At 69.0% G+C, this 56,288-nt stretch carries 55 protein-coding genes and 1 riboswitch (1 of these 56 cut by a window edge); of the genes, 31 read left to right on the top strand and 24 right to left on the bottom strand.

The window, feature by feature from the left end; genetic code table 11:
- Positions 1 to 306 precede the first annotated feature (306 nt).
- Together AC1DWC_RS01905 and AC1DWC_RS01910 are read right to left on the bottom strand one after the other, a co-directional pair.
- The gene (locus tag AC1DWC_RS01905) at positions 307 to 675 is read right to left on the bottom strand and encodes a hypothetical protein (RefSeq protein WP_477905656.1); all 369 of its coding nucleotides are present in this window, start codon (positions 673 to 675) and stop codon (positions 307 to 309) included.
- Positions 676 to 1,701: 1,026 nt separating this feature from the next.
- Positions 1,702 to 2,538, bottom strand: coding sequence for a helix-turn-helix transcriptional regulator (locus tag AC1DWC_RS01910; RefSeq protein ID WP_477905658.1), 837 nt, complete (start codon positions 2,536 to 2,538; stop codon positions 1,702 to 1,704).
- A gap of 425 nt (positions 2,539 to 2,963) precedes the next feature.
- Here AC1DWC_RS01910 and AC1DWC_RS01915 point away from each other — a divergent pair, with 425 nt between their 5' ends.
- From AC1DWC_RS01915 to AC1DWC_RS01955, 9 genes are all read left to right on the top strand, one after another.
- Positions 2,964 to 3,326 carry a MoaF-related domain-containing protein gene (locus AC1DWC_RS01915; protein ID WP_477905660.1) on the top strand — a complete coding sequence of 121 codons (363 nt, stop codon included), beginning with the start codon at positions 2,964 to 2,966 and terminating at the stop codon, positions 3,324 to 3,326.
- A complete protein-coding gene (locus AC1DWC_RS01920) occupies positions 3,323 to 4,300 on the top strand; it encodes an aldo/keto reductase (protein WP_477905662.1) in 978 nt (325 codons plus the stop codon). The genes AC1DWC_RS01915 and AC1DWC_RS01920 overlap by 4 nt, the downstream gene beginning before the upstream one ends.
- Before the next feature lie 988 nt (positions 4,301 to 5,288).
- A complete protein-coding gene (locus AC1DWC_RS01925; protein ID WP_477905664.1) occupies positions 5,289 to 5,444 on the top strand; it encodes a hypothetical protein in 156 nt (51 codons plus the stop codon).
- A 2-nt stretch (positions 5,445 to 5,446) separates the two neighbouring features.
- Entirely contained in the window at positions 5,447 to 5,608 is a 162-nt protein-coding gene (locus tag AC1DWC_RS01930; protein ID WP_477905666.1) for a hypothetical protein, read from the top strand.
- 99 nt (positions 5,609 to 5,707) lie between these two features.
- Positions 5,708 to 6,664 (top strand): R2-like ligand-binding oxidase, encoded by a 957-nt coding sequence (locus AC1DWC_RS01935; RefSeq protein ID WP_477905668.1) that lies wholly within the window; start codon positions 5,708 to 5,710, stop codon positions 6,662 to 6,664.
- Between the two features lie 94 nt (positions 6,665 to 6,758).
- A complete protein-coding gene (locus AC1DWC_RS01940; protein ID WP_477905670.1) occupies positions 6,759 to 7,721 on the top strand; it encodes an ATP-binding cassette domain-containing protein in 963 nt (320 codons plus the stop codon).
- Positions 7,718 to 8,509, top strand: coding sequence for an ABC transporter permease (locus tag AC1DWC_RS01945; RefSeq protein WP_477905671.1), 792 nt, complete (start codon positions 7,718 to 7,720; stop codon positions 8,507 to 8,509). The genes AC1DWC_RS01940 and AC1DWC_RS01945 overlap by 4 nt, the downstream gene beginning before the upstream one ends.
- A 217-nt stretch (positions 8,510 to 8,726) precedes the next feature.
- Entirely contained in the window at positions 8,727 to 9,614 is an 888-nt protein-coding gene (locus AC1DWC_RS01950; protein WP_477905676.1) for a universal stress protein, read from the top strand.
- Between the two features lie 149 nt (positions 9,615 to 9,763).
- Complete coding sequence (locus AC1DWC_RS01955) at positions 9,764 to 12,916, top strand: beta-phosphoglucomutase family hydrolase (RefSeq protein WP_477905678.1); 3,153 nt, start codon at positions 9,764 to 9,766, stop codon at positions 12,914 to 12,916.
- Positions 12,917 to 12,942: 26 nt separating this feature from the next.
- Here the strand turns inward: AC1DWC_RS01955 and AC1DWC_RS01960 are convergent, their stop codons facing one another.
- From AC1DWC_RS01960 to AC1DWC_RS01970, 3 genes are all read right to left on the bottom strand, one after another.
- Positions 12,943 to 14,412 (bottom strand): bifunctional aminoglycoside phosphotransferase/ATP-binding protein, encoded by a 1,470-nt coding sequence (locus AC1DWC_RS01960; RefSeq protein ID WP_477905680.1) that lies wholly within the window; start codon positions 14,410 to 14,412, stop codon positions 12,943 to 12,945.
- Positions 14,413 to 14,562: 150 nt separating this feature from the next.
- Positions 14,563 to 15,438, bottom strand: coding sequence for a universal stress protein (locus AC1DWC_RS01965; RefSeq protein ID WP_477905682.1), 876 nt, complete (start codon positions 15,436 to 15,438; stop codon positions 14,563 to 14,565).
- A 31-nt stretch (positions 15,439 to 15,469) separates the two neighbouring features.
- A complete protein-coding gene (locus AC1DWC_RS01970; protein ID WP_477905684.1) occupies positions 15,470 to 15,730 on the bottom strand; it encodes an SHOCT domain-containing protein in 261 nt (86 codons plus the stop codon).
- Between the two features lie 479 nt (positions 15,731 to 16,209).
- On the opposite strand from AC1DWC_RS01970, the gene AC1DWC_RS01975 reads away from it, so the two are divergent.
- Together AC1DWC_RS01975 and ppsA are read left to right on the top strand one after the other, a co-directional pair.
- A complete protein-coding gene (locus AC1DWC_RS01975) occupies positions 16,210 to 17,574 on the top strand; it encodes a wax ester/triacylglycerol synthase domain-containing protein (protein ID WP_477905806.1) in 1,365 nt (454 codons plus the stop codon).
- Positions 17,575 to 17,960: 386 nt separating this feature from the next.
- The gene (ppsA, locus tag AC1DWC_RS01980) at positions 17,961 to 20,261 is read left to right on the top strand and encodes a phosphoenolpyruvate synthase (protein WP_477905686.1); all 2,301 of its coding nucleotides are present in this window, start codon (positions 17,961 to 17,963) and stop codon (positions 20,259 to 20,261) included.
- On the opposite strand, the gene AC1DWC_RS01985 is transcribed toward ppsA, so the two are convergent.
- Complete coding sequence (locus AC1DWC_RS01985) at positions 20,173 to 20,541, bottom strand: MBL fold metallo-hydrolase (RefSeq protein ID WP_477905688.1); 369 nt, start codon at positions 20,539 to 20,541, stop codon at positions 20,173 to 20,175. The two genes, ppsA and AC1DWC_RS01985, sit on opposite strands and share 89 nt — an antisense overlap.
- Positions 20,542 to 20,691: 150 nt before the next feature.
- Positions 20,692 to 21,207, bottom strand: a complete 516-nt coding sequence (locus tag AC1DWC_RS01990) for a flavodoxin family protein (RefSeq protein ID WP_477905690.1) — start codon at positions 21,205 to 21,207, stop codon at positions 20,692 to 20,694.
- Here AC1DWC_RS01990 and AC1DWC_RS01995 point away from each other — a divergent pair.
- Positions 21,187 to 21,771, top strand: coding sequence for a DUF1918 domain-containing protein (locus tag AC1DWC_RS01995; RefSeq protein WP_477905692.1), 585 nt, complete (start codon positions 21,187 to 21,189; stop codon positions 21,769 to 21,771). The genes AC1DWC_RS01990 and AC1DWC_RS01995 overlap by 21 nt on opposite strands.
- A gap of 211 nt (positions 21,772 to 21,982) precedes the next feature.
- Here the strand turns inward: AC1DWC_RS01995 and AC1DWC_RS02000 are convergent, their stop codons facing one another.
- Entirely contained in the window at positions 21,983 to 23,134 is a 1,152-nt protein-coding gene (locus AC1DWC_RS02000) for a serine hydrolase domain-containing protein (RefSeq protein WP_477905808.1), read from the bottom strand.
- Between the two features lie 248 nt (positions 23,135 to 23,382).
- Here AC1DWC_RS02000 and AC1DWC_RS02005 point away from each other — a divergent pair, with 248 nt between their 5' ends.
- The 4 genes from AC1DWC_RS02005 to AC1DWC_RS02020 are packed head-to-tail and all read left to right on the top strand — an operon-like array spanning position 23,383 to position 27,844.
- Positions 23,383 to 24,486, top strand: coding sequence for a 3-oxoacyl-ACP synthase III family protein (locus tag AC1DWC_RS02005; protein ID WP_477905694.1), 1,104 nt, complete (start codon positions 23,383 to 23,385; stop codon positions 24,484 to 24,486).
- Positions 24,470 to 25,372, top strand: coding sequence for a 3-oxoacyl-ACP synthase (locus tag AC1DWC_RS02010; protein WP_477905696.1), 903 nt, complete (start codon positions 24,470 to 24,472; stop codon positions 25,370 to 25,372). The genes AC1DWC_RS02005 and AC1DWC_RS02010 overlap by 17 nt, the downstream gene beginning before the upstream one ends.
- A 58-nt stretch (positions 25,373 to 25,430) precedes the next feature.
- Positions 25,431 to 26,444 carry an Acg family FMN-binding oxidoreductase gene (locus AC1DWC_RS02015; protein ID WP_477905698.1) on the top strand — a complete coding sequence of 338 codons (1,014 nt, stop codon included), beginning with the start codon at positions 25,431 to 25,433 and terminating at the stop codon, positions 26,442 to 26,444.
- 5 nt (positions 26,445 to 26,449) lie between these two features.
- A complete protein-coding gene (locus AC1DWC_RS02020; RefSeq protein ID WP_477905700.1) occupies positions 26,450 to 27,844 on the top strand; it encodes a WS/DGAT/MGAT family O-acyltransferase in 1,395 nt (464 codons plus the stop codon).
- Between the two features lie 19 nt (positions 27,845 to 27,863).
- On the opposite strand, the gene AC1DWC_RS02025 is transcribed toward AC1DWC_RS02020, so the two are convergent.
- Entirely contained in the window at positions 27,864 to 28,481 is a 618-nt protein-coding gene (locus AC1DWC_RS02025; RefSeq protein ID WP_477905701.1) for an Hsp20/alpha crystallin family protein, read from the bottom strand.
- Between the two features lie 242 nt (positions 28,482 to 28,723).
- Between AC1DWC_RS02025 and AC1DWC_RS02030 the strand changes: the two genes are divergently transcribed.
- From AC1DWC_RS02030 to AC1DWC_RS02055, 6 genes are all read left to right on the top strand, one after another.
- Entirely contained in the window at positions 28,724 to 28,987 is a 264-nt protein-coding gene (locus AC1DWC_RS02030; protein ID WP_477838825.1) for a DUF1876 domain-containing protein, read from the top strand.
- Positions 28,988 to 29,114: 127 nt separating this feature from the next.
- Complete coding sequence (locus tag AC1DWC_RS02035; RefSeq protein ID WP_477905702.1) at positions 29,115 to 31,163, top strand: erythromycin esterase family protein; 2,049 nt, start codon at positions 29,115 to 29,117, stop codon at positions 31,161 to 31,163.
- 18 nt (positions 31,164 to 31,181) lie between these two features.
- On the top strand, positions 31,182 to 32,333 hold the full coding sequence (locus AC1DWC_RS02040; RefSeq protein ID WP_477905705.1) for a site-2 protease family protein: 1,152 nt from the start codon (positions 31,182 to 31,184) through the stop codon (positions 32,331 to 32,333).
- An 11-nt stretch (positions 32,334 to 32,344) separates the two neighbouring features.
- Positions 32,345 to 32,887 (top strand): hypothetical protein, encoded by a 543-nt coding sequence (locus AC1DWC_RS02045; protein WP_477905707.1) that lies wholly within the window; start codon positions 32,345 to 32,347, stop codon positions 32,885 to 32,887.
- Positions 32,888 to 33,028: 141 nt separating this feature from the next.
- Positions 33,029 to 33,652: a DedA family protein gene (locus tag AC1DWC_RS02050; protein WP_477905708.1), complete on the top strand. Its 624-nt coding sequence runs from the start codon at positions 33,029 to 33,031 to the stop codon at positions 33,650 to 33,652.
- Positions 33,653 to 33,945: 293 nt separating this feature from the next.
- Positions 33,946 to 34,155, top strand: a complete 210-nt coding sequence (locus AC1DWC_RS02055) for a hypothetical protein (protein ID WP_477905710.1) — start codon at positions 33,946 to 33,948, stop codon at positions 34,153 to 34,155.
- 203 nt (positions 34,156 to 34,358) lie between these two features.
- Here the strand turns inward: AC1DWC_RS02055 and AC1DWC_RS02060 are convergent, their stop codons facing one another.
- Positions 34,359 to 34,814 (bottom strand): hypothetical protein, encoded by a 456-nt coding sequence (locus AC1DWC_RS02060; RefSeq protein ID WP_477905712.1) that lies wholly within the window; start codon positions 34,812 to 34,814, stop codon positions 34,359 to 34,361.
- Between the two features lie 121 nt (positions 34,815 to 34,935).
- Entirely contained in the window at positions 34,936 to 35,349 is a 414-nt protein-coding gene (locus AC1DWC_RS02065; protein ID WP_477905713.1) for a pyridoxamine 5'-phosphate oxidase family protein, read from the bottom strand.
- A gap of 31 nt (positions 35,350 to 35,380) precedes the next feature.
- Here AC1DWC_RS02065 and AC1DWC_RS02070 point away from each other — a divergent pair, with 31 nt between their 5' ends.
- From AC1DWC_RS02070 to AC1DWC_RS02090, 5 genes are read left to right on the top strand one after another with little or no spacing between them, the layout of a single operon-like run.
- Positions 35,381 to 36,118 (top strand): SDR family NAD(P)-dependent oxidoreductase, encoded by a 738-nt coding sequence (locus tag AC1DWC_RS02070; RefSeq protein ID WP_477905715.1) that lies wholly within the window; start codon positions 35,381 to 35,383, stop codon positions 36,116 to 36,118.
- The gene (cbiE, locus tag AC1DWC_RS02075; protein ID WP_477905716.1) at positions 36,115 to 37,359 is read left to right on the top strand and encodes a precorrin-6y C5,15-methyltransferase (decarboxylating) subunit CbiE; all 1,245 of its coding nucleotides are present in this window, start codon (positions 36,115 to 36,117) and stop codon (positions 37,357 to 37,359) included. The genes AC1DWC_RS02070 and cbiE overlap by 4 nt, the downstream gene beginning before the upstream one ends.
- Complete coding sequence (cobM, locus tag AC1DWC_RS02080; protein ID WP_477905718.1) at positions 37,356 to 38,105, top strand: precorrin-4 C(11)-methyltransferase; 750 nt, start codon at positions 37,356 to 37,358, stop codon at positions 38,103 to 38,105. The genes cbiE and cobM overlap by 4 nt, the downstream gene beginning before the upstream one ends.
- On the top strand, positions 38,105 to 38,842 hold the full coding sequence (locus AC1DWC_RS02085) for a cobalt-precorrin-6A reductase (RefSeq protein WP_477905720.1): 738 nt from the start codon (positions 38,105 to 38,107) through the stop codon (positions 38,840 to 38,842). The genes cobM and AC1DWC_RS02085 overlap by 1 nt, the downstream gene beginning before the upstream one ends.
- A 35-nt stretch (positions 38,843 to 38,877) precedes the next feature.
- A complete protein-coding gene (locus AC1DWC_RS02090) occupies positions 38,878 to 39,177 on the top strand; it encodes a hypothetical protein (protein ID WP_072844686.1) in 300 nt (99 codons plus the stop codon).
- Between the two features lie 109 nt (positions 39,178 to 39,286).
- On the opposite strand, the gene cobJ is transcribed toward AC1DWC_RS02090, so the two are convergent.
- Genes cobJ through cobG form a run of 3 tightly spaced genes read right to left on the bottom strand, consistent with a single transcriptional unit; the run spans position 39,287 to position 42,613 of the window.
- A complete protein-coding gene (gene cobJ, locus AC1DWC_RS02095; RefSeq protein ID WP_477905722.1) occupies positions 39,287 to 40,798 on the bottom strand; it encodes a precorrin-3B C(17)-methyltransferase in 1,512 nt (503 codons plus the stop codon).
- Positions 40,798 to 41,424, bottom strand: a complete 627-nt coding sequence (locus AC1DWC_RS02100; RefSeq protein ID WP_477838851.1) for a precorrin-8X methylmutase — start codon at positions 41,422 to 41,424, stop codon at positions 40,798 to 40,800. Before AC1DWC_RS02100 ends, cobJ begins: the two co-directional genes overlap by 1 nt.
- Before the next feature lie 19 nt (positions 41,425 to 41,443).
- On the bottom strand, positions 41,444 to 42,613 hold the full coding sequence (gene cobG / locus AC1DWC_RS02105; protein WP_477905724.1) for a precorrin-3B synthase: 1,170 nt from the start codon (positions 42,611 to 42,613) through the stop codon (positions 41,444 to 41,446).
- Positions 42,614 to 42,659: 46 nt separating this feature from the next.
- Positions 42,660 to 42,750, top strand: a riboswitch (adenosylcobalamin (AdoCbl) riboswitch).
- 42 nt (positions 42,751 to 42,792) lie between these two features.
- On the opposite strand from cobG, the gene cobN reads away from it, so the two are divergent.
- From cobN to mihF, 3 genes are all read left to right on the top strand, one after another.
- Positions 42,793 to 46,392 carry a cobaltochelatase subunit CobN gene (gene cobN, locus AC1DWC_RS02110; protein WP_477905726.1) on the top strand — a complete coding sequence of 1,200 codons (3,600 nt, stop codon included), beginning with the start codon at positions 42,793 to 42,795 and terminating at the stop codon, positions 46,390 to 46,392.
- A 43-nt stretch (positions 46,393 to 46,435) separates the two neighbouring features.
- Complete coding sequence (locus AC1DWC_RS02115) at positions 46,436 to 46,816, top strand: PPOX class F420-dependent oxidoreductase (protein ID WP_072844681.1); 381 nt, start codon at positions 46,436 to 46,438, stop codon at positions 46,814 to 46,816.
- A gap of 109 nt (positions 46,817 to 46,925) precedes the next feature.
- Positions 46,926 to 47,237, top strand: coding sequence for an integration host factor, actinobacterial type (gene mihF / locus AC1DWC_RS02120; protein ID WP_477838859.1), 312 nt, complete (start codon positions 46,926 to 46,928; stop codon positions 47,235 to 47,237).
- 51 nt (positions 47,238 to 47,288) lie between these two features.
- Here the strand turns inward: mihF and AC1DWC_RS02125 are convergent, their stop codons facing one another.
- Complete coding sequence (locus AC1DWC_RS02125; RefSeq protein WP_477905728.1) at positions 47,289 to 47,795, bottom strand: anthrone oxygenase family protein; 507 nt, start codon at positions 47,793 to 47,795, stop codon at positions 47,289 to 47,291.
- An 80-nt stretch (positions 47,796 to 47,875) separates the two neighbouring features.
- On the opposite strand from AC1DWC_RS02125, the gene AC1DWC_RS02130 reads away from it, so the two are divergent.
- Positions 47,876 to 48,826 carry an AraC family transcriptional regulator gene (locus AC1DWC_RS02130; protein ID WP_477905730.1) on the top strand — a complete coding sequence of 317 codons (951 nt, stop codon included), beginning with the start codon at positions 47,876 to 47,878 and terminating at the stop codon, positions 48,824 to 48,826.
- Here AC1DWC_RS02130 and AC1DWC_RS02135 read toward each other — a convergent pair.
- The 9 genes from AC1DWC_RS02135 to AC1DWC_RS02175 form a co-directional block, all read right to left on the bottom strand.
- Complete coding sequence (locus tag AC1DWC_RS02135) at positions 48,823 to 49,704, bottom strand: hypothetical protein (protein WP_477838864.1); 882 nt, start codon at positions 49,702 to 49,704, stop codon at positions 48,823 to 48,825. The two genes, AC1DWC_RS02130 and AC1DWC_RS02135, sit on opposite strands and share 4 nt — an antisense overlap.
- 196 nt (positions 49,705 to 49,900) lie before the next feature.
- Positions 49,901 to 50,779 carry a glycine-rich protein gene (locus tag AC1DWC_RS02140; RefSeq protein ID WP_477905732.1) on the bottom strand — a complete coding sequence of 293 codons (879 nt, stop codon included), beginning with the start codon at positions 50,777 to 50,779 and terminating at the stop codon, positions 49,901 to 49,903.
- 117 nt (positions 50,780 to 50,896) lie between these two features.
- On the bottom strand, positions 50,897 to 51,283 hold the full coding sequence (locus AC1DWC_RS02145; protein ID WP_371851152.1) for an RNA-binding S4 domain-containing protein: 387 nt from the start codon (positions 51,281 to 51,283) through the stop codon (positions 50,897 to 50,899).
- Positions 51,284 to 51,321: 38 nt separating this feature from the next.
- A complete protein-coding gene (locus tag AC1DWC_RS02150; RefSeq protein WP_477905734.1) occupies positions 51,322 to 52,755 on the bottom strand; it encodes a lipase maturation factor family protein in 1,434 nt (477 codons plus the stop codon).
- A 50-nt stretch (positions 52,756 to 52,805) separates the two neighbouring features.
- The gene (locus AC1DWC_RS02155; protein WP_477905735.1) at positions 52,806 to 54,176 is read right to left on the bottom strand and encodes a sensor histidine kinase; all 1,371 of its coding nucleotides are present in this window, start codon (positions 54,174 to 54,176) and stop codon (positions 52,806 to 52,808) included.
- A complete protein-coding gene (locus AC1DWC_RS02160) occupies positions 54,173 to 54,907 on the bottom strand; it encodes a response regulator transcription factor (RefSeq protein WP_477905809.1) in 735 nt (244 codons plus the stop codon). The genes AC1DWC_RS02155 and AC1DWC_RS02160 overlap by 4 nt, the downstream gene beginning before the upstream one ends.
- Complete coding sequence (locus tag AC1DWC_RS02165; protein WP_477905737.1) at positions 54,904 to 55,197, bottom strand: hypothetical protein; 294 nt, start codon at positions 55,195 to 55,197, stop codon at positions 54,904 to 54,906. The genes AC1DWC_RS02160 and AC1DWC_RS02165 overlap by 4 nt, the downstream gene beginning before the upstream one ends.
- Positions 55,198 to 55,328: 131 nt before the next feature.
- Positions 55,329 to 55,733, bottom strand: coding sequence for a YchJ family protein (locus tag AC1DWC_RS02170; protein WP_477905739.1), 405 nt, complete (start codon positions 55,731 to 55,733; stop codon positions 55,329 to 55,331).
- On the bottom strand, positions 55,733 to 56,288 hold the final stretch of the coding sequence (locus tag AC1DWC_RS02175; RefSeq protein ID WP_477905811.1) for a metallopeptidase TldD-related protein. Its footprint extends 806 nt past the window's final position; only the last 556 of its 1,362 coding nucleotides appear in the window; its start codon lies beyond the right edge, outside the window; it ends in the stop codon at positions 55,733 to 55,735. Before AC1DWC_RS02175 ends, AC1DWC_RS02170 begins: the two co-directional genes overlap by 1 nt.

Consider the following 56,288-nt stretch of genomic DNA (forward strand, 5'->3'; position numbering starts at 1 on the left):
ATCGTCAGGGCCACTTGACGGGACGACGGCACGAAGTCCGTCTGACGCCAACGCATCCCCGAATGAAGACAACCGAAGCTCACACATCCTGAGCTGCCCGGTCTGATTCATGTCCGGGAAACGACCGATGAGGAGACACACGCACTCAATAGGGGGGGAGCTATCAATCCGGGCACCAGGCCGGCACTGATATCCACCCCGAACCAGAACGAACGTGGCAATAGCCTCAGGCGGTCGAGTGCCAGTTCCGGACGGCCCGGTCGGCGCGCACACCGCGCGGCCTCCTTCCTGGGACCTCACCGATCGCTACGTTCCGTTGTCAATGATTCGCCAACCGTCGTCATCACTGTTGCGACCAAGGACATAGCCCCACGTGGTCGGGCCGTCGTGCATAGATTCATCGGCGTTGGTGAGCGTGAATGTGACCCCCACTGACACGCCCTGTCGGTATCCCTCGGCGGCCGTCCCCGCGGCCGGCATCGAGGACGTAAACGCGGTGACGTCACGGATCACCAGGTCACTGATCTGAGGATGCCGGCCGGTCAGCGATGAGCGGAACCACGGCTGCAATCTGCTCCATCGGTCATCAGCTACCAACATCCGGCCAACCTCCTCGTCGCCTGCGTCGATCGCCTCGATAAACGAGTGGACAACTTCTTCCGGACTAGCCGACACGGGAGGCTCGCTGGCATGCGTCTGACTCGCATCGGAACACCCCCCGAGTGCGGGTATCGCAACTGTGACCGCGATACACCCAGCAGCAGCCCTCAGCGGTCCGAGTCTGTCCCCGGCAATCAGTCTCATGCCCACAGTTTGACCGAGTTGGTCCACGAGATTGTGCACTCAATCGCCAGTAGCTACCGCATATAGGGATTCGCGCAAATTCGTGGGCCCTAGGAGACCGTCGGATGCCCTTGCCTCAGATCGGTGCCACAGATGCCGCAGCTCACCACACTCGATCGACGACCTTCGCGGCGGTGTTTCGACCGCGCAGCCCGCGGTCGCCGAAGCTTGCGTCTCTAAGCTTCAATAGGCGCAGGTGCACGTGCACGTACATTTCGGGGGTTTCAATGCGCAGCCGGTTACTGAAGCTCGGCCTGGCAGGAGCTCTCGCCTCCGTCTTGGTCCTTGCAGTCTCAGTTCACGTGTATTCGGGGGATCCGGCGGGCTACTGCGCCGCCAACGTGACGCCCCCGGCCATGTGGCAGATTGATGTCAGTTCGCCTCTGACAGAGGCGAACTGGACCTGGTTCCCTGTCGCCGGCGCATCTTGTACGTGGCAGGTCGGCAGCGACCTCCAGTACGGCACAACGGCCATCCGCGGGTGGCCCACCGTCGCCATGTTGCTTGGATTCTCCGTCTTGATCGCCACCGTGGTATCTACTGCTCTCTCGCTGATCAAACGTCACCGACAAGGGCGATCACTGAAAGCCGCAGCGCATCCATAGTCGCCCAATCCGTTTCATGTCCTGGAAATGACCGATTGATGGACGCCTCGGATCGGATGCTGGACGTATCGGTTATGACCCGAGCTGATTCTTGGGTTGGCGCCAAGAGGGTTCTGCGCCTGATCGGCAGGGTGCCGTAGTTGTTGAATAGCGGGCCTGCCACCAGGCGTCTTCGGATTCAAGTCACTGCTGTTGCCACAGGACCTGGTCTCTGGTCAGGGAACTAATCGCTGCATGTGTACTAACGCTGTTGTCATCCGTGTCCCTGCGGCGACCTCGAGTCGCTCGTCGGTGAAGCTACCGGTGGTGCGGCCGTGTAGACGGAGATGCGCAGCTCGTCGTCGGGTAGGTGCAGCGTTTCGAAGTTGAAGGTGGAGACCCCGAGATCGGTGTGATTGAAGGATTTCGTGGTGTGCCGTCGAGGCCCGACCGCATGGCCGTTCCAGAGACGACGGAACGTCGCGTCGGCGGCGTGCAGCTCTGTCGCCAAGTCGAGCAGGTAGGGGTCGGCAGGGCAGTGAGAATTCATGCTCCGCAGCTGTGCGACGCTCGATCGTGCGGTGGCCTCCCAGTCGACGAAGAGAGTGCGAGCGACGGGGTGGGTGAAGATGTATCGCACAGTGTTGCGTCGGTCCGCTGGCCACTTGCTGATTCCGGTAAACAGGGCCAGACCTTCAGCATTCGCGGCAATCATGTCGCTCACCCTGTTGAGGACGTAGGCCGGTGAGGGACGCAGAGCAGCGAGGACGGCGTCGATGCCTGCACGCACTGTCCTGGCAGGTGCCGATGTGGTGGTCGGCGGTGGGGCAGCAGCTACCAGCGCCAGTTGGGTCAGGTGGCGCGCATCGTCGCTGGTGAGTCGCAAAGCTCGCGCGAGGCTGTCGAGAACAGCTCGTCCTGGCCGGCGTTCGCGCCCCTGCTCGAGGCGCGTGTAGTAGTCGAAGCTGACGCCGGCCAGAGTTGCCAGCTCCTCGCGGCGTAGGCCCGGGGTGCGGCGCAGTCCCGGCCCTGCGGGGAGACCGACGTCAGTGGGTTGAACAGCGAATCGCCGCGACCGAAGGAAGTCGCCGAGTGGTCCGGGTGTAGTCACAGGCCGAATTCTGCCAAGACCGGCGTCGGCCTGCGGCAAGTGTTCCTGGTCGTGTCACTGCTAGGAACGACACGGCCTTCCCCGTATCCGTCAACCGCTCCAGACTTGGCGTCATAGAAACCCCTGCTGGAGCTCTTGGAGGACTCGTTGACGACGACCACAACTCGTGCGCCGCGACCGTGGAAGGTGTGGTTACTCACCGTGTGTGGGATCTACCCGGTGCTGACGGTATTGGTGACCGTCCTGACCCCGTTCATGGGTGGCGTTCCCGCGCCGGCTCGGCTGGCAGTAATCGTCCCCCTCGTGGTCGCGTCCATGGTGTGGGTCATCACTCCGTTCCTCACCCGACGACTTGGTGGGTGGCTGATCCGTTGACGCCAACTACGAAGTCATCTCCAACCTGGCAAGCCCGCGAGGAGCGAGTCATGATGCCCAGCAATGTGATCGGTACGACCTACCTGTTCAACTTCGGCGATCAAGCGAAATATCGCCTCACCACCGCAAGTCCAAAGGTGTTGCGGTCCGAGGTGGTGGCCGATTCCCGCCTGCCGGCTGGCACGGTCAACGACTTCCAGATCGACCGCGTCGAGCTGCGGCCTGGCCTGTACCTGCTGTCGTGGACTGAGCCGGAATCGGGAAACACGGTGACGCAGGTGCAGGACTTCGCTGAGCACACGGCGTACGTCTACATCACGGACCGGGCGTCCTCATCACTCTGGTGCCTGAAGGGCACGATCACAGAGCGAGGTGCCGGAGCCACGGAATCACGCACGAGGGAGGGATCGTGAAGTATCGACGGCTCGGAGCGAGCGGGCTCCAGGTGTCGGAGCTGATTCTGGGGTGCATGAGTTACGGCGATCCTCGTCGTGGCAATCACCCGTGGACCCTGCCGTTTGACGCCGCGAAACCTCTCTATCGCGCGGCGATCGAGGCTGGAATCACTACATTCGACACCGCGAACATGTACTCCGACGGCACGAGCGAGGAGATCACCGGCCAGCTGCTGGGCGAACTGGCCCGGCGCGAAGAGGTCGTGATCGCGACGAAGATGTTCTTCCCAATGCGGCCCGGCCCATACGGAGCAGGTCTGTCTCGGAAGCACATCCTGTGGCAGATCGACGAGAGCCTGCGCCGCCTCGACACCGACTACGTCGACCTGTACCAAATCCATCGGTGGGACCCGCACACTCCGATCGAGGAGACGATGGAGACCCTGCACGATGTGGTCCGGGCGGGCAAGGCCAGGTATATCGGTGCCTCCTCGATGCATGCCTGGCAGATGGCCAAGGCGCAGCACACCGCAGACCGGGGAGGGTGGACCCGATTCATCTCGATGCAGGACCAATACAACCTGCTCCAGCGTGAAGAAGAACGCGAGATGCACCCGATGTGCCAGGACAGCGGGATCGGCGTAATCCCATGGAGCCCCCTCGCGCGCGGAGAGCTGATACGACCGGTCGGCGAGTCGAGTGCCCGGTCCGAGACCGACGCGGTGCTCAGGACCTACTACCGGCAGACCGACGAGTCCAACCGAGCAATCACCGATGCCGTAGGCAAGGTCGCTGAACGACGCGGAGCTTCCAGGGCACAGGTTGCCCTCACCTGGGTGCGGCAACAGGGCGCTGTCACGGCACCGATCATCGGCGCAACGAAACCCCAGCACCTCGACGACGCCCTTGCCTCACTTGCCCTCACGCTCGAATCCGACGACATCGACCTCCTGGAAGCCTCTTACACCCCACGCCAACCCGAGGGCTACTAACTCGAGCGGACGAGTGTAGATGGCACTTCAAGGTCCGGCCGTTGACCGGCGGGCCCTTACCGGTCACGGCAAGTGGCCCCAGCCGCCTTCTTGAGGATGCTGGCCACACCCAGGATCGACCTTCATCAATCCGTTGAATTTGCGACGTATTCTGCACCGCTCTGACCTTCCATGCTGGACCGGACCCGCCCATGGATTCATCGCTCACGCATCCTCGGCGGGCCGAGGAGTACCCGTGTCCACCGGGACAGAGTCCCCGATCGACGCCTGCCTTGAGCGACTGAGCCAGTGGACCGACATCGACATCGTCGAAGTCGCGAGCCCTGGCAGTGCTCGACCAGATTCCAGCGGCCACTTCTGCGCTCGCGAGTCGCGGCTCACCGAACTCAACACCGTCCCACCAGCTCATCCGAGGACGATAGAGGGCTCGTGTCGTGGGTCCAGGACGCCTGGAATGCTCGCTATGCCGAGCGATCCAAGCTGATCGAGTCGGGTGAGGCCTCCTCTGACCGCGCACGCGATCCTCAGCTGTGGTCGTGTCCTCGTTGGAGGGTCTGTATGCCGTGTGGTCGTATCAGACAGATGACTGTGTTCCAGAAACGACCGCGGCGGCTGTGGGCCGGCGTTGCCCTTGCCGTAGTCATCGTCGGAGCGCTGGCTCTCTGGTTTGGTGGCCCTCGGCTTTATCGTTGGGTGAGCGCACGATCGGCCGAGAGGGCGGCGGAGTCGCTGGCAACGAACTTCGGGCTACATCTGACCGATGCCGACACGATCGCTTACGCCAAGCATTTCAGTTCTTTCCCCGACTCGTCCGCGTACTTGGTCATCGAGTCGATCGCGGGTGCCCGCGCGAGCGACCTTCGCAGCAAGTCAGGTCTGACGGCGCGTCACGCCGTCACCAGATACACGCCCGCCGGATGGCTACGGAGCGACTCACACGTAGCTCGACACCGCCAGAGAACGCTGGGGGAGGGTCGAGATCGCAACCATGTTGACCCCGGCGCCGGCGGGAACGTCGATGCGGGTCTGGCCGCGGTCGGCCGGCACCCGCAGGGTGTGCGTGATCGGTGCGTTGCCGTCGATCCAGTCGGCCGGGACCGTGATCCCGCAGGCGGGGCTCGCGCCGAAACTGCCGCGGGAGTGAGGGTGACCGCGAGGTTGCCCGGCCGGGCGGGATCGGTCTCGAAGTCGACGTGGATCGGTCCGTTGCACGGGCCGAGGTTGTCGATCGGCATCGTCGTGGTGACGGCCGACGGCTGCGAGTCGATGAACCTGCGGCCGCAAGGGTTGACGGTCCTCGGCGCGTGAGGCCGTCGGGTCCTTGACAAGGCCTGGACGCATGTCAAGCTTGGGTGTGACCCAGGACACTTGACCGGGTGTCCGTCACACCTTCCGGGAAGTGCGGCCATGACTGCTTCGCCAGAGCTCAGGCAGGGATTCGGATCGATCCGCGCGGGCGGCCTGAACTGGGAGTCGTTCCCGCTGCGGCTCTTCGACAAGGGCAACGCACACTTCTGGGATCCGCGGTCCGTCGACTTCAGCCGGGACGCGCAGGACTGGGCGGGGCTGACCAGCGAGCAGCAGCGCAGCGCCACCTACCTGTGCACCCAGTTCATCGCCGGCGAGGAGGCCGTCACCGAGGACATCCAGCCGTTCATGCGGGCGATGTCCATGGAGGGCCGGCTCGGCGACGAGATGTACCTGACCCAGTTCTGCTTCGAAGAAGCCAAGCACCTCGCCATCTTCCGGCACTGGATGGACGCGGTGGGGCTGGACCGGGACCTGCACCCGTTCGTCGCGGAGAACCCCTTCTACCGCGAGCTGTTCTACGAGGAGCTGCCCGGCTCGTTGCGACTGCTCGAGACGGACCCGAGCCCGGCGAACCAGGTGCGCGCCAGCGTCACCTACAACCACGTGATCGAGGGCAGCCTCGCGCTGACCGGCTACTACGCCTGGCAGAAGGTCTGCACCGAGTGGGACATCCTGCCCGGCATGCAGGAGCTGATCCGGCTGATCGGCAACGACGAGCGTCGGCACATGGCGTGGGGGACCTTCACCTGCCGTCGGCACGTGGCGGCCGACGACGCCAACTGGGGCGTCGTGCAGCAGCGGATGGGCGAGCTGATGCCGCTGGCGCTGGGGATGATCAACTGGGTCAACGAGCAGTTCGAGGTACAGCCGTTCGGCCTCGACCCCGAGGAGTTCGTCACCTATGCCGCGGACCGGGCCCAGCGCCGGCTCGGGGCCATCGAGTCGGCCCGCGGCCGGCCGATCGAGGAGATCGACGTCGACTACTCGCCCGAGGTGCTCGAGGACCAGTTCGGCAAGGAGGACGACGCCGCGTTCGCCGACGTGGCGAAGTAGCCCGGCTCGCCCGGAACTCGCTCCCGGTGGCGACACCTCGACGACAGGGCCACACTGGCGTTCACGTTCCGGTGTCCGGGAGGGGTGACGCTTCATGGCGGATGCTGTCGAGGTCCAGGACCTCGTGCTGCGATACGGGAAGACGCTCGCGCTCGACGGGATCAGTTTCACCGTCCCCGAGGGAACGGTCCTAGGGGTTCTCGGTCCGAACGGCGCCGGAAAGACCACCGCCGTCCGGATCCTGGCAACCCTCCTGCGGGCCGACTCGGGGAGCGCGTCGGTGTTCGGCCTGGACGTGGCGAGCCAGGCAGACGAGGTGCGGGCGTCGATCGGGCTCACTGGGCAGTTCGCCGCAGTCGACGAGTACCTGACGGGGTTCGAGAACCTCGAGATGGTGGGACGGCTGTTCGGGGTGGACAAGTTCGAGTCGAGGCGGCGCGCGGACGAACTCCTCGCCCGGTTCGATCTCACGGACGCCCGCGATCGCACCGTCAAGCAGTACTCGGGCGGTATGCGCCGACGTCTCGACATCGCCGCCAGTCTCATCGGGCGTCCCCGTGTGCTGTTCCTCGACGAACCGACGACGGGCCTGGACCCGCGCAGCCGGATCGGGATGTGGGACTTCATCTCCGACCTCGTCCGGGACGGGACGACGATCCTGCTGACGACGCAGTACCTCGAGGAGGCCGACCGGTTGGCCGACTCGATCATCGTGCTGGACAAGGGGTCGATCATCGCCGCCGGCACCTCGGACCAACTCAAGGGCCGGGTCGGCGGGGAGCGCCTGGAATTCGTGCTGGAGGACTTCACGCAGGCGCCGCGCGCCTGCGAGTTGCTGGCATCGCTGGGGATCGAGCCGCCGACCACCGACGCGCAGGCCCGCCGGATCAGCATCCCGGTCTCGGGCGGCATCGACGATCTCGCGCAGGCCCTGAGCCGGCTGAAGGAAGCGGACCTGGCGGTGTTCGACGTCGGCCTCCGTAGGCCCAACCTCGACGACGTGTTCCTCAGCCTCACCGGGCACGTGGTGGACGAGCAGGCAGGCGAGGCGTCGTGAGGATCCTCCGCGACTCCGTCATCGTCGCCAAGCGCAACCTGATCAAGGTCAAGCGGGTCCCCGACCTGCTGGTGTTCTCGACCCTGTCGCCGATCATGTTCGTGCTGCTCTTCGCCTACGTCTTCGGCAGCGCGATCGCGGTGCCCGGCGTCAGCTACAAAGAGTTCCTGATGGCCGGAATCTTCGTCCAGACCGTCATCTTCGGCGCGACGATCACCGGCGTGAGCCTTGCCGAGGACCTGCAGAAGGGGGTGATGGACCGGTTCCGGTCGCTGCCGATGGCGCGCTCGGCGGTGGTGATCGGCCGGACCGCCGCCGACGTGGGCACGAACGTGCTCACGGTGGTCATCATGTCGATCACCGGCCTGATCGTGGGCTGGCGGATCCACTCGTCGTTCCTCGAGGCGGTCGCCGGGTACGCACTGTTGCTGCTGTTCGCCTACGCGATGTCGTGGGTGATGGCGCTGGTGGGGCTCTCGGTCAAGACGCCGGAGGTGGTCAACAACGCGTCGTTCATCGTCATCTTCCCGCTCACGTTCATCGCGAACACCTTCGTCCCCACCGACAATTTCCCCACCGTGCTCCGCACCCTGGCCGAGTGGAACCCCGTCTCCTCGGTGACGCAGGCGGCCCGTGAGTTGTTCGGCAACACCAGTCCCGCCGTGCCGGCGCCCGACGCCTGGCCGTTGCAGCACGCGGCGCTGTACTCGTTGGCGTGGATCGTCCTGCTGCTGTTGATCTTCGTGCCGCTCTCGGTGCGGAAGTACGAGCGGACGCTGACCTCGTGACGGGCCGGCGCTCCACATCGTGACCGGGCTGGGCGGCCTGCCGAACGGCGACAGCCGACACCGACGCGCGGGTCCGACGAATTCGGCGACGAGTGCCGACTTCTTGGGGACGTTTGCCCCTGTTCGGCGACCATCTGCCCGGGAAAGGATCGAACTGCGAAGGATCGAGCGGCGCCCGAGGCCGTAGCACCCGCCTGACGAATCCGAGGAGAGCGACATGTTGGTAAACCCGCCGATCGTGGTCGGAGTCGATGGTTCCCAGTCCTCGAACGACGCCGTGTGGTGGGCGGCAGAGAACGCGGTACGCAGGGATGCGCCGTTGCTGCTGGTCGCCACGGTGTTCGTCGCGGGCACGTACGGGGTTCCGATCGGGATGCCACCGACCTACTTCGACGACCAGGAGGTGGAAGGAAAGCTCCGGCTCGCACGCGCTGCCGACCTCGCACGCGAAGCGGCGTCGGGACGACCGCTGACGATCGAGTCCGAGCTGTTGTCGGGCCAGCCGAGCCTGGTGCTGATCGACCGCTCGAAGGACGCGGGGATGCTGGTGGTCGGGTCGCGTGGCCTCGGGGAGTTCACCGGAGGGCTACTGGGATCGGTCAGCACCGCGGTTGCCGCCCACGCGCATTGCCCGGTCGCCGTGATCCGCACCCTGTCGGACCCGGAGGCCGCGGTGGGTGGGCCCGTCGTGGTCGGTGTGGACGGCACGAAGAACAGCGAGCCGGCGGTCGTGGCAGCCTTCACCGAGGCGTCGTTGCGCGGCGCCGAACTGATCGCGGTACACGCGTGGTCGGACGTCAACGTCACGAACTTCCTCGGCAGCGACCGGACCTTCGACTGGACCTCCGTCCGCACTCGGGAAGAGGCCGCGCTGTCGGAAAGCCTGGCGGGTTTCGGCGAGCGCTTTCCGGAAGTTGCCGTCCGCAGGGTCGTGGTTCAGGACCGCGGGGTGCAGGCACTGGTCGAGTTCTCGGCGTCCGCGCAGTTGGTGGTCGTGGGGAGCCGTGGCCGTGGCGGGTTCACCAGCCTGCTGCTCGGCTCCACCAGCAGGGCATTGTTGCATTCGGTCACCTGCCCGTTGCTGATCGTTCACTCACGGCCCTGAATCGAGGAACCCTGCGGTGCTCGACGACCGGGTGGCAGGATGGGTAGTGGCCAGGTCCGGTGTGGGGTCGCGGATGCGGAGAGGGGCACATGGCCCTCGTAGGCAGTCAGCGTGCAACGGCGAACATCTGTGGCCGAGAGTTCTCAGCCGTGGTGTTCGACCTTGACGGGGTCGTCACGGACACAGCGACCCTGCACGCGGCGGCGTGGAAACAGATGTTCGACGACTACCTCAGCGGTCTCGGCGCCGATCAGTCGCCGTTCACCCTCGACGACTACCTCCGCTACGTCGACGGCCGGGAGCGCACGGACGGCGTCGGCACGTTTCTGAGGTCACGGGGAGTCGACCTTCCCAGGGGAGGTGCCTCGGACCCGCCGTCCGAGGCGAGCCTCAACGGTCTCGGGACTCGCAAGGACCTGCTGTTCCAGCGCCTTCTGGCCACCGAGGAGGTGCCGATCCTCGCCGGAACTGTCAACGTACTGCGACTGCTCCGCGCGGGTGGTGTCCCCACCGCCGTGGTCAGCGCAAGCCGCAACGCCCGGCAGGTGCTCGACGCGGCCGGACTGACCGCAGAGTTCGACATCCGCGTCGACGGCGTGGACGCGAACCGGTTGCGGTTGCCGGGCAAGCCCGCCCCGGCGATGTTCCTGGAGGCGGCCAGACGGCTCGGCGTGGAACCGCGTCGCGCTGTCGTGGTCGAGGATTCGTCGGCGGGGGTGCGCGCGGCACGTTCCGGCGGGTTCGGATTCGTGATCGGGATCGACCGTGACCACCGCAATGCCGCGCTGCAGGAGAGCGGTGCGGACGTCGTCGTGGACGATCTGGAGGTCCTGGACCTCGGGGTCTCGGATGCTGTCCGGCAGGCCGGCGACCCCGACCCGGCCTGCGGGGTCTGCGCGGTCGAGACGACCTCGCCGTGGCTGTTGACCTACGAGGGGGCGGATCCCGAGACGGAGGGGACGAGGGAGGCGTTGCTCACCCTCGGGAACGGGTATCTCGGCACCCGTGGCGCGTTGCCGGAGGCGCGCGCAGACGGAACGCACTACCCCGGGGTGTATCTCGCGGGCTGCTACAACCGGGTGTCGTCGGTCGTCGACGGGGTGACGCGAGAAGACGAGAGCATGGTGAACCTGCCGAACTGGCTGGACTTCACGTTCCAGGCGGAGGGCGGCGCCTGGTTGCGCCCGGGCAGTCACGAACTGCTGCACCACCACGTGACGTTGGATCTTCGCCGTGGGGTGCTGATCAGGGAGAGCGTGGTCCGGGACGGAGACGGTCGCCGCACCCGGATCAGGCAACGCCGGGTCGTGTCGATGAACTCGCCGCATCTCGCTGGGCTCGAAACGGTACTCGTCGCCGAGAACTGGTCCGGGCGGATGACCGTCCGGAGCGGACTCGACGGCGGGGTCCGCAACTCGAATGTCGCGGAGTTCGACGGTCTGGAGGGCCGACATCTCACCGCTCCGGAGACCGGGACGACCGCGGGCGGGGAGATCTGGCTCGAGGTCGAGACGAATCAGTCGCGGGTGCGGGTGGCGCAGGCGGCCAGGACTTCGATCCGACTTGCCGACGGTGGCGAGATGGAGGCTGAGCGAACGACGGTCACGGAACCGGCCGCTGTGCGTGACGAACTCACCTTCGCGGTCGCCGTGTCGGCCCAGATCCTGATCGAGAAGATCGTGGCGACCTACACCTCGCGTGACCACGCGATCTCGGAACCGGTGCTCGCGGCCCGACAAGCTGCAGCGGATGCCCCGGAGTTCGCCCAGTTGCTGGCCGCGAGCGAAGCGACATGGCACATCCTCTGGCGCCGTTGCGAAGTCGTCTTCGACGCCGACGCCGAACTTCGACTCGCCGCGAACGTCCAGATATTTCACGTGCTGCAGACGCTGTCACCGCACACTGCGGACCTTGATGTCGGGGTGCCCGCGCGAGGTCTGCACGGCGAGGCCTACCGAGGGCACGTCTTCTGGGACGACATCTTCGTCCTGCCCTTCCTCACGCTTCGTCTACCCGAGTTGGCCAGAGCCTTGCTGGAGTACCGCTTTCGGCGGCTGGGCCAGGCAAGGCGCAGGGCGCGAACCTATGGACGAGGAGGGGCCGCCTTCCCGTGGCAGAGCGGTAGCGACGGCCGAGACGAGACTCCTCCCGCATTCTTCAATCGACGTTCCGGTCGTTGGGTGCCGGACAACTCCGCCCGGCAGTTCCACGTCAATCTCGCTGTCGCATACAATGTCTGGCACTACTGGGAGGTCACTGCGGACTTCGGTTTTCTCGCTACCTTCGGCGCCGAACTGCTGGTCGAGAACGCCCGATTCTGGTCGAGTCTGGCCACCTACGACGCGGAAACGGACCGGTACGACCTGTGCGGCGTGATGGGGCCCGACGAGTTCCACGACGGCTATCCCGACCTCCCCGGGCGTGGAATCGACAACAACACCTACGTCAATGTCATGACCGCGTGGTCGCTGGCACGGGTACTCGACACCGGTCGAATACTGGGCGAGGACCTCGGGCTGTGGCCGAAGCTGGGCGTCACCGCCGCCGAGCGGGGCGAATGGGAGCATCTGAGCCGGCGTCTGCGGCTGGAGTTCCTCGACAACGGAATCCTCAGCCAGTTCAGGGGATACGGCGATCTCGACGAACTGGACCTCGACGACTACCGGGCACGGTACGGGAGCATCGGCAGGCTCGACCTGCTCCTGGAAGCCGAGGGCGACTCGTGCAACAGGTACAAGGTCTCGAAACAGGCCGACGTGCTGATGCTGCTCTACCTCTTCACCGCCGAGGAGCTCACCGGTCTCGTCACCCGCCTCGGGTACGAGTTCGACCCGGCATCCATCCCCGACACCGTCGAGTACTACCTGGCGCGGACCTCGCACGGGTCCACCCTGAGCAGGGTCAGTCACGCGTGGGTCCTGGCCCGCGGCAACCGCAAGGAGTCGTGGCAGATGCTGCGTGAGTCGCTCGACTCAGACCTGGGAGACATGTTCCGCGGCACGACCCGCGAGGGTATCCACCTCGGCGCGATGGCCGGCGGCATCGACCTTCTCCAACGGTGCTATTCGGGCCTCGACGTACGCGGCGACACCTTGTGGCTGCACCCCCAACTGCCTGCCGAGCTGAACGCCCTGGAGTTCGACATCAGGTATCGCGACCACTGGTTGCACCTTCGATGCGGCCGCGACACCGTGACCGTCACGACGAGCCCCAGCGCCGCGGCGCCCGTGCGGGTGAACATCCATGACGAGACTCACCTCCTCACCGCAGGGTCGTCGGTCACAGTCTCGGCCCGGCGCTGAGCGTGCGGTTGACTTCACCTGCTCGGTCAACACACGAACGGCGCACCGGCCCAGACCCGTTGCGCCTGCGCTGTCGAGTCGGCGAGGGTCCGAGCGGTGTCGATGCGGGTGGACTCGCCCCACCGGTCGCTGTCCGCGCCCATCCGGTCCGCGGTCTCGGCCGTGGCGTCCGACCACCCCGGGGTCCGTCTCCGAATCCGTGCGGCCGCCGCTGTCCGCGGGCAGTGGCACTCGAGGGGCACCACGGTGGCGCTCACGCGCTCGGCCAGTACTCGCGCCCGCTCGCGCTCACGCAAGTCGGTCCACGAGGCGTCGAGGACGACCGAGTGTCCGAGCCGGAGGTGATCCTCCGCGTACCTGCGCAGCGTGGAGTACACCAGCGCGGTCGACGCGGGGGAGTACAGCCCGGATCCGTAGACGCCCGGCTCTCCGGACAACTCGCCGGTGTCCCGCAGTTGTCGGCGCACCTCGTCGCTCGAGATTCGCACCGCACCCACCGCCTCGGCGAGTGCCTCCGACAGGGTCGACTTCCCGGTTCCCGGTAGGCCTCCGACCAACGCAAGGCGCACCGCGCCCTCGCCGAGATGCCCGAGCGCGAGTGCGAAGTGCCGGGTGGCGTCCTGATTGTCGTCCGCCAGGCGCTGGGCACTTCGGACACAGTCGACCTTGGCCCGGACGAGCGCGCGATATGCGACGTAGTGGTGCGCCAGAGATGCCGGGGCCTCGTCGCCGGCGAGCTCTCGGTACTGCGCGAGCGTCGCGTCCGCGAGGTCGTGTCGGCCGAGGAACTCCAGGTCCATGGCGAGAAAGGCGGTGTCGTCGATGCGATCGACGAACCGAAGCCGATCGTCGAAGTCCAGGCAGTCCAGGATCCTCGGCCCGTCCGGCAGACAGAAGATGTCGTCCGCCATCAGGTCCCCGTGGCCGTCGACAATGTTCCCGTCCGACACCCGACGTTCGAAGAGTGTCGCTCGCCCGTCGAGGTAGCGACGGGCCATCGACGAGATCGTCTCGAGGTCCTGGTGCGAGACGACATCACCGGGGAGCGAACCGATCTCGTCGATGTTGTCCTGCCATCGCCGACCGACCGCCTCGACGGATCCTTCCCGGTCGACGACGGCGCCCCTGCGCGCAGTGGCGTGAAAGCGGGCGATCTGCTCGACCACCGGCAGAAGATCGGCGTCGGCGAATTCGCCGGCGGCAGCCAGTGCGGACAGCCTGAACGCGTCCGGGAGGCGGCGCATGAGCAGGACCGGTTCCCTCGGACCGGAATCCGACGTTACGAGGTGCACAACGCCGAGGTAGACGTCGGGCGCGAGGCGGGTGTTGAGTTCCAGTTCTCTCCTGCAGGCCAACTCGCGGAGTTCGTGGGTGCTGAAGTCGAGAAAGGCGGTGCGGACCGGCTTCTTGCCCTTGTAGGCACGGTTGCCCACCAGGACCACGACACCGGTGTGTGTCTCCCGAATCTGTGCGTCGAGTTCACCGCTGTCGGTCATCGGGTTCCCGGGCCTGGCTCGTGCCGGTGGTCCCGCGGGCGCACCGATCGGACGATTTCCGAAATCGACTCGGGGTGGCACCTCCGTGCGCCGCGCGATCTCGGCGGTCGAGCCGTCCGCGGATTGCGTACGCGACGAGAACGGTGACGGTCACGGGAATCCTCTCATTCTTTGAGGTGAGGTTCGCGGCGGAGCCCAGATGTGCTCCCGATAGACGAGAACCGAACAACGGGCGTGGTAGATCAGGGATTGACTGGTGGAGCCGAGCACGGTGCCTGCGACTGCACCGCGCCCCCGGCTGCCGACCACGAGAAGTTGACCGTGCCGGCTCAAGGTCGACAGTTCCTCGGCGGCGCTTCCCTGCCGAACGAGCGTGTCGACACGGACGCCTGGAATCGCCGTCTGCCATCGTTCGGCTCGCCCGCGAATCTCCTCCTCGAAGTTGTCCGCGACGCCGAGCTCCCGGTCCCCGTGTGGATCCCGCCGGATCGAGTACTCGGCCCGCACCGCGAGCACGTGAGTGCCCCTGATCCGCGCCTCGTGGATCGACGCCCCGACGAGCGTGTCGTCGAGATGGGTGCCGTTCACCCCGACGATCACGGGTGCGCTCCGTGGCCGCACGTGGTGGTCCTCCCGGACCAGCGCCACCGGACAGCTCGCTCCCACTGCCAGGGCGGCCGCGGTGGAGCCGAGCAGCATGCGGGGCAAGAACCCGACGCCGACCGAGCCGACGACCACCATGGTGGCGGAGTGGGATTGGGACAGCAGCGTCGAGTGCGGACGCCCGAGCGCGACGGCGGTCTCCACCTCGACGGCCTCGACCGTCCGCGCCGCGCCCGCCGCGACTGTCAGTGCCTGCTGTGCCGCCCGACGCGTGGCGTCGGCGTCGGCGACGACGTGGACCAGTCGGAGCTCGACCTGCCGCGCCGCCGCTTCCGTCGCTGCCCACTTCGCCGCCAGAATCGCGCAGCGGGATCCGTCGATTCCGACGACGACAGGTCCGGTGGTGCACGGGTCGTAGGTCACTGTGCTCCGATCACGCCGTGCCGAGGCGTCGTCACGGCTGCCGCCCCTGTAATGCGGCTGAGCGCGCGCGAAACTCCTCCTCGTCGATCTCTCCCCGGGCGAACCGTTCGGCTAGCAACTGCTGGGCGGAATGGTGCGGCGGCGGTGGGCCGGCCGGTTGGTGTCCCTGATTCAGGAACCAGACCACTGCCATGATTCCCCCGACCAGCAGGACGACGAACACCAGCAAGCCCATGGCCATGTACGCGTACATCCAGCCGCTCGGGTTGTGACCGTTCCAGTACATGTCCATGACTTCCGACTGCCTCTTCCCGGGTCGGCGTGATCCGCATTCGCGGGGTGCCGTCTTCGGACAACTGTCCGCCGGGCTCGAGTGTGTGTACAGGGTCCTTCTGCCCTGATTCGGGGCGGAAGTACCACTGGCTGCGTGCCCTGGGCAAGCGCGAGGTGTGGGGACCTTCTGCCCTGACCCTTCTACGGGCGACAGCGCAGGATCAATAGGCATCGCGGAGGAGGAGGCTGCACGATGAATGGTTACCCGCCGGTGTCTGTCCGGCTGTGGAGGACATGGGGTGGCAACCCAACCCTCTGATACGTACCCGTCGGAAACTCGCTGGGATGGCCCGTGGCCTGACTCGCGGAACGACCTTCGACACGACCGCATGGAGGACCTTCGGCCGTGTCGAAGCCGCCCGAGAAGGGCAACACTGGACAGTGACGAGCACCCGCGATACGGAGCGTGACCCCGTGGCGAAGCCGACCGACCCGTACATGACGCAGACCGACCTGCTGTCGTGGCGGATGGAGCAGGACCCGGTGCTGCGATCGACGATCGTGGCTGTCGCGCTTCTCGACCGGGTCCCGGACTGGGACGCGTTCGTTCGCTTGATGGAGCGCGGCACGAGAGCCGTCCCGATCTTCCGGTACAAGGCGGTCAGCACGTCGATCGGACTAGCGCCGCCGCGCTGGGTCGTCGACCCGGACTTCGACCTGTCCTGGCATCTCCGACGAGCAGGCGTGCCGCCGGCCGGCGGACTGGCCGCGGTCCTCGACTTTGCCAGGACCGCCGGCATGAGTGCCTTCGACAAGGACCGGCCGCTGTGGGAGTTCACCGTGCTCGAGGGACTGTCCGACGGCCGGGCCGCGCTGGTGATGAAGGTGCACCACGCCTTGACCGACGGGGTCGGCGGAATGCAGATCACCAACGAGATCGTCGACTTCACCCGCTCGGGCACCGACCGAGGGCCTGCTCCGCAGGCTGTCGTGCCGGAGCCTGCCGATGGGCGGTGGCCTGCGCTCACCACGTTGTCGTGGCATCTCGACACCGGCGTCCGGCTCCTCCGGAAGGGCATGTCCTCTTCGGTGGGGATGTCCCGGATCCTGACGGCACCACTGTCGACGGTGCGTCGGCTGGCAACGGTCGCAGGCTCTGTCGCCCGCTTCACCCGGCCGGTGACCACAACGCTGTCACCGGTCATGACCGAACGGAGCACTCGCAGGCAGTTCGCAGTACTCGACATCCCCCTCGACGGTCTTCGCGGCGCGGCAAGTGCGGGTGGCTGCACGATGAACGACGCCTTTCTGACGTCCGTCCTGCTCGGGTTGAAGCGGTATCACGCACTCCACGGGGCCGAGGCCGCCGAGCTGAGTCTGACGCTTCCGATGAGCCTGCGCGTCGAGTCGGATCCGCTGGGCGGCAACAGGATCACCCTTGCCCGTTTCACCCTGCCGACGGTCGCAACGGATCCCGGTGATCTCATGCGCGCCGTCCGGCGAACGGTCACCGCGTGGCGTGACGAACCCGCCGTGGCGCACTCGTCGTCGATCGCGGCGGTTCTCAATCTGTTCCCGGCGAGGATCCTCGGCAGCATGCTCAAGCATGTCGACTTCGTTGCCTCCGACGTGCCGGGCCCGACAATCCCGCTGTATCTCGCGGGCGCGGAGATCTGCGAGTACTACGCATTCAGCCCCACGCTCGGCGCGGCCTTCAACGTGACCTTGTTGTCGTACCTGGGTCACTGCTCGATCGGAGTCAACGCGGACTGCGCGGCGGTGCCGGACCTCTCGTGCCTGACGGAGTCCCTGGATGCGGGATTTCGCGAGGTCTGCGCCCTGGGCGTCGCGCCCGGGACGTGAGGTCACGTGGTGCGGGGCTCCTCGATCTCCACTCGCGTGACACCGGCGACGGTGAGCACGAGTGCCTGCACCGGTCGGTCAGCATCGCAACCGCTTCTCGCAGTGGGGTGTCCGGTCGGACCGTCACCACACTGCGCGTGAACACATCACGTACTCGGATCGCCCGAAACCTGCTTTCTGAGTGGTGTCTCCGCTTCAGTCTCTTTCGAGTTGGGACAGGTGGCGAGTGCCGGTGGTCATCGATGCGATGGACCAAGATCGTCGGCCGGGTCGGCGCACTCGACCGCGGGACTGCACCGAACAGGCAACGCGACAAGGTGACCTTCTCCCCTCGGAAAGTGGTGCCCGAAGGGTGTTCGCTTGGAGGGAACCGAGAGGACGACGCCATGACACTGCAACATCCGGACACCGACTACCGGAGGGTCGCACAACTCGACCAGGTGACATTGCAGGATTCGCCGTTGGTGGGGGGCAAGGCGGCAAACCTCGGAGAACTGACACGCGCACGCTTCCCCGTGCCGCCCGGATTCGTGGTGTCCGCGACCGCGTACCTGGAGGCGTTGGACGCCGCCGGCCTCCGGGAATGCGTACGAGCGGCCACCGCCGCCGGCCAGAGCCCCGAGTCGACCAGCGACCTCGTTCGGGGGCTGAGCATTCCGGAGCCGCTGCGCGACGAGATTGTCGAGGCATATCGCTTGCTCGGAGAGTCGGTACCGGTTGCGGTGCGCTCCTCGGCGCCCGCCGAGGACGGACTCGACATGTCGTTCGCGGGAATTCACGAGAGCTACACGAACGTCACAGGTACCGACGCCGTACTCGACGCGGTGCGGAACTGCTGGGTTTCGCTCTGGTCGGACCGGGCAATCGCGTACCGCAACGTGCACGGCCTCGACGACGAACCTTCCATTGCCGTCATCGTGCAGGCCATGGTTCCGGCGGACCGGTCGGGCGTGGCGTTCACCGCCGACCCCAGGACCGGGGACCGCGACCGGATCGTCATCGAGGCGGCGCTCGGTCAGGGCGAGGTGGTGGTGGGCGGACAGGTCGAACCCGACATGTACGTGGTCGCGAAGGAAGACTTCCAGCTGGCGGAGGTGCGGCTCGGTTCGCAGGGATTCGAGATCACGGCGGGGACCTATGGCGACACTCGGGTCGACCTGCCGACCGAGTCGCTGCACGAGCGGGTCCTGGACGACAATCAGGTGTGGCAGGTCGCGTCGCTGGCCTCAGCCACCGAGACCCACTATGGCCGACCCCAGGACATCGAGTACGCCTTCGTGAAGGGGCACCTGTGGATCGTCCAGGCGCGGCCCATCACCACCCTCGATCGCTCCGATGCATCGGAAGGCACGCTGGTGGACGGGAGCCGGGTGGTCCTCGCCAGTGGCCTGGCTGCCGGTCCGGGGGTTGTGTGTGGACACGTTCGCGTCCTGCACGACCTCAGCGAAGCCGGTCGGCTGGCCGACGGCGAGATCCTGGTCGCCCCGATGACGCGACCGGACTGGGTTCCGACGCTGCGGCGGGCGGCCGCAATCGTCACCGACGGCGGTGGGATCACCTGCCATGCCGCCATTGTCGGTCGCGAGCTGGGCCGGCCAGTCGTTGTCGGCGCGCGGACGGCAACCACCGACCTGGCGGACGGTCAGCTGGTGACCGTGGACGGCGGTTCCGGAAACGTCTACGAGGGCGATGTCACCTCGCTCTCCACCACCGGCACGGACACCGCCGGCGGCGGCGTGGCAACCGTGGCGGCCACGCTGGACGTGCCTGGGCCACCGGCGGTCGTGACCGCCACCTCGCTCTACGTCAATCTGGCGTCACCCGAGGTCGCCGAGACCGCCGCGGCGATGGATGTCGACGGCGTCGGACTGATCCGGGCCGAGTTCATGATCACCACTGCGCTCGACGGTACGCACCCTTCGCTGATGATTTCCGAGGGCCGGCGTGAGGAATACGTCGACGCGATGGTCGCCGCCATGACCACCATCGCCGCCGCATTCGCGCCCCGGCCCGTGGTCTACCGCGCCGTCGACCTTCGATCCAACGAGTTCGCGGGGTTGAGAGGTGGCGAGGTCGAGCCCGACGAGGACAACCCCATGATCGGTTACCGCGGCTGCTTCCGGTACATCCGGGACCCGGAGCTGTTCCGACTGGATCTCGACGTCCTGCACGCGGTACGCCAGCGGTACGACAACGTGCACCTGATGATTCCGTTCGTGCGCACGCGATGGGAACTCGAGCAGTGCCTCGGCCAGATCGACGCGCATCCATTGGGGGCAGACCGGACGATGCACAGGTGGATCATGGCGGAGGTGCCGTCGGTCGAGTACTGGATCCCGGAGTACGCGCGCCTGGGAATCGACGGGCTCTCGATCGGAACCAACGACCTCACCCAGCTGGTACTCGGCGTCGACCGTGATTCGGCAACGTGCAGTGACCTGTTCGACACCGCCGATCCGGCGGTCCTCGCCGCCATCGACCGCATCCTCGAACAGGCTCGAGCGTGCGGGATGACGACCTCGCTGTGCGGACAGGCCGTCTCCGAGGATCCCAAGCTGGTGGAGCATCTCGTCCGACGCGGCATCACCTCGATCTCGGTCACTCCCGACCGGGCGGTCGCGGCCCGGCGCACCGTGGCCGCCGCCGAACGACGGATCCTGCTCGAGGCCGCTCGACGCAGCCAGTAGCCCCGGGGTCGAGGTCGGCCTCGGCGCATTCGAGATCGACCACCGTGAACTGGGCAGAGCCCGCGCGCGGAACCCGTGACTCAGGTTCGAACCACTCCTCGATTGGAACCGGGCGGGTCGGCCTGTCGAAGCCCAGCACCGCTAGTTTGGGCAACCGGCCGCAATGGTCGATATGTGCATGGGTGAGGACAACTGCGTCAATCGCCGCCGGCGCGAAGGCAAGAGCGCCGTAGTTCAGCGTCTCGAGGCTGCGCGATCCCTGGAACAGGCCGCAGTCCACCCGGATGTGCCTGCCCTCGACACAATCTCCATGCAAGAGCCGGTTGCCGTCCTCGCGGCCCCGTGAAAGGTGAGGTTCACGCCCTTCGCCATGGCGACCTCCTTCTCCGAAATGGACAGAGCGTCACCGCGGTTACGCTGGTGAGCACCCTTACTGCTGTGCAAGCGAGCGCCCCCACTGCTCGGCTCGAGTCTCTTCGCCGTCCTCGAGGCGCGACTCCTTGTCGACGAGGAAACTCTCCGACTCCGCGACGAGATCGAATCCCAGGTGCCGAAGCTTTCTCCCGATTCCCTTCGATGCTCTCCCGGTCAGGAACGCGGGCGCATCCACTCGGGTGTCGAACGCGACTGCCTTGCCGTGTGTGGTTGGAAGCGACGAAAGCCATTCCCGGATGCCTTCGCTCGCTGCATCCGGTTCCAGTGTCACCGTGCTGTCGGGTTTGCCGGCCGTCTCCTCCGCGCTGTGACGTGTCGATTCGCGACTCATCCCGTGTACGTGTGTCGGCCCTCCGACGATCACCAGGTCGTATCCAGACAGGTCCTCGTCCCGTGCCTGCGACACCGGGACGGCCTTGACCGAACTGAACGGTGCGATGCCCCGCGCTATCGCTTCCGCGACGCGATGAGTGTTCCCGAACATCGACTCGTGGACGACGAGTGTGCGCATGACGATTCCTCCTGTGCCGAGCACTGGTCGGACCCGAACCACGGACTGGGTGCGATCCTCCGACTCGGGTTCACTTCTCAGTGTTCCATCGACCACCACAGCCGGAGCAGAGCACAAAGTCCTGTGGCCGAACTTCTTTCGTCGATCCGCTCCCACGTCGGTGAGACCGCACCGGGTGATGCCGAGGCCCCGACAGGTGCCCAAAGCCTCTTCCTCGGTGTGGCGCTAGGCGCGACGATCGAACGGCGACACACAAATACCGATCTTGTCGGGTGGTGGCGGACGGAGAACGGAATGCACGCGGAACCGGGGGACTGGCTGGTGATGAAGGGAACAATCGTCGGCGCACCGGACGAGATCGGACAGATCGTCGAGGTCCGTTCGGCGGGCGGTGGGCCGCCGTACTTCGTCAGATGGTTGCGCAACGACCACGAGGCGCTCGTCTTTCCGGGACCGGACGCGCATGTGGTGACCGCCGCCGAGAAGCTGAAAACGGACAGTCGCGAGCGGCGCCGCATTGTGGAGCTCCAGCAGGCGATCGCCCGAAGACCGCACGCGAGCTGAGTGTGAAGCGGGACAAGGAGTCGGACATGAACGCTCTCGCGAACCGGCAGGCGATCGTCGTCGGTGTCGACGAAAGTGAGCTCAGCGCCTTGGCCATCGAGTCCGCGGTGGACTTCGCCACGATGTCCGCCGGTCGGCCTTGAACAGGGTGAACTGGCCTGTCGTGGAGGAGGAGCAAGCCGTTCATGTCCCGGGGGAGCTCGCGTCCGGGCTACAGCCGCCTCGCGATCGACTCGGCCTCCGCGCCCAGCTTGGCCAACCGCAGGTCGGCGAGGGGGGTGAGGGTGTTTCCCATCCGGTTGGTCACGAACGCCACCGACAGCCCCGTGTCCGGGTCGGCGAAGGCCCCGGAGCCACCGAGACCGTAGTGACCGAACGCGTAGGGCGACTGAGTTCGGCTCGCGACGAACGCGGCGTGGTAACCGAGCCGCCAGTTCATCCGGACACCGAGCACGTAGTCCCGGGCCGTGGTCTGCACCTCGCCGATCTGCGCGAGGCCGGCCTCGCTCAGGAATCGGGTGCCGCCCACCACTCCCCGGTTGGACATCGCCGCGTACATGCGGGCCAGGCCGCGGGCGCTGAAGACGCCGTTCCAGCCGGGCATGACGTGGTCGTGGATAGCCGGGTTCCGGACGAGTTCGTCGAACCCTTCCGGCATGCCCGCGGCGGCGAGGTTGTGGAGGACCGGGGTCCGCGACAGGACGAGGGATGCCACTTCCCAGGGGATCCCGAAGGGAGTGATCCGCGGAAAGAGCCTCGCGATGCGCCGGCGCTCGTCGTCGGGCACCTGGAACCAGAACTCGGGGATGCCGAGGGGGTCTGCGATCTCGGTGCGGACCAAGTCGGTGAACGACATTCCGGTGACCCGGGTGGTGAGTTCGGCGACGAGTGACCCGAAGGTCACCGCGTGATAGCCGGGCAGGACACCACGCCGCCGGTCGGGGACGGCCGCAGCCAGCGCGGCCGCCACCCCGTCGTGATCCAGCAGCGCCAAGCGGCCCGGCACCAGGCCACGCACGCGATGGAGTCCGGCCCGATGGCTCAGCAGTTCACGCACCGTGATGGAGTCCTTGCCCGCGGTCGCGAACTCAGGCCAGTACTCGGCGACCGCTTCGTCGTAGTCGATCAGCCCGCGGTCGGCGAGGCGGTGGAGGACTGTGCTCGCGACGCCTTTGCCGGTCGAGAACGACACCGCGACGGTGCTCGATTGCCAGCGCGTGGTGGGAGTGGACCAGCCCGACCAGATGTCGACGACCGGTTCACCGTGCAGGTACACCGCCAGAGCGCCACCGCCGTCCGACGTCCGGTCGAAAAGCCCGAAGAAGCGATCCGCCAACGGCGCGAAGGTGGGCGACACGACCATCGCAGTCGGGGCATGCTGCCCGCCGCGGGAGTCCGAGCGTCCGGACCGGCTCTTGTCCGACCTTTCGTGTGCGTGCGTCATCGTGTCCGCTCGTCGCTGTTCGGGGGCCGCGCTCACACGTCCCCTGCCGGTCTGTACAACGCTGAAATACCCCTGGGGGATTCCCGGCGGACCCGTACAGAGGCCGAAATGCTCTGGTCAGTACGCCCCGCGCTGCGAGATCGTAGATGCACGGAGGTGGCAGTTCGATGGTCAAGCATTGGCTCGTGATGGAGACCCAGAACCCGGATGGTCGGTTGCCCTTCCGCACCCGGGTGGCGGGTGCGGGCCGGCATCTTCCGGCGACGCGGCTGACAACCGACGACCTGATGGCGGGCACCCGCCACACGACGCACATCGATCTCGAACGACTGACCGGGATCCACGAACGCCGGATCTCGGTCGGAGACGAAGACTCCTACACACTCGCCACCGCTGCAGCGCATGATGCGCTGCAGCATGCCGGGCGGACCGCGGCATCGATCGACGTCGTGATCAGCTGCAGTATCACCAAGTTCAGGGACGGGCTGACCCAGTGGCTCGAACCGACCATGAGCTGCGCGGTGGCGCATGCCATCGGCGCCGACACGGCGATGACCTTCGACCTCGCGAACGCCTGCGCCGGAATGTTGACCGGTGTCACCGTGGCGAACAACTGGATTCGGCAGGGACTGATCGAACGGGCCCTGATCGTCAGCGGCGAGTACATCTCCCAGCTCGGCCAGAACGCGGCCGAACACATCCACAACATCATGAGCAACGAGTTGGCGTCGCTGACCCTGGGCGACGCGGGCGCCGCGCTGCTCCTCGAGCGAGCCCCTGCCGGGTCCGCCGGGATCCGGCTCGCCGGGTTCACGACGGTGGCCGACTACAGCCGGCTGTGCCTCGCGTACCCGAAGGGTGACGATCCGGGCGCACGAATGTTCACCAACTCACGGGGGATCCAGAAGGCCGCCATCGCAGACACCCCCCTTCTGCTGCACGAGGTCCTCGACACCCTCGGCCTGTCCATTCACGACATCGACCACGTGATCACCCACCAGACCTCTGCTCGAGCAATCCGCAAGGGGATGGCCGAAGTGAAGGCGACGTTCGGTGACTCGCCCCGGCACGACGCCGTCATCACCGTCGACAGGTACGGGAACACGGCCTCCACGACCCACACCGTCGCACTGGTGGAAGAACTCGAGGCGGGCCGAATCCAGCCGGGGGAGACGGTTGCGTTGATCGCCCTCGCGTCGGGTCTGGAGATCGGAATCGTCCTGGTGGAAATCGACGAGAAGTTGGTGGCAGGCTATGGGCACCTTCATTGACCGACTGGAGATCGTGCACGGTCGGTGGGGATCACGGCACAGCGCCCTGCACCTGGCCGTGGCCGCGGCGAAGTCCTGCCTGGAGGGCGCCGGTCGCAGTGCGAACGACCTCGACCTGCTGGTCAACACGGGCTTGTACCGGGATCGGAACCTCGGCGAGCCCGCGCTCGCCGCGATGATCCAGGAAGACATCGGCGCACATCCCGAGGACCCGCACAGCGATTCCCACGGCACGTTCTCGTTCGACGTCGCGAACGGCACCTGCGGAGTGCTGACGGGCCTGCAGATCGTCGACGGCTTCCTGCGCTCGCATGCGATCCGGTGCGCGCTCGTCGTCGCCAGTGACGCCGATCCCGGCCACGGCATGAGCGAACATTTTCCGTTCTCCGCCACCGGGGGAGCGGTGTTGTGCAGCTGGAGCGGCGGTGGCTACGGGCTGGGTCCGGTGAACTGGGTGAACGAGCCCGACGACGGCGATTCGTTCCGGGCGACAGTCGGTCACAGTGACAACCGGAACATCCTCCGGATCAACCAGTCCGACGCCCTGGACGAGCGCTATGCGTCGGCGGCCGCCACGGCCGTCACCTCGTGCCTTGCACGTGCCTCGCGCGGCCTCGAAGAAGTCGACGCGATCGTGGCCGCACCGGCCCGCCCGGGCTACCGAGCAGCGCTCGCGACCCGACTGGGAGTTCCCGAGAGCCGGATCAGCGTGGCCGACGACGTCCGCATGCACACCGCCGCGCTGGTCGGCGCGCTCGGCCGCGGCCGTCACTGCATGGTGGCCGGCACACGCACGCTGATCGTCGCGGCGGGGGCGGGTGTGACAGCAGGAGCCGCCCTCTACGAGGAGCCGCCGGAGCCGGACACCGTGCGGAGGACATCGTGATCGGGAATCAGACCGCAGCGCCAGAATCCGGCAGTGCTGAAATGACCCGAGGTGCGCGATGGAACTCTTGACGATCCCGACGGTCCCGAACCGAAGGACAGTCGAATCGGCCGTTGCACTCGCCTGCAGGGCACCGTCGCTGCACAACAGCCAGCCCTGGCGGTGGGTCGACACCCGCAACCACCTGATGTTGTTCACCGACACCGACCGACTGTTGCCGGCCACCGACGATTTCGGTCGACAGATGGTTCTGTCCTGTGGGGCAGCGCTCAATCACCTTCAGTACGCTTTCGCTGCTCGACACTGGGCTGTCGTGATCGAACGGCTGCCGAGGTCCGCGGACCGCCAACTTCTCGCCACCATCGGCTTTCGTCAGACGGCGGAGGTCACCGACCTCGACGCCACCCTGGCTCTGGCCATCGGCCGGCGGCGAACCGAGCGGCTGCCCCTCGCCGCGCCCACGGAGTGGAGTCGGACTCTCGACGATCTGACCGCACTCGCCGAGAAGGCCGGCGCGCGTCTCGAGGACCTCGGCGAGCGCAGTCGCCCCGAGCTCGAGGCGATGTCGCGCCGCATTAGCGGACAACGTCGGAGAAACCTGGCCTACCAGGCGGAACTTCGATGGTGGGCGGGACACTCGTCGTACCCGGACGGCATCCCGTCCGCATCGCTGCCGTCCGAGTCGAATCGCACCGTTGCGGTCGGACGCGACTTCCCACCGGGTAGTTCCACCTCGGAAGCCGAGGACGACCGCGCCGCGATCCTCCTTCTCTCCACGCCCGCGGACTCGCGGTCGGACTGGCTGCGATGCGGCGAGGCACTGTCGGCCGTTCTGCTCGCCTGCACCGCCCGCGGCCTCGCCACCTGCCCGATCACGCACCTGACCGAGCAGGAGACCACCAGAACCCGTGTCCGCGAGCTCTCGGCTGCCGACGGTCTACCCCAGGTGCTGGTCAGAGTCGGGACGAGCTCCCGACCCGAACCGGCATCGGCTACTCCTCGACGGCCGTTGTCGGAAGTGCTCTTCCGGGAACACTCGATTCCGGACGACGACCACCCGAAGCCGAGGTGAGACAGATGGCATCCGACAATCTCAGCTTCCTCGACGCGGGCTTCCTCGAGACGGAGGATTCCGATCGACACGCCAGCCTCAACATCGGGGCACTCTCGATCGTCGAAGGCCCGGCCCCCGACCAGGACGAGTTCCGCGAGGCCGTCGCCGTCCGTCTGCTGGCTCTTCCGCACGCGAAGCAGAAACTGCACACCGCCCCCTTGGACGTGGACGCACCCTCGTGGGCGGATGACCCGAGCTTCGACCTCGACCGGCATCTGCGACGCGTCGCGCTCCCCGAGCCCGGAGGGGACGACGAACTGTTCGGCTTCGTAGGACGGGTGATGGCACACCGACTGGACCGCGACCATCCGCTATGGGAGTGCTGGGTTGTCGAGGGCCTCGCCGACGGCAGGTGGGCGATCCTCGCCAAGCTGCACCACTGTCTGGCAGACGGCATCACCGGGACGAAGCTGTTCGATGCCATGTGTGACGAGCCGGACGAGCGGGTGACCCCGGAGCCCGAGACGACGCCGCCGCGGGCCGCGCGACTCGCGGAGTCCGCTCAGTCCCTGATGTCTCCACGCCGTCAGCTTCGCCTGCTGTCCACGGTGGTGGGCGCGCCACAGCGAATCGCAGCCGTGGCCGCCGGCGCTGTCGGGGGACTCGCACGGCTGCTGGCGGAGATGGTGACCACCTCGTCCACCACCTCCCTGAGTGGACCGATCGGCCGGCAGCGTCGGTACTGCGGGGCCCGGGTCAGGATGGCGGATGTCCGCAAGATCTGCGACGCCTACGACGTCACGGTCAACGACGTCGCCCTCTCGGCAATCGCGAGCGGCCTACGCACAGTTCTTCTACAACGAGGCGAGCAGCCCGACGCCCACGCGGCGCGAACCCTCGTACCGGTGTCGGTGCGCTCCGGACGCGACCGTGACTCGACACACAACCAGGTCTCGCTGATGCTGCCGTTCCTTCCCGTCGACATCGAAGACGACATCGAACGCCTGGTCGCGGTGCACGAACGGCTCGCCGCACACAAGAACCAGGGCGAGGCGGACGGAGGTAAGGCGTTCACGTCCTTGGCGCAGTACGGGCCGTTCATGCCGATGGCATGGGCTGTGCGACTTGCCCTTCGCTACCCGCAGCGCAGCGTCGTCGCCGTTGCCACGAACATTCCCGGACCACGCGACGTCCGACACCTGTTGGGGCGGAGGATCCTCGACGTCTTCCCCTACGTGCCCATTGCGATGCGCCTGCGTATCGGCATTGCGATCCTCAGCTACCACGACCGCCTCACCTTCGGACTCACCGGCGACTACGACACGACGGCCGACCTCGGCGACCTGGCCCGGGCAATCGAACGCGCGGTGGCGTCTCTCGTGACCGCATCCGGCTCGTCGACACCGATGTCTCGATAGGGGCTGTCGGCGACCAGCGTCAGTTCGTGTCGTCTCCGGTCGCGGCGATCTTCTTGATCTCGACGTGCTTCTCCGGGCTCGGCGACTCGGACACCGGCACGGTGACGGTCAGGATTCCATCGGTGTAGGTGGCGTCGATGTCGTCCTCCTTGGCGCCGGCCGGCAGGGGCATCGACCGGTAGAAGCTGCCGTAGTGAAACTTCACTCGCGGGTGGCGACGGCTGGCCGTCTCCAGCCACGTCGCGAGGACATCCGGTGTCAGCGGTGTGTCGTGGCCGGATCTATCGCAGTGGACCGCGAGCAGGCGGCCTCCTCGTAGCGTCGCCTGGTGAAAGGCGAACTCGATGGCGTCGGATTCATCGGCCGAGCGCACCGCGACGACGACCGGACCGCCGGCGGGCGGCCCGGGCTTCACGATGACGACCGGACATTGGCAGTGTGCGATCAACGCCGCGGTCGTAACCATGGAGGCATCGGCGAGAGTCGGTGGCTTGGACCCGAGTACGAGTAGTCGAGCGTCGGCAGCGGCCTCCATCGCCCAGGCCGCGCCGTGCAGGGCACCGGGACTGCCGTCGATTCCGACGACGAGCTTCGTTCCGGAACCGCCCGTTGAACCAGAGCCGACTGCCGTGTTCATGGCCTCTCCCGTGATCGTGGTGGTGGGCCCACAATGCGCGAGCGACGCCCGCCGCATAAGGGCCCAATTCCCCTGAAACTGCGAAGCGCGCGACCCGGGAGACGTTTGGCCTCGGCCGACAGAGGACCTTGTGCTCTGCCGCCGTGCACGGGCGAGGAGAAGGCTGGCCTGCAGGACGAGGCGGGCACCCGCCCACAACGTCTCCTCGACACTGAAATGCACGATCGGTGAAGGAGTACGCGATGAGCGACAAGCACTGGGTGATCGACGTGGCGATCAACGAACACGATCGTCGGACTCGGTCGTTGGCTTCCCTGAAGATCGGTTCCTCCAAACTTGTGGGCGTCGGGTTCGCGAGGCGAGATCCGGCCGACCCGGAGGTGCCGACGATCGGCGACGAACTTGCCACTGCGCGCGCTCTTGCGGACCTGGCGAGCCAACTGGTTGCCGCGACCGCCAAGGACATCGAAACCGTCACGCATCAGCCGGTCCAGTTGGCTCGCTGACCGGCACGACCGAAGAATCAGCGCAACTGGTGGCCTTTGGCCCTGTACGCACGCGCATCGGCGCGGAAGCATCGGAATCATCCAGATCAGTGACTGATCTGCGCCGACAGTGAGAAGAGTCGATCCCATGGGTGGCATGACAAAGATCCCGGCGGACATGCCCGGCCGCGTCTTCCAGGACCGGAGGGAGGCAGGACAGGCACTCGGAGAACTGCTGGCGGCCTATCGCGGCAACGACCGTGTGCGTGTGCTCGGCCTCGCCCGCGGAGGTGTTCCTGTGGCATGGGAGGTCGCGGCAGCATTGGGCGCCCCGCTCGACACGTTCGTCGTACGCAAGCTCGGTGTGCCCGGCCACGAAGAGTTCGCCATGGGCGCCCTGGCCAGCGGCGGCTCGCTCGTCCTCAACGACGACGTCGTACGCGATCTCGGTATCACCTCGAACCAACTGCGTGGCGTCGTCGAATGCGAAGCACGGGAACTGGAACGTCGAGAAGTGTCCTACCGGGGCGGCAAGGCTCCCGTCGACGTCGCCGGCAAGATTGTGATCGTGGTGGACGACGGGCTTGCCACCGGGGCCAGCATGTTCGCCGCTGTCGACGCCTTGCGAGCGCTGGAGCCGACGGAGATCGTCGTTGCGATTCCGGCAGCACCCGAGTCGACCTGCCGTGAGCTCGAGGCAATGGTCGACGATGTCGTCTGCGCAACCATGCCCCTGCCGTTCCGGGCCGTGGGCGCATCCTTCTGGGACTTCAGGCAGGTGACGGACGACGAAGTGCGGGACCTGTTGCACACTTCCACTGTCGGTGACGGTGCGCCGAGTGCCCGGGCGCGCCAGTTCACCTCTGCCGCAGACGTTGTCCGTCTCGCCTGCAGGGATGCCCCCGGTGGGGTTCCCGATCGGACAGAACTCCTCGATCTCGTCGGTGACGCACGCATCGTGTTGATCGGAGAGAGCACTCACGGAACGCGGGAGTTCTACGCGGCGCGGTGGGAGATCACGCGAATGCTCATCGAGGACAAGGGCTTCACGGCGGTTGCGGCAGAGGCGGACTGGCCCGACGCCTACCGCATCAACCGGTACATCCACCACGAGGATTCTGATACGTCGGCTGAGGAGTCGATGCGCGGGTTCGAACGATTTCCGGCCTGGATGTGGCGCAACACCGTCATGCTCGACGTCGTGTCGTGGCTGCGGCAACACAACGATCGCTGCACCGCGAACAACGGTACCCCGGTCGGGTTCTACGGACTCGACCTCTACAGCCTGCACCGGTCGATGCACGAGGTCGTCAGCTATCTCGATCGGCTGGACCCGGAAGCCGCCAGCCGTGCGCGGTCGCGGTACGCCTGCTTCGATCACATCGCCGCCGGCGACGGGCAGGCATACGGATACACCGCTGCCTTCGGGGCCGGAGAATCCTGCGAGACAGAGGTGGTCGAGCAGTTACTGGACCTGCAACGCCACGCCACCGACTACGTCCGCGCGGACGGCGTCACCGCGAGAGACGAACAGTTCTATGCCGAACGCAACGCGTGGAGCGTCCGGAACGCCGAAGAATACTATCGGTCGATGTTCCGGGGACAGGTGTCGTCCTGGAACCTTCGGGACCTCCACATGGCCGACACCCTCGACGCACTGATCGCTCACCTCGACCGACACAGTGCGGAGCCCTCGCGTGTCGTGGTGTGGGCACACAACTCCCATGTAGGTGACGCCGAGGCCACCGAGGCCGGCGCCCACGGTGAACTCACCCTCGGGCATCTGGTCCGTCAACGGCATGGAGACCGATGCCGGCTCATCGGATTCACCACTCACCACGGATCGGTCACCGCCGCGAGTGAATGGGGCGGCGCTGCTGACCGCAAGATCGTTCGTCCGGCCCTGCCCGGCAGCGTCGAGGAACTCTTCCACGAGGTCGGTAAGGAATCGTTCCTCGTTCGTACCACCGACGACGACACCGTCGCCGACACCCTTCGAACCGCGCGGCTCGAGAGAGCGATCGGCGTCATCTACGTCCCCGAGACCGAGCGTCGGAGCCACTACTTCCACGCCCGTGTGTCCGACCAGTTCGATGCCGTCATACATGTCGACAGCACCCGAGCAGTCGAACCCCTGGAGTACACCAGCGCTCGGATCGACGGTGAACGCCCCGAGACCTACCCCACCGCACTGTGACGTCAGACAGGGTGACCGATGTTGAAGTGGTCGATTCCACTCGGCCGGGTGTTCGGGATCCGGCTGTATCTGCACTGGTCGCTGGTCGTGACGGTCGGGTTGATCACCGCGCTGCTGGCGGGGTCCGTCCTGCCCGCCGCGTATCCCGGCCGCTCGACGGTGGAGTACTGGTCGGTCGGGGCGCTCGCGGCCGTGGTCTTCGTGCTGTCGTTGGCCGCGCATGAGGTAGCGCACTCGGTGGTCGCGGTCCACCACGAGGTACCGGTTCGGCGCATCACGCTGTGGCTGCTGGGTGGGATGTCCGAACTACGGGGTGAGCCGGCCGACCCGGATACCGAGCTTCGGATCACTCTCGCCGGTCCGCTCACCAGCCTGGCCATCGGCATCGTCTCCATCCTGCTGGTCGTGGTCCTCCGCGACACCGCCGATCCGGTCGTCACCGCGTCGCTGGCCTGGCTCGGCGCCGCGAATGTCATCCTGGCCGTGTTCAATCTGCTTCCGGGCGCCCCCCTCGACGGCGGCCGGGTGCTGCACGCCCTGCTGTGGCGGCGCAGCGGAGACCGTCTGGCGGCCGCGGTGGCCGCGGCACGCAGCGGCCGTGTACTGGGTCTGATCCTGATCGTCCTCGGCGCTGCCCAGGCACTCTTCGCGCAGGGCCTCGGCGGACTGTGGCTGATGCTGCTCGGCTGGTTCCTGCGCAACGCAGCCAACGTCGAATTGATGAACGCATCGCTCCGGCATCAGTTGGGTGACCTCGAGATCCGGCAGATCATGACCCCGGCACCCGTCGTCCTCCACACCGACGACGACGCCCGATCGTTCGTCACCGACCTCCTCCCGCACCTACGGCACCGCACGTTTCCGGTCGTCGACAGGTCCGGTCGGCCCGTCGGCGTGTTCTCACTGCACGATCTTGTCGACGCCGGCGATCGACTCGGCCCTGTCGCCGCATTGGCTCGCGCACTCCCCGACACGGCGCGCGTCCGCCCGGACGCGCGGGTGGAGACCGTCGTCTCCACTGCCGTCCTGCGTCCTGGACTCGACCTGCTCGCGGTGGTCGATGCGGACGGCCGCCTGGTGGGTATCGTCACCGCCACCGACCTGCAGCGCGTGTGCGAGCGGACGTCGCTGGGGCTTCCGCTGGGGCGACCGCCGGCGGGGACTCCGTGACACCGGCACGAGTGGCTGTTCCGGAACTGACCGCCGCCGCGCAGGCCATGCTCGAAGGCCGATACCTGCGCCGTGACCCCGATGGCCACGTCACCGGCACGGCGGGAGACCTGTTCGACGAAGTCGGTACATTCGTCGCCGCCGTGGAAGACCGTCACGAACCTGGGGCGGGGGGTCGGTGGGCGAGGCGGTTGTCGGACGTAATGCGCGGCCTCGAGTTGCTGCACCAGGCAGGTGCCGGAACCGGATTCGCCTTCGGGCATCTCCGCCCGGCCGGGGACCGAGTCGACAGCACCGGTGGCAGCGCCGGTGGGCCCATGTCGTTCATGCGACTGCTCGACACAGCCGTCGACGTCGTCGGGCAGAGCGGACGGCGTCGCGGTGTCGAAGACGGTCCTCTACCGGAGTCCGTCTCCGTCCGGGTCGTGCGGGAGGTGTTTCTCACCGCATGGCGAGCAGGTGCCAAGGGCATCACCGTATTCCGGGCCGCAAGCGTCGACGACGTGGACCAGCGATCTCGGGACGATCACGTGGCCTGTACGTCCTGCACGTAGTGGACCGTCTCGTCGAGGGCATCGGCGTCGAGGGTCGTCGGTAAGGAAGTGGTCCCGCATGCTCGATCGATCGAGGTCCTGCCCAATGGTGTTCGGGCGCGCCCGCGCTGGACCGCGCCTCTGCGTGGATCGGTACCTCGTGTGAATGACCTGGTGGAGCGTCTGCTGGACGTGCCGGCCTTCTGGGTGTACCTCGGTGTCGGACTTCTGGTCTTCGGCGAGGACGCGGTGTTCGTCGGGTTCCTGATCCCGGGGCAGACCGCTGCGATGATCGGTGGCGTCGCCGCGAGCCGGGGCCACGTCGACCTCGAGGTCATGGCGGCGGTCGTCGTCATAGCGGCGATCGTCGGTGACAGCGTCGGATACGAGATCGGCAGGCATCTCGGTCCGCGGCTGTTGGACGGGCCGGCCATCGCCCGGCGTCGCGCCCGTATCGACACTGCCCGAGATCTTCTGGCACGTTGCGGTGGCTCGGCGGTGTTCTTCGGCCGCTTTGTTGCGTTCACGCGAGCCGCGGTGCCCTTGCTGGCCGGCATTTCGCGCATGCCCTACCGCCGCTTCCTGGCCTTCAACGCACTCCGGCGGCCTCGTCTGGGGCGTCGGCTTCGTTGTGCTCGGCTTCGTCGCGGGGAATTCGTATGCCGCCGTCGCCGATGCCGTCGGCCGTACTACGGCGGTTGTGGTCGGGGTCATCCTGCTGGGCATCGTCCTGGTCTGGCGGTCGAGGGTCCGCCGCCTCCGGCGGACCGGCGCCTGATCCGGTGACTACATCGGGGGTCGGTGACACCGAGTTCACCATCGAGGTCTTCGAGCCCTACAACGAACCGGACAATCGCCGTATGGTCAATAGCGTTCCTGAAGGGAATCCACCGGGAGCACCACTTCAGAGGCAGCAGCCGCTCGGACAACCAATGCGATCTGACATACCGGCCGGAACGGGCGGGAAGATGCAACCGACACACAACGGCGAATAGGCCACGATGTCCGCCCACGAACCAGACAAGCACCCCGGCCGGGCGGTGCCATCCGGGTCGGCACGGGCGAAGGACCTTGGTGACGTGGCGCTGATGCTCGGCGCACTCTCGCTCGTGGCCTTCTGGAGCTTCGGAGTCGGTGTCCTCCTGGGGTTGGGCGCGGTCGTCGCCGCGGCGGTCGCCCGAAAACGCGCCGTCGCCGCACACCAGCCGGTCAGCGTGGAGGCGATCCTCGGCGGCCTGACCGGGCTCGTTGGAATCACGGCCGGTCTGTTGTTTCTCGCCGTCGTCTGACAGGTGTCGCCAGGACTCCGTTGGGCGGAGCTGGGGGCGGTGCGGAAGTTCTCGTGCTGTGCGATTCGGAATTGCCGCCGGCGCGGCAACGCTCATGAAGCCGGGGACCGCCCCGTGCAGTCTCGACGAAGTCGACCGAATCTACACACAGGCGCGAAGCCACCTCATTCGGCGGTGAGCGCAAGCCCCGGTATCCGTGCCCGTCACGCGATGAAGTTGCCGAACGTCGGGTTGGCCTGGCACAGCGGCTGGCTGCCGAGGTTGATCGACCCGAACAGCGTCGCCATCACGTTGCCGCGGCCGGTGTAGACGGTCTTCGCCAGGTACGGGTACGCGCCCTCGAGGTTCGCGATGCCGGTCTGACCGGTGTCGGTGTTGATCCAGGCGACCGTCACCTGCGCGGCGGCCGGGATCGGCGGGGCGGCCGGGAACGAGGCAAACCTGATCTCGCCCGGATTGATCCCCGGTTCCGGCCCGGACTGCCCGGTCCCGCCGGTCAGCGACATCAGGCTGCCCTGGTTGGGGCAGCCGATGGTCAGGGCCGGGGGACCGAACGGGTGCGGGGGCAGGGCCTGACCGGGGGCGGCGAACAGGGCCGCGGCGGCGAGCGGTGCCGTCAGGGCGGTGATCCGGAGAATCGAGGTGCGTCGAGCGCCCATGGCTGCTCCTAGGTCCGATTGCGAGGCGCTCGGCCCTGCACGGTCCGCCGATCGGAGAGTCGGCCGCCGAACGTCGTTGTGACTCAGATCACCCTAGCGCCGTAAGAGTCGCCCGTCGAGGTCAGCGGCCTAGCAGGGTGGCCAGCCCGAGCGCCCGTCGGACACTGATCTCGATGACCACCCGGGTCGGGTTCTCCCGGGGCTCGCGGTACCGGCCGGCGTAGCGGGCCACCGCCTCGGCGACCTCCTCCGGATCGTCGCTGACCCGGGCCGGCCCCTCGAGGGTCAGCCACCGGGCGCCGTCGATCTGGGTGACGGCCGCGTAGCCGGCGCGTTCGGCGTTGAGCGCCTTCTGCGAGCCGCCGTTGGTGATCACCCGCACCAGTTGGCCCTCGTCGTCCCAGGTGAAGCCGACGGCGACCACGTGCGGGGTGCCGTCGCGGCGCAGGGTGGTCAGGGTGGCGAGGTGCCGATCGCGCAGGAAGGTGTGTGCCTCGTCGGACAGGTCGGCGGGGTTGAAGGGGGTGCGAGCCATGGGCCGACCGTAGTCGAGGACACTTGAGGCCATGAGTGTCGGATCGGTAGTCATCCTCGGCGGCCGCAGCGAGATCGGGCTCGAGATCGCCGCGAGGCTTGCGCCCGGCAGGCCGGTGATCCTGGCGGCCCGCCGCAGCGGCGATCTGGAGCGCGAGCGCGCAGCTGTGCTCGAGGCGGGTGCGGCCTCGGTCGACACCGTCGAGTTCGACGCCGACTACCTCGCCGACCACAGCCGGGTGCTCTCGGAGATCGTCGAACTCGGCCCGATCGACGTGGTGGTGCTGGCCTTCGGCATCCTCGGCGACCAGGCCCGCGCCGAGGTCGACGCCCAGCACGCCGTCAACGTCGTGCACACCGACTACGTGGCGCAGGTCGGCGTGCTCACCCACCTCGCGCAGCTGCTGCGCGCACAGGGCTCGGGCCGGATCGTGGTGTTCTCCTCGATCGCGGGCGCCCGGGTCCGGCGTGCGAACTACGTGTACGGCTCGGCCAAGGCCGGCCTCGACGGCTTCGCGAGCGGGCTCGGCGACGCCCTGCACGGCAGCGGCGTCAGCCTGCTGCTGGTGCGTTCCGGCTTCGTCATCGGCCGGATGACCGAGGGGATGGCCCCGGCGCCGATGTCGAGCACCCCCGGCCAGGTCGCGGACGCGGTGGTCAAGGCACTGCGCCGGGGCCGCGAGCGGGTGTGGATCCCCGGCATGCTGAGACTCGCCATCTTCGTGATGCGGCTGCTGCCGCAGGCGATCTGGCGGCGGATGCCGCGATGAGCCTGCCGGTCACCGTCGTCGGCATCGGCGCCGACGGCTGGGACGGCCTCTCGCCCCGCGCGCAGCGGGCCGTGACCGACGCCGAGGTCCTGATGGGCTCGGCCCGGCAGCTCGGCCTGGTCCCGGAGTCCTCGGCGGGGCGGGTGCCGTGGCCGTCGCCGATGGTGCCCGCGCTGCCCGCCCTGTTCGACGAGCACCGCGAGCGAAGGGTGTGCGTACTCGCGAGCGGCGACCCGATGTTCCACGGAGTCGGCGTCACGCTGTGCCGGGTGCTCGGTCCCGAACGGATCCGGGTGATCGCGCATCCCTCGTCCGTCTCGCTCGCCTGCGCCCGGCTGGGCTGGCCGCTGCACGAGGTGCCGACGGTGAGCCTGGTGAACCGGCCGGTCGCCACCCTGACACCCGAACTGCGCGACGGCGCCCGGGTACTGGTGCTCAGCAACGACCAGCACACCCCGTCGGCGGTCGCGGAACTGCTGCGGGAGGGCGGTTTCGGCGGCAGCCGGATGGTGCTGCTCGAGCAGCTCGGCGGGCCGGCGGAACGGGTGCACGACGGGACCGCGGACCGCTGGCCGCCCGGGCCCGGCGACCCACTGAACGTGATCGCCCTCGAGGTCCGGGGCTCGGGCGCCGCGCCTCGGCTGACCCGGATCCCGGGCCTGCCGGACGCCGCGTACCGGGGCGACGGGCAGATGACCAAGCACGAGGTGCGGGCGCTCACGCTGAGCGCGCTCGCGCCCGCGTCCGGTGAACTGCTCTGGGACGTCGGCGGCGGCTCGGGCACCATCGGCATCGAGTGGATGCGCAGCCATCCCCGTTGTCGCGCGGTCGCGTTCGAGCGCGAGCCGTCACGGGTCGAGCAGATCCACGACAACGCGTCGGCGTTGGGCGTGCCGGCGCTGGCCGTGCGGGGCAGCGCGCCCGCGGCCTTCGACGCTGAGTCCGCCGGCCCGGACGCGATCTTCGTCGGCGGCGGCGTCACCCAGGACGGCCTGCTCGACGCCTGCTGGGCGCGGCTGCGGCCGGGCGGGCGGATGGTCGTCAACGCGGTGACCGCGGAGTCGGAATCGCTGGTGCTGCAGTGGCACTCGCGGCTCGGCGGCGACCTCCGCAAGTTCCAGGTCTACCGCGGCGAACCGCTCGGCGGATTCACCGCCTGGCGGCCCCAGCTTCCGGTCGCCCAGTGGTCGGTGTCAAAGCCCAGCTCCGTGACAGAGACGACAGAGGAGTCGAACCAGTGACCATCCACTTCATCGGAGCCGGGCCGGGTGCCGCGGACCTGATCACCCTGCGGGCGGCGCGGATCATCGCCGCCAGCCCGGTGTGCCTCTACGCCGGCAGCCTGGTGCCCGCCGAACTGCTCGCCACCTGCCCGGAGGGCGCCGAGGTCGTCGACACCGCCCGGATGAGCCTGGACCAGATCGTCGACAAGCTCGTCGAGGCCGACCGCTCCGGGCTCGACGTCGCGCGCCTGCACTCCGGTGACCCGTCGATCTACTCCGCTGTGGCCGAACAGGTTCGCCGCCTCGAGGCCGCCGGCGTCGGGTACGACATCGTGCCCGGGGTCCCCGCGTTCACGGCCGCCGCTGCAGCCCTGAAGCGCGAGCTCACCGTCCCCGGGGTGTCCCAGTCGATCGTGCTTACCCGCGTCTCCACCCTGTCGACCGCGATGCCGCCCGGCGAGGACCTGCGGTCCCTCGGCCGCAGCGGGGCGACGATGGTGGTCCACCTGGGCGCGCACCGGATCGAGCAGATCGCCGAGGAGCTGTCCGAGAGCTACGGCTCCGACTGCCCGGCCGCGGTGGTCGCCTTCGCCAGCCGCCCCGACGAGGTCGTGCTGCGGGGCACGCTGGCCACCCTGGTCGAGCAGGTCCACGCGGCGGGCATCACCAAGACGGCGGTGGTGATCGTCGGCCGGGTGCTGGCCGCGGAGGGCTTCCCGGACAGCTACCTGTACTCGGCGACCCGGTCCCGCGCGACGCACTGATGCGCCGTGTCCTGGTGCTCGGCGGGACCCGCGAGGCCCGCGACCTCGCGGCGCTGCTGCACGCCGACCCGGCGGTGTCGGTGGTCTCGTCGCTGGCGGGCCGGGTGCGTGAGCCGGTGCTCCCCGTCGGCGAGGTCCGGGTCGGCGGGTTCGGCGGCCGGGACGCCCTCGCGGAATGGATGCGGGGCAACCGGATCGACGCCGTGGTGGACGCCACCCACCCGTTCGCGACCCGGATCACCGCCAACGCCGCCTGGGCGTGCGCGCGGGCGGGGGCGGCGCTGCTGGTGCTGCGCCGGCCGGAATGGGTTGCCGGGGCGGGAGATCGGTGGCACCCGGTCCGCGACCTCGCCGAGGCCGCACGCGAGGTGCCGGCGCTGGGGCGGCGGGTGTTCCTCACGATCGGGCGTCAGGGCGTCGACGCGTTCGCCGGCGCGCCGGGCCGGTACCTGGTCCGGGCCATCGACCCGCCGGAGGTCGCGATGCCGGCCGAGGCGACGCTGCTGCTCGACCGCGGACCGTTCACCCTCGACTCGGAGATCGCGTTGATGCGTGAGCATCGCATCGAGGTGCTGGTGACCAAGAACAGCGGCGGCGCGCTCACCTCCGCGAAACTCGGCGCCGCCCGGGAACTGGGGGTTCCGGTGCTGATGGTGGCCCGCACACCGGTGCCGCAGGGGGTGGCGTCGACCTCCGATCCGACGGCCGCCGCACGCTGGGCGTCGGGAGTAGCGTGAGGCACGGGGACGCCCACCCGAGTGAGGAGAGCCTCGTGACTGCATCCGAGCACCACCAGCACACGGACCACGACCACGTCCACGGACCCGAGTGCGGCCACGTGGCGGTGCCGCACGGCGACCACGTCGACTACGTCCACGACGGACACCTGCACCGGGTGCACGGCGACCACGTCGACGAGTGCGAGAGCGCGGGGCACACCGTGCACGGCGAACACGAGCACCACCACGGCGAGGGATGCGGCCACGTCGCGGTGCCGCACGGCGACCACGTCGACTACATCCACGACGGGCACCGTCACGCCCCGCACGGCGACCACTACGACGAGCACTGACCCGGCGCCGGGGCCCGCACAGGCCTTCTGCCCCCGTCACACCGGAACTGGGCGTCCAACGGGGGTGTGACGCGGCGAAAGCCCGTGTGCGGGGCGACCGGTCGAGCAGCTAGCCCGGGTAGCGCCGCGGCGTGAACACCCGCGGGCCGGTCGCGCTCTGCACCACCGTGGTCAGCGACGAGCCGATGATCAGCAGGCAGCGCATGTCGATCTCGGCGGGGTCGAGTTCGCCGAGGGTGACGATCCGCACGCTCTCCTGCGGTCCGGCGACGTCGCGGCCGATGATCACCGGCGTCTCGGCGGAGCGGTGCTCGAGCAGCAGGTCCCGCATCGCGCCGACCTGCCAGGTCCGGGACTTCGACGCCGGGTTGTAGACGGCGATCGCCATGTCCGCCGCCGCGACCGCGGAGATCCGCTTGGCGACGATGTCCCACGGCTTGAGCCGGTCGGAGAGGGAGATCATCGCGTAGTCGTGGCCCAGCGGCGCGCCGACCCGGCTGGCGACGGCGTGCGCGGCGGTCATGCCGGGCAGCACCCGGACCGGGACGTCGGACCACTGCGGCTCGGCGCCCATCTCGACCACCGCGGCGGCCATCGCGAACACGCCGGGGTCGCCGGAGGACACCACGACCACCCGGGCGCCGCGCTTGGCGAGGTCCAGGGCCATCGCCGCGCGCTCGGACTCGACCTTGTTGTCGCTGGCGTGCCGGAGCTGGCCGGCGACCACGGGCACCCGGTTGACGTACGTGGTGTAGCCGACGATGTCGGTGGCGCGGGCCAGCTCGTGACGCACCTCCGGGGTGGTCCAGGCGTCGTCCCCGGGGCCGAGGCCCACGACGACAACCTCGCCCGGACCGGCCGCGGTCGTTGCCGCGGGGTTGTTCGACGGGCTGGGCACCAGGGCGATCGAGAAGTAGGGCACCGAGGACTCGTCCACGTCGGCGGCCGCGAGCACCCGCTGCTTCGCCGTGCTGGCCCGTTCGACGTAACTGGCCTCGGCGAGCCGCCCGGAGTCCTCCAGCGCCTGCCGCACCGCCGGATACGTCCGGCCCAGCTTGAGGATCGCGGCCGAGTCGGTCTCGCGGAGGCGCCGGGTCAGCTCCGCGACGGGCAGGGTGCCGGGCAGCACGGTGAGCACCTCGTCGCGCTCGACCAGGGGCCGGCCCAGCGCCGCGGAGGCCGCGCTGATCGAGGTGACGCCGGGGATCACCTCGGCGTCGAAGCGGTCGCACAGCCGCTTGTGCATGTGCATGTAGGAGCTGTAGAACAGCGGGTCGCCGGCGGCGAGCAGGGCCACCGACCGGCCGGCCTCGAGGTGCTCGGCCAGCCGCTGCGCGGCCGACTCGTAGAACTCGTCGATGGCGCCCTGGTAGCCGCCGGGATGGTCGACGGTCTCGGTGGTCACCGGGTAGACCAGGTGCTCCTCGAGCTGACCCTCGCGCAGGTACGGCGCCGCGACGGCCCGCGAGATGCTGCGGCCGTGCCGGGCGCTGTGGAAGGCGATGACGTCGGCCTCGGAGATGATCCGCGCGGCCTTGACCGTCACCAGTTCGGGGTCGCCCGGGCCGAGCCCGATGCCCCAGAGCTTGCCGGTGGCAACCCGGGTCGATGCGTCGGCCATCACTCGACCTCGGTGGCGATGGCGTTGAGGGCGGCGGCGGTGATCGCGCTGCCGCCGCGGCGGCCGCGGACCACGAGGTACTCGGTCTCGCCGCTGCGCGCGATCAGGTCCTCCTTGGACTCGGCCGCGCCGATGAAGCCGACCGGGCAGCCGATGATCGCCGCCGGCCGGGGCGCTCCCTGGTCGATCATGTCGAGGAGGTGGAACAGCGCGGTCGGTGCGTTGCCGATCGCGACCACCGCGCCCTCGAGCTTCGGGCCCCACAGCTCCAGCGCCGCGGCGGAGCGGGTGTTGCCCAGCTGCTCCGCGATCACCGGGACCCGCGGGTCCGCCAGCAGGCAGAGCACTTCGTTGTTGGCGGGCAAGCGCTTTCGGGTGACCCCGGAGGCCACCATCGTCGCGTCGCAGAGGATCGGGGCGCCGGCGCGCAACGCGGCACGCGCGGCGGAGACCACACCGGGGGAGAAGGCGACGTCGTCGACGAGGTCGACCTGGCCGCAGGCGTGGATCATCCGCACCACCGTCTGCGAGACGTCCGCGGGGAACCGGGTCAGGTCAGCCTCGGCGCGGATCGTGGCGAAGGACTGACGGTAGATCTCTGCCCCGTCGCGGATGTAGTCGGTCATGCGGACCACGATAGTGGCTTCAGGACGACGGCCGATCCACCCGGTAGCCGTCGCCGGTGGCCACCACGTCGGTAACCTCGCCGCGCGGTCGGCCGCACTTTCGCTCGCAGCCCGCCCAGTGCTGACGGCCCTCGCCGATCTCGCCGGCCGCCAGCGCCGCGCCCAGGTCGGCCCGCACGTCGGCCAGCGCCTTGCCGCATCCCGGACGCCCCGTGCACGCGCTGACCTGCAGCCACGGCGAGTTCTCGTCGAAGATCAGGCCCATCGGCGCGAGCACCCGCACCACCTGCTCGGCCGTCCAGTCGTCGAGGTCGCAGACCAGCACCGAACGCCAGGGCGTGACGACGAGCGGTTTGTCCACCGCCGCCAGGAACTCCGCGACCCGGGCGCTCATGGTGCCGAGCGCGAGCCCGGCGGCGAGGGTCACCGCGCCGTCGCCGTGGTCGAGCCAGCCGATGGGCCCGGTGCCCACCGCGGGCAGGTCGACGGTGTCGGCGGTCCCGGCGCTCAGGCCCAGCCCGCTCAGCAGCCGCTCCACGCCGCCGTCGATCTCGTGCAGGCGCCACTGGTCCTCGCGGATCTCGAGCAGCAGGCGCGCGGCGGCGAGGAGCACCTCGACGCCGTCGGCCGCGGGGATCCGGGCGCCGTGGTCGCGGCCCGCGAGCACCAGCGCCACCTCGTCGGCCCCGATGGCGTGCAGGCCCAGGTCCGCCGACAGCCCGGAGACGTCGCCGCGGCCGTCGTCGAGGGAGAACATCACCCGTCCCGGCAGCGCGGCCAGCGCGGGATCGGCGCACAACCCGCGGTCGAGGTCCTGGACCCAGCCGCGCACGTCCACCCGCCCGCCGATCCGTCCGGAGAGGGGGCTGGCCAGGATGTTGCGCACCCGCTCGTGGCTGGGCGAGGGCAACAGCCCGGCGTCGGCGAGCCGGTCCGCGAACGCGGCCGGGTCGGTCACGGCCCGCAGCTGGATGTTGCCGCGGGAGGTGAGCTCGAGCTCGCCGCCGGCGAGGTCGTGGGCCGCGGTGGCCAGCGTCTGCAGCTGCGCGGCGGTCAACACGCCGCCGGGCAGCCGCACCCGGGCCAGCGCGCCGTCGGCGGCCTGGTGCACCTGCAGGGCGCCCGGGCAGGCGTCGGGGCGGGACCGGTCACCGGTGGCCGGTCGGGGGGAATTCGGGTTCGCGGACATCGTCTCCAGGTTACGTTCCGCGCACCGGTAGGCTCAGCGGCGCTTGCGACAGCTCACGAGGAAACCGGCGTGAATCCGGTGCGGTCGCGCCACTGTGACCCGGTACGGCCGGGGAGTCAGACACTCGTGTGCTGCCGTCCGGAACCAATGGGGCGCGAGACCCCGAGGAGGCCTCACCCGTGATCCTGCTGCTGTCGACGTCCGACACCGACCTGCTCAGTGCCCGATCCAGCGGCGCCGACTACCGCTGGGCCAACCCCGCCCGGCTGCTCGTCGACGACCTGCCCGCCCTGCTCGACGGCGTGGACCTGGTGGTGGTGCGGATCCTCGGCGGCAAGCGCGCCTGGGAGGAGGGCCTGGACACGGTGCTCGCGGCGGGCCTGCCGACCGTCGTGCTCGGCGGCGAGCTGGCCCCGGACGCCGAGCTGATGGAGCTGTCCACGGTGCCCGGCGGCGTCGCCGCGGAGGCCCACGCCTACCTCGCGGAGGGCGGGTCGGAGAACCTGCTGCAGCTGTCCAACTTCCTCTCCGACACGGTGCTGCTGACGGGCCTCGGGTTCGACGCGCCCACGCACACCCCCACCTGGGGTCACCTGGATCGGCCGTCCGCCGTGCCGGAGGCCGACGCGACCGTCGCGGTGCTCTACTACCGCGCGCAGCACCTGGCCGGGAACACCGCATACGTCGAGGCGCTGTGCCGGGCGATCGAGGACCGCGGGGCCCGGGCGCTGCCGATCTTCTGTGCCTCGCTGCGCACCGCGGAGCCGGAGTTGCTCGACGCCCTGCGCGCGGCCGACGCGATGGTCGTCACCGTGCTGGCCGCCGGCGGCACCCGGCCCGCGGGCGCCACCGCGGGCGGCGACGACGAGGCCTGGGACGTCACCGAACTCGCGGCGCTGGACGTGCCGATCCTGCAGGGCCTGTGCCTGACCAGCAGTCGTGAGACCTGGGAGGCCAACGACGACGGCCTCTCGCCGATGGACGTCGCGACCCAGGTCGCCGTGCCCGAGTTCGACGGTCGGCTGATCACGGTGCCGTTCTCGTTCAAGGAGATCGACGCCGACGGCCTGACCAGCTACGTCCCCGACCCCGAGCGCGCGGCCCGGGTGGCCGGCATCGCGGTGCGCCACGCCCGGCTGCGGCACATCCCGGTCGCGGACAAGCGGATCGCGCTGATGTTGTCGGCGTACCCCACCAAGCACGCCCGGATCGGCAACGCCGTCGGCCTGGACACCCCGGCCAGTGCGATCGCGCTGCTCACGCAGATGCGTGACGCCGGTTACGATCTCGGCCCGCTCGACGGCGAGGACGCACTGCCGGGCCTGGCGGCCGGGGACGGCGACGCGCTGATCCACGCGCTGATCGCGGCGGGCGGTCAGGACCCGGACTGGCTGACCGCCGAGCAGCTCGAGGGCAACCCGATCCGCATCTCCGCGGCCCGCTACAGGCAGTGGTTCGACACGCTGCCCGCGGACCTGCGCGAGGGCGTCGAGGAGCACTGGGGCGCCGCGCCGGGTGAGCTGTACGTGGACCGTTCCGCCGATGCCGACGGCGAGATCGTCGTCGCGGCAATGCAGGTCGGCAACGTGGTGCTGATGGTGCAGCCGCCCCGCGGGTTCGGTGAGAACCCCGTCGCGATCTACCACGACCCGGACCTGCCGCCGAGCCACCACTACCTGGCCGCGTACCGCTGGCTGGCGGCGCGTCAGGACGAGGGCGGGTTCGGCGCGGACGCGGTGGTGCACCTCGGCAAGCACGGCAACCTCGAATGGCTGCCCGGCAAGAACCTCGGCATGTCCGCGTCCTGCGGCACCGACGCCGCGCTCGGCGAGCTGCCGCTGATCTACCCGTTCCTGGTCAACGACCCGGGCGAGGGCACCCAGGCCAAGCGCCGCGCACACGCCACCCTGGTCGACCACCTGATCCCTCCGATGGCCCGCGCCGAGTCCTACGGCGACATCTCACGGCTCGAGCAGCTGCTCGACGAGCACGCCAACATCTCTGCGCTCGACCCCGCGAAGCTGCCCGCCATCCGCCAGCAGATCTGGACGTTGATGCGGGCGGCGAAGATGGACCACGACCTGGGCCTGGCCGAGCGTCCCGAGGAGGACGTGTTCGACGACATGCTGCTGCACGTCGACGGTTGGCTGTGCGAGATCAAGGACGTGCAGATCCGGGACGGGCTGCACGTGCTCGGTCGGGCGCCGCACGGCGACGCCGAGGTGGAGCTGGTGCTGGCGATGCTGCGGGCGCGCCAGATGTGGGGCGGAGAACAGCATGTGCCGGGTCTGCGGGAGGCGTTGGGGCTCAGCGAGTCCGGTGACGAGTCCCGCACCAGGGTCGACGACGTGGAGGCCACCGCCCACGAACTGGTGCGGGCGATGGCGGTTGCCGACTGGGATCCCGCCGCGGCCGACGCCCTGTCGGAGGACGAGACGGTCCGGCAGATCCTCCGGTTCGCGGCCACCGAGGTGGTGCCGCGTCTGCGTCAGACCGACGACGAGATCACCCAGGTGCTGCGGGCGCTGGACGGCCGCTTCATCGCGGCCGGCCCGTCCGGCTCGCCGCTGCGCGGGCTGATCAACGTGCTCCCGACGGGCCGCAACTTCTACTCCGTCGACCCCAAGGCCGTGCCGTCGCGGCTGGCCTGGGAGACCGGTCAGGCGATGGCCGAGTCGCTGCTGGCCCGCTACCTCGCCGACCACGGCGAGTACCCGAAGTCGGTGGGCCTGTCGGTGTGGGGCACCTCGGCGATGCGCACGTCCGGCGACGACATCGCGGAAGTCTTTGCGCTGCTCGGTGTCCGGCCGGTGTGGGACGAGGCCAGCCGCCGCGTCACCAGCCTGCAGGTGATCACGCCCGAGGAACTGGGCCGGCCGCGCGTCGACGTGACGGTCCGGATCAGCGGCTTCTTCCGGGACGCGTTCCCGCACGTGCTGGCACTGCTCGACGACGCGGTCCGGCTGGTGGCCGACCTCGACGAGCCCGCCGAGCAGAACTACGTGCGGGCGCACGCCCAGGCCGACCTGGCCGAGCACGGCGACGAACGACGCGCCACCACCAGGATTTTCGGCTCCAAGCCGGGCACCTACGGCGCCGGTCTGCTGCAGCTGATCGACTCGAAGAACTGGCGTGACGACGCCGACCTGGCGCAGGTGTACACCACGTGGGGCGGCTACGCGTACGGCCGCGGCCTCGACGGGGCGCCGGCATCGGACGACATGCGGACCGCCTACCGCCGAATCGCGGTGGCGGCCAAGAACACCGACACCCGCGAGCACGACATCGCCGACTCCGACGACTACTTCCAGTACCACGGCGGCATGGTCGCGACCGTCCGTGCGCTGACCGGGAAGTCCCCGGAGGCGTACATCGGCGACAGCACCCGCCCCGACGCGGTGCGCACCCGCACCCTGTCGGAGGAGACGGCCCGGGTGTTCCGGGCCCGGGTGGTCAACCCGCGCTGGCTCGAGGCGATGCGCCGGCACGGCTACAAGGGCGCCTTCGAGATGGCCGCGACGGTGGACTACCTGTTCGGGTACGACGCCACCACCAACGTGGTCGCCGACTGGATGTACGAGAAGCTCGCCGAGACCTACGTGCTCGACGAGCAGAACGCCAAGTTCATGACGGAGTCGAATCCGTGGGCGCTGCACGGGATTGCGGAGCGACTGCTCGAGGCCGTCGAGCGGGACATGTGGGAGGAGCCGTCGCCGGAGGTCCTCGACGGCCTGCGCCGGGTGTACCTCGAGACCGAGGGCGAACTCGAGGGGGAGTAGCGCCGCCGGGCCGCCGGGGGACCCGCACCCTAGGCTTGGGGCCATGAGCCCCACGCTGAGCGAGATCGGTGCCGCCAAGTACGTCCTTCTGACCACCTTCCGCAAGGACGGGTCGGCGGTCGCGACGGCGCTGTGGGCGGCCCCCGACGGTGACCGTCTGCTGATGTGGACGGTCACCGACTCGTACAAGGTCAAGCGGATCCGGCGGAACCCGCGGGTGACGGTCGGCGCCTGCGACGTGCGTGGGAACCCGAAGGGCGAGCCGGTCGAGGCCACCGCGGTGGTGCTCGACGACGCCGGCACCGAGCATGCCCGAGAGGTGATCGCCCGGCGCTACGGCGTGTTGGGTTGGCTCACGATCAAGGGCAGCCTGCTCCGCCGCGGCCGCTCCGGCACCGTCGGCCTGGCGATCACCACGGACTGAACGGGCGGGAGAAGGCGGATCCGACACGCGGACGCCGGGTGCGGGCATTCGCCGCCGATCGCGTTCTAGCCTGGGCCAGGTAGGGAACTCCGAGAGAAGAGGTCCAACCATGGCACTGCCCACCCTGACCCCCGAACAGCGCGCCGCGGCGCTGGAGAAGGCCGCCGCGTCCCGCAAGGCCCGCTCCGAAATGCGGGAGAACCTGAAGTCCGGGAAGCTCACCTTCGTCGATGTCCTGGACAAGGCGGACTCGGACGACCTCGTCGGGAAGACGAAGGTGCTCTACCTGCTCGAGTCGCTGCCCAAGGTCGGCAAGGTCAAGGCCCGTGACATCGTCGAGTCCATCGGCATCCCGGAGACCCGGCGGGTCGCCGGACTCGGCGCCCGCCAGCGCGCCGACCTGATCGCGAAGGTCGGCTGACACCAGCGCATCCCGCCTCCCCGGTGCCCCACGGCGCCGGGGAGGCGGAGCTCACTCGGGCGTTGCGACCGCCCACTGCGCGATTGCGAGGCACGCCAACGCCCCGGTCGAGGCGAACACCCGGACGATGTTCCAGCGCACCCACGACGCCTCGAACTGCGACCGCACCGCCGCCAGGTCCCCGATCCGGTCGGGGGCACCGGCCGCGGCCAGCCTGTCGTTCATCGGCACGTTGATCCCCATGGTGATTGCCAGCACCGCCAGGTAGAGCACCAGCGCGGCGACGATCCACGGCAGCGCCGGCCGGCCGAGGTGGGTGAGCAACGCGGCGACGGTGAACACCAGTGCCCCGCCGAAGGCGACGCCGAACCAGCCGTTGAGGATGGCGACGTTGATCCGTTGCATCGACTCCACGAAGGTCCGGTCGTCGGTGGCGCCCAGTCCCGGCATCACCGACACCGCGTAGGAGTAGAACAACCCCGCCATCAGCCCCATGAGAACGACGGCGGTCACCAGCGTGCCGCCCCTGAGCGCTGTCCAGGTCCCGTTTGTGTCCATGGGTCGAGTCAACCCTCCCAGTGCGAGACGATCCATAGTCAGAACACGCAAAGTCATGTTCGAGCGTCTAGCCTGGTGGCATGGATGCGCTCGGTGGGCTGCTGGACGGACCGAGGGCGCACGGCGCGTTCCTGCTCCGCTCGGTACTCGAGCCGCCGTGGTCGCTGCGAATTCAGGACCGCGCGCCGCTGACGCTGGTGGTGCTGGTCAGCGGCTCGGCGTGGGTGTGTCACGACGGCGCGGCGCCGGTGTCGATGCGGCCCGGGGACGTCGCGGTGGTCTGCGGACCCGACGCGTACACCGTCGCGGACGACCCGGCGACCGCGCCGCAGGCGGTCATCCACCCCGGCCAGGTCTGCACCACGCCGGACGGCGAATCGCTGAGCGAGGCAATGACCCTCGGCGTACGTACCTGGGGAAACAGTCCAGACGGTTCGACGGTGATGATCACGGGGACCTACGGGGCGGGCGCCGCTGTCGGCGACCGGCTGCTGCGCGCGCTCCCGCGCCTGCTGATCCTGCGGGACGACGAGTGGGACTGTCCGCTGCTGCCGTTGCTGGGCGATGAGATGCTCAGGGAGGAACCGGGGCAGGAGGTGATGCTGGACCGACTTCTGGACCTGCTGCTGGTCACCGTGCTGCGCGCCTGGTTCTCCCGCCCGGAGTCGGCGGCGCCGGCCTGGTACCGGGCACAGGGCGATCCGGTGGTCGGCCGCGCGCTGCGACTGCTGCAGGACAAACCCGCGCACCAGTGGACGGTGGCGGCGCTCGCGGCCGAGACCGGGATGTCCCGGGCGGCGCTGGCCCGGCGGTTCACCGAACTGGTCGGTGAACCGCCGATGACCTACCTGACCGGGTGGCGGCTCGCGCTGGCCGCGGATCTGCTGCGCGAACCCGGCACCACGATCGGTGCCGTCGCGCGAAAGGTCGGGTACGGCAGCCCTTTCGCACTCAGCGCGGCGTTCAAGCGGGTGCGAGGCTCGAGTCCGCAGGAATTTCGCAGTTCCCTTGTGCCTCCGGTCGGGTACTAGCTGCCCAGGGAACCCGTGTCGGAAGAACCGGAGAACAGGTCGTTGAGGGAACCGATCGTCGACCCGGTCGACGACCCGGATCCGAGGAAGTCGCACACCGAACCGCAGGCCGGCGTCAGGGCGAAGGTGAGGTGCACCGACGCCTGCGTGCCCGCATCCGCGAGGCTCTGCGTGCCGCCCGCGGGGACCAGGAACGATCCGCCGCCGCCGGCGTCCGTGCCGCCGCCGCCGCCGTACAGACCGCCGCCGCCACCACCGCCGGTGCCCTCTCCGCCGGCGCCGAGGGCGCCGTCCTGGGAGTCCGCGGTGCCCTTGCCGCCCGCGGTGGCGGTGCCGGCCTGCCCGCCGCCCGCACCCGGTGCCGAGGTGGCCGCGTTTCCGCCGGGCTTCCCGGTGGTGCCACCGCCGCCGCCGGGGGCGACGAGGATCCGCGAGTTCAGGGCCCCGACCGGGTCGGCCTCGAAGGAGACGGTCGAGATGCTCGTGTAGCCGCCGCCGCGGCTGATGCCGGTTCCGCCGTCGACCCCGACTCGCAGGTAGAGCTTCGAACCCGGGGTCACCGGCAGGTCGGCGTCAACCTTGCCGCCGAGTCCGCCCGGCCCGGCCTCCGCACCGTTGCCGGTACCGCCGATCGCCGTGACCCGCATCGAGTTGACCGTGGCAGGCACGACCAGCACCTGCTCCTTGGTGCTGCCCGCGTAACCGCAGGTGGTGAGCTTGCCCGACATTGTGCATTCGGCGTAGGTGTCGGCCGCTCCAGCGACGCCGGCACCGCCCGACAGGGCCGAACCGGCCACCGCGAGCCCCATCACGGCCGCGACACCGAACCCGCGACGGACCCGCCCGGTCGACTTTGCCTGTGCCACTCGAATACTCATCGAATCCACCTCACAGAATCACCTGCGCTCCCGGGACGGGTACAGCGCGATGCGAAGCATGCCATGTCGGAGGGGTAGCCAGGTTCGAATCGGACGATTGTCCTAGTGCTCGGGAAAATGGCCGAAGGCCCGCACCGGCTGGCTGCCAGTGCGGGCCCCGAAATGTACTGGTAGCGCTGTGCGTCTAGCTGCCGAGCTACGAGCTTCCGAGGTCGCCCAGGCTGCCGAGGCCGGGGATCAGGTCGCCCAGGCCGCCACCGAGTCCGGGAATGTCGTCGAGTCCGGGAAGCGTGATCGGAACCCAAGAGTAGAACTGCACGTACACCTGGGGCCGGGCACCCTTGTCGGCCAGCTTGTCGGTTCCGCCGACGGGGATGAGGTACGACCCGCCGCCACCGGCACCGCCCGCGGCGCCGCCGCCGCCGCCGAAGTAGCCGGCACCGCCGCCGCCACCGATTCCGGCACCGCCAGTGCCCTGCGCACCCGCCTGGCCGTCCGGGGTTCCGGTGCCGCCCGCGCCGCCCGCGACCTTGGTGCCGGCCTTGCCGCCTGCCGCACCTGCCCCGGCGACGCCGGGATTGCCGCCGTTGGTGAGCGTTCCCGCTCCGCCTCCGCCGGGTGCCGCGATCAGGAGCGACTGGTAGCCCTTGGTCGCGTCTGCCTTGACCGACTGGGTGGACACGCCGGACAGCCCGCCGCCGGCCGATGCGCCCGAACCGCCGCCCTGACCGACGAGGAAGTAGATCTTCGTTCCCGGGGTGACCGTGATGTCGCCGGTCACCTTGCCGCCGAGTCCGCCCGCGCCGAGGCCGTCCTGGCCGCCGGCACCCGTCGCGGTCACGGTCATCGTGGTGACGCCCTTCGGGACCTCAAATGCGAACTCCCCGGCGGCCTGGAACGTGCAGGTCGCGAGCGGGCCCGCCTGCTGGCATCCCACGACCGTACTCTCGGCACCGGCCACGCCCGCGCCGCCCGACAGGGCCGTGCCGGCCACCGCGAGCCCCATCGCAGCACCGATCCCGATCCCGCGGCGGATCCGCCCAGTCGACGTCATCCGCGCTACCCCTGCACCCATCAAGCCACCTCACAGATTTACTGCGCTCCCGGATTGGAGTACAGCGCGGAGCGAAGCATGCCACGCCGAAGGCGGTGTCAGAGGTTGAATTGGACGATTGTTCTGAACCGCGGAACCTCAGTCCTCGTTGAACCCGTGCAGTCGGTCCAGTTCGCGCCGTTCACGTTTCGTGGGCCTGCCGGTGCCGCGGTCGCGCTGCGGCACCGCCAGCAGCACCTCCCGCGGCGGGGGCGGGGGAGTGCGGTCGATCAGGCACAGCACGGCCTCGGCCGCCCCGACCCGCTTCTTCACCAGCCGGACCACCTCGACCACCCGCTCGACGCCGCCGGCCCGGACCCGGACCTCGTCGCCGACGCGCACCGAGTAGGCGGGCTTCATCGACACGCCGTTGACCCGCACGTGACCGGAGCGGCAGGCCGCGGCCGCCAGTGACCTGGTCTTGAACAGGCGCACGGCCCACACCCAACTGTCGAGACGAACACCCGACGACTCTCCCGCAGACACGGCTCCCAGCCTAGTGGTCCGCCGCGGCCGCGCCGCCGTCACAGCCCGGCGACCTCCCGCCTGCGCACCGGCCGCAGGAACTCGTCGATGTCCTCGCGAACCCACCACGCGCCGGATTCCTTGCGCTCAGACCGGGTGGTGAACCGGTACAGGTACAGCCGTGCCCGCACGAATTTCGGCGGCGACTGCGCAAACGGGTTGTGCCGGAGCAGCTTCACCGTCGCCGGGTCGTTGCGGAGCAGCCTCGCCACGAACGGCACGAACCACGACCCGGCGTAGCCGGGCGAGATCGCGGCGAACCACATCAGCCAGTCCAGCCGCAGGTGGTACGGGGCGAACTGCCGTGGCCGACGGTGCACGTCGCCGGGTTTGCCGCGGAACTCGTACTCCTGCCACACGGTGTAGTCGTCCACGCGCGTGTCCACGGTGCCCTCGACGATCACCTCGTACCGCCGCTTGGTCACGTGGCCGAACGCGCCGTAGGTGTTGACCAGGTGCCAGGGGTTGAACGACGCGTTCATCAACTGTCGGTGCGCGAACAGGTTTCGCACCGGCCAGTAGCTGAGCACCACCACCAGTGCGGTCGCCGCCAGCACCGCGCCCACGAACACGGCCGGCGTCGCGCCCGCGCCGTGCGGTACTGGCAGCACCCGGCCGAGGACCGAGTCCGGCAGCACGGAGACGGCCAGCACGATCGCCGCCCAGTTCAGCCATGCGAAGTTGCCGCTGACCACCAGCCACAGCTGGGTGACGATCATGATCGTGGCGGCGACGCCGGCCACCGGCTGCGGGGCGAACAGCCCGAACGGCACCACCAGCTGGGTGAAGTGGTTGCCCGCCACCTCCACTCGGTGAAGCGGACGCGGCAGCCGGTGGAAGTACCAGCTCAGCGGCCCGGGCATCGGCTGCGTCTCGTGGTGGTAGTACAGGCACGTCAGGTTGCGCCAGCAGGGGTCGCCGCGGATCTTGATCAGTCCGGCCCCGAACTCGAGCCGGAAGAGCAGCCATCGGAGTGCCAACAGGATCAGCAGCGGCGGCGCGGTGTCGGCGTTGCCGAGGAATACCGCGAGGAAGCCCGCCTCGAGCAGCAGTGACTCCCAGCCGAACCCGTACCAGAGCTGACCGACGTTCACGATCGAGAGGTAGAGCAGCCACATCGCCAACCACACCAGTGCGCACACCGCCGCCGGCAAGCGGTCCGTCAGCCCGGCCGCGGTGACCGCGGCCAGCCCGGCCCCCGTCCAGGCGACCGCCGCGAAGTACCGGTCCGAGTAATGCCACTGGAAGAGGCTGGGATGCCGACGGAACGACGACGTGCGCAGGAACTCGGGGACCGGCAGCATGCCGTCCGTGCCGATCAGCGCCCGGAACTGGCGGACCGCGGAGACGAATGCGACGAGGTAGAGGACGGCGAGCCCCTCCTTGAAGAGCAGCCGCCCCAGCGAGTAGTCGTCCGCGGCAAACCAGTCCACTGCCGTCACCTCGATGACGGACGCCCCGTGCGGGGCACCCAGTTCGGACGCTACACCGAGGACGCCGCCGGTTCTGTCCCGTCAGGTCCGCGGGTGGGGGTGCGAGGCAGCCGCAGTACCAGGCGGACGCCGCCGAGGGGGCTGTCCTCGAACCAGGCGGCGCCGCCGTGCAGCTCGGCCTGTTGACGGATCAACGCCAACCCGAGTCCCGATCCGTCCGGCGCCGCGCCCGCGCCGCGCCGGAATCGCTCGAACACGGCCTCGCGCTCGTCGGCGGGGATGCCGGCGCCGTCGTCGGTCACCGTGACGACCACCGCGTCCTGCCACTCCCGCGCCGCGATCTCGATCACCCCGGCCCGGCCGTGCCGGACCGCGTTGGAGACGGCGTTGTCGACCGCCAGCCGCAACCCGGCCGGGAGCCCGGTGACCACCAGCGTGGGCGGCGCGTCCAGGCGGATGTCCACCCCGCGATGGGTTCGGACCGCGTCGTGGGCAGCCCGGTCGAGCAGCTCGGACAGGTCGACCGGCACGAAGTCCGCCTCGGACGACAGTTCTCCCGCCGCCAGCCTCTCCAGCGCGTGCAGGGTGGCCTCCACCCGCCGTTCGGTGCGCAGCGCGTCGGAGAGGATCTCCGCGCGGGTGGCCGCCGGCAGGTCCAGCGTCGTGGCCACCTCGAGGTTCGTCCGCATCGCCGTCAGTGGGGTGCGCAGCTCGTGGGCGGACGCCGCGGCGAAGTCGCGGGCCGTCGCCAGCGCCGACGCGGTCCGGGCCCGTTCGGCCGCATTGGCGTCGAGCAGCGTCCGCAGCGCCGCGGCCAGCTCCTCGGCCTCGATGGCCCCCGACACGCGCGGCGGCGGCGCCGAGGGGTCCAGGCCCAGTCGGCGCGTCTGCTCGGCCAGCCGGCGCAGCGGCGCGATTGCGACCCCGGCGAACAACCAGCCCAGCGCGGCCGCCACGACCACCGCGCCCAGGCCGATCCCGATCGTCCACCGGTGCAGGCTGGTGATGGCGGCCTCGGCCGGGGCGGTCGGCGCGCCGACCGAGATGGTGGCACCGAGGCCGCTGAGCACCTCGACCGTCCGCACCCGGTACCGCGTCCCGTCCACCGTCGCGGTGTCCCAGCCCTCGGCGAACTTGGGCAGCTCGGCGTCGGTCGTGGAGAGCGTGAGCTCGCCCGCGCGCAGCGTTCCCGCGTACTCCGGCGGCAGCGGCAACGGACCCTGTAGGACCCGCAGGCTGGTCAGGTTGGCCGCGGTCACCTGGGTGACCGAGTCGAGTTTGCCGTCGAGTTGGGCGTTGACCTGGCGTTCGATGCCCACCCAGGCGACGCCGCCGAGCAGCAGCACGACCAGCGCGGTGCCGAGCGCGGCCGCGGCCGTCACCCGCAGCCGCAGCGACACCGGTCGCCGGCGGGCGCTCATCGGTCCCGGAGGACGAAACCGACGCCGCGCACGGTGTGCAGCACCCGCGGCGCGCCGTCGATCTCCAGCTTGCGTCGCAGGTAGCTGACGAACACGTCCACCACGTTGGTCTCGGTCTCGAAGTCGTACCCCCACACCGACCGCAGCAACTGGTCGCGGCTGAGCACCGTCCCGCGGTTCTCGGCCAGCACCGCGAGCAGGTCGAACTCCCGCTTGGTCAGGTGCACCTCGGTGCCGCCGACGTCGGCCCGGCGGCCGAGCAGGTCGACTCCGACCGGGCCCACGCGGACCGTATTCTCGGCCGGGGCGTTCTCCGGCTCCGGCCGGCGGCGCAGCAGTGCGCGGATCCGCGCGACCAGTTCGCCGAACTCGAACGGTTTGACCATGTAGTCGTCCGCCCCCGCCTCGAGCCCCGCGATCCGGTCGTCGACCTCGCTGCGCGCACTGAGCACGCACACCGGGACGTCGTTGCGCATGGCGCGCAGCGCGGTGACCACGCCCACCCCGTCGAGCAGGGGCAGGTTGAGGTCCAGCACCACCAGGTCCGGATCGTGCGCGCCGACGGCCCGGAGCGCGGCCGCTCCGTCCGCCGCAGTGAACACCGCGAAGTCCGAGAGTTCCAGCCCGCGCCGGAGCGCGGTCAGGACATCCGCGTCGTCGTCGACGATCAACACCTTCTGAACCGCAACCACTCCCTCATCTTGCAGCGTCCGAGCCGGACGCGCTCTCAGGCCGCGAGGGGTCGCGGCGCCAGCATGGACTCCACCGAGTCCGCCCACTCAAGATATTCGTCCGTCCACTGTTCCGCCGGATCGGCAGAGAAGAGGAGGACGTCGGCGCCCTCGTCCGGGCTCCCACCCGGCAGCACGGAGGCCATCCACGCGCGTCCGGGCTCGGTGACGATCACCTCGCGACAGTTCTCGTCGGCCGCGAGAATCGCGACCAGTCCCCGCGTCCGCAGCTCCGCGGTCGTGGCGGTGACGCACCGCCGGTCCCAGCTCGTCATCCGAATGTCCGACATGACTCCTCCTGGACTCTTGAGATATGTTGCTCTCCAACAGGATTCGAATCCCGGATGAGCTCGTACCAAAAGACTAGAGTCCGGAGTTTGTGGTTCCGTTACGGCCGATTAAGGACTTTGTGAGAGTCGGTTCAGCCGATCGCGTCCAGGTAGCTCCAGCGCCCGTCCACCCGGACGAACCTGCTGTGCTCGCGCAGCGAGTCCCGGTGCCCCTCGACGACGTAGTGCGCGACGAACTCGACGGTGCCCTCGGTGTCGAGCAGTCCGCCGCCCGAGGTGCCCAGCACGTCCAGTCGTGTCCAGCGCTGGTCCGGGTCCAGGTCGAGCCGGCGGGGCCGGGTGCTCGGGTGCCAGGTGCGCAGCAGGTAGGCCGCGTCGCCCACCGCGAAGGCCGCGTACCGCGAGCGCATCAACTGCTCGGCGGTCGGGGCGTCGGCCTGCCCGCCGTGGAAGCGTCCGCAGCAGCTGCCGTAGGTCTCGCCGCTGAGGCAGGGGCAGCGGGCGGCCGGGTCGAGGGGCGTCGTCGGGTCGGCCATCACTGGGCCTGACTGACCGAGGACATGTGGAAGTCCGGGATCCGCAGCGGCGGCATCGCGGTGCGGGTGAACCAGTCCTTCCACTCCCGGGGCAGCGCCGGCGCGGTGGCGCCCGCCTCGCTGACCCGGCGCAGCAGGTCCAGCGGGCTCTCGTTGAAGCGGAAGTTGTTGACGGCGCCGGTGACCCGGCCGTCCTCGATCAGGTAGACCCCGTCCCGGGTGAGACCGGTCAGCAGCAGGCTCGTCGGGTCCACCTCGCGGATGTACCAGAGCGTGGTCAGCAGCAGGCCGCGTTCGGTGCGGGCCACCATGTCGTCGAGGTCGGCGCCGCTGCCGCCGGTCAGCAGCAGGTTCTCGCCTGGCACCGCGACGGGGGCGCCGAACTCGCGGGCCGCGTGCCGGGGGTACGCTAGCGCGCCCACCGCGCCCTCGCGGACCCAGTCGACGCGGCCGACGTCCATCCCGTTGTCGAAGAGCGAGACGGTCTCGCTCGACGTCGCCGCGGACACGAACGGTGCGTACTCGAGTCCGGGGGAGCGCGGGTCGGAGAACAGG

The sequence above is a fragment of the Rhodococcus sp. P4_C10 genome, from assembly GCF_056402135.1.

What these genes read in the sequence shown, in the direction of transcription:
- AC1DWC_RS02020 (WP_477905700.1), top strand. Translation starts at nt 26,450, where the DNA reads ATGGCATCCGACAATCTCAGCTTCCTCGACGCGGGCTTCCTCGAGACG.
- AC1DWC_RS02170 (WP_477905739.1), bottom strand. Translation starts at nt 55,733, where the DNA reads ATGGCCGACCCGACGACGCCCCTCGACCCGGCCGCCCGCTGCCCCTGC.
- AC1DWC_RS02040 (WP_477905705.1), top strand. Translation starts at nt 31,182, where the DNA reads ATGTTGAAGTGGTCGATTCCACTCGGCCGGGTGTTCGGGATCCGGCTG.
- AC1DWC_RS01970 (WP_477905684.1), bottom strand. Translation starts at nt 15,730, where the DNA reads ATGGACATGTACTGGAACGGTCACAACCCGAGCGGCTGGATGTACGCG.
- AC1DWC_RS02010 (WP_477905696.1), top strand. Translation starts at nt 24,470, where the DNA reads ATGGGCACCTTCATTGACCGACTGGAGATCGTGCACGGTCGGTGGGGA.
- cbiE (WP_477905716.1), top strand. Translation starts at nt 36,115, where the DNA reads ATGAGCCTGCCGGTCACCGTCGTCGGCATCGGCGCCGACGGCTGGGAC.
- AC1DWC_RS02100 (WP_477838851.1), bottom strand. Translation starts at nt 41,424, where the DNA reads ATGACCGACTACATCCGCGACGGGGCAGAGATCTACCGTCAGTCCTTC.
- AC1DWC_RS02130 (WP_477905730.1), top strand. Translation starts at nt 47,876, where the DNA reads ATGGATGCGCTCGGTGGGCTGCTGGACGGACCGAGGGCGCACGGCGCG.
- AC1DWC_RS01925 (WP_477905664.1), top strand. Translation starts at nt 5,289, where the DNA reads ATGTTGACCCCGGCGCCGGCGGGAACGTCGATGCGGGTCTGGCCGCGG.
- AC1DWC_RS02165 (WP_477905737.1), bottom strand. Translation starts at nt 55,197, where the DNA reads ATGTCGGACATTCGGATGACGAGCTGGGACCGGCGGTGCGTCACCGCC.
- ppsA (WP_477905686.1), top strand. Translation starts at nt 17,961, where the DNA reads ATGACACTGCAACATCCGGACACCGACTACCGGAGGGTCGCACAACTC.
- AC1DWC_RS02125 (WP_477905728.1), bottom strand. Translation starts at nt 47,795, where the DNA reads ATGGACACAAACGGGACCTGGACAGCGCTCAGGGGCGGCACGCTGGTG.
- AC1DWC_RS02085 (WP_477905720.1), top strand. Translation starts at nt 38,105, where the DNA reads ATGCGCCGTGTCCTGGTGCTCGGCGGGACCCGCGAGGCCCGCGACCTC.
- cobJ (WP_477905722.1), bottom strand. Translation starts at nt 40,798, where the DNA reads ATGGCCGACGCATCGACCCGGGTTGCCACCGGCAAGCTCTGGGGCATC.
- AC1DWC_RS01990 (WP_477905690.1), bottom strand. Translation starts at nt 21,207, where the DNA reads ATGCGCACACTCGTCGTCCACGAGTCGATGTTCGGGAACACTCATCGC.
- AC1DWC_RS01950 (WP_477905676.1), top strand. Translation starts at nt 8,727, where the DNA reads ATGTTGGTAAACCCGCCGATCGTGGTCGGAGTCGATGGTTCCCAGTCC.
- AC1DWC_RS02135 (WP_477838864.1), bottom strand. Translation starts at nt 49,704, where the DNA reads ATGAGTATTCGAGTGGCACAGGCAAAGTCGACCGGGCGGGTCCGTCGC.
- AC1DWC_RS01975 (WP_477905806.1), top strand. Translation starts at nt 16,210, where the DNA reads ATGACGCAGACCGACCTGCTGTCGTGGCGGATGGAGCAGGACCCGGTG.
- AC1DWC_RS02070 (WP_477905715.1), top strand. Translation starts at nt 35,381, where the DNA reads ATGAGTGTCGGATCGGTAGTCATCCTCGGCGGCCGCAGCGAGATCGGG.
- AC1DWC_RS02115 (WP_072844681.1), top strand. Translation starts at nt 46,436, where the DNA reads ATGAGCCCCACGCTGAGCGAGATCGGTGCCGCCAAGTACGTCCTTCTG.
- AC1DWC_RS02155 (WP_477905735.1), bottom strand. Translation starts at nt 54,176, where the DNA reads ATGAGCGCCCGCCGGCGACCGGTGTCGCTGCGGCTGCGGGTGACGGCC.
- AC1DWC_RS02005 (WP_477905694.1), top strand. Translation starts at nt 23,383, where the DNA reads ATGGTCAAGCATTGGCTCGTGATGGAGACCCAGAACCCGGATGGTCGG.
- AC1DWC_RS01935 (WP_477905668.1), top strand. Translation starts at nt 5,708, where the DNA reads ATGACTGCTTCGCCAGAGCTCAGGCAGGGATTCGGATCGATCCGCGCG.
- mihF (WP_477838859.1), top strand. Translation starts at nt 46,926, where the DNA reads ATGGCACTGCCCACCCTGACCCCCGAACAGCGCGCCGCGGCGCTGGAG.
- AC1DWC_RS02065 (WP_477905713.1), bottom strand. Translation starts at nt 35,349, where the DNA reads ATGGCTCGCACCCCCTTCAACCCCGCCGACCTGTCCGACGAGGCACAC.
- AC1DWC_RS02060 (WP_477905712.1), bottom strand. Translation starts at nt 34,814, where the DNA reads ATGGGCGCTCGACGCACCTCGATTCTCCGGATCACCGCCCTGACGGCA.
- AC1DWC_RS01940 (WP_477905670.1), top strand. Translation starts at nt 6,759, where the DNA reads ATGGCGGATGCTGTCGAGGTCCAGGACCTCGTGCTGCGATACGGGAAG.
- AC1DWC_RS01915 (WP_477905660.1), top strand. Translation starts at nt 2,964, where the DNA reads ATGATGCCCAGCAATGTGATCGGTACGACCTACCTGTTCAACTTCGGC.
- AC1DWC_RS01960 (WP_477905680.1), bottom strand. Translation starts at nt 14,412, where the DNA reads ATGACCGACAGCGGTGAACTCGACGCACAGATTCGGGAGACACACACC.
- AC1DWC_RS02000 (WP_477905808.1), bottom strand. Translation starts at nt 23,134, where the DNA reads ATGGTCGTGTCGCCCACCTTCGCGCCGTTGGCGGATCGCTTCTTCGGG.
- AC1DWC_RS02140 (WP_477905732.1), bottom strand. Translation starts at nt 50,779, where the DNA reads ATGGGTGCAGGGGTAGCGCGGATGACGTCGACTGGGCGGATCCGCCGC.
- AC1DWC_RS02025 (WP_477905701.1), bottom strand. Translation starts at nt 28,481, where the DNA reads ATGAACACGGCAGTCGGCTCTGGTTCAACGGGCGGTTCCGGAACGAAG.
- AC1DWC_RS02015 (WP_477905698.1), top strand. Translation starts at nt 25,431, where the DNA reads ATGGAACTCTTGACGATCCCGACGGTCCCGAACCGAAGGACAGTCGAA.
- cobG (WP_477905724.1), bottom strand. Translation starts at nt 42,613, where the DNA reads ATGTCCGCGAACCCGAATTCCCCCCGACCGGCCACCGGTGACCGGTCC.
- AC1DWC_RS02035 (WP_477905702.1), top strand. Translation starts at nt 29,115, where the DNA reads ATGGGTGGCATGACAAAGATCCCGGCGGACATGCCCGGCCGCGTCTTC.
- AC1DWC_RS02030 (WP_477838825.1), top strand. Translation starts at nt 28,724, where the DNA reads ATGAGCGACAAGCACTGGGTGATCGACGTGGCGATCAACGAACACGAT.